41 protein-coding genes and 2 pseudogenes are annotated in these 46,037 nt (G+C 57.0%); 26 read left to right on the forward strand and 17 right to left on the reverse strand.

Annotated features, from left to right (window positions below; genetic code table 11):
• Positions 1-203: pseudogene (locus JWR17_RS08485) on the forward strand (D-hexose-6-phosphate mutarotase); the annotation flags it as partial.
• A gap of 229 nt (positions 204-432) precedes the next feature.
• On the opposite strand, the gene JWR17_RS08490 reads toward JWR17_RS08485, so the two are convergent.
• Entirely contained in the window at positions 433-1,302 is an 870-nt protein-coding gene (locus tag JWR17_RS08490) for a MurR/RpiR family transcriptional regulator (protein WP_299830235.1), read from the reverse strand.
• Between the two features lie 208 nt (positions 1,303-1,510).
• Here JWR17_RS08490 and zwf point away from each other — a divergent pair, with 208 nt between their 5' ends.
• From zwf to JWR17_RS08505, 3 genes are read left to right on the forward strand one after another with little or no spacing between them, the layout of a single operon-like run.
• Positions 1,511-2,980, forward strand: coding sequence for a glucose-6-phosphate dehydrogenase (gene zwf / locus JWR17_RS08495; protein ID WP_299830237.1), 1,470 nt, complete (start codon positions 1,511-1,513; stop codon positions 2,978-2,980).
• On the forward strand, positions 2,967-3,680 hold the full coding sequence (gene pgl, locus JWR17_RS08500) for a 6-phosphogluconolactonase (RefSeq protein WP_299830239.1): 714 nt from the start codon (positions 2,967-2,969) through the stop codon (positions 3,678-3,680). Before zwf ends, pgl begins: the two co-directional genes overlap by 14 nt.
• A gap of 17 nt (positions 3,681-3,697) precedes the next feature.
• Positions 3,698-4,372, forward strand: coding sequence for a bifunctional 4-hydroxy-2-oxoglutarate aldolase/2-dehydro-3-deoxy-phosphogluconate aldolase (locus JWR17_RS08505; RefSeq protein WP_299830241.1), 675 nt, complete (start codon positions 3,698-3,700; stop codon positions 4,370-4,372).
• A 138-nt stretch (positions 4,373-4,510) separates the two neighbouring features.
• Here JWR17_RS08505 and JWR17_RS08510 read toward each other — a convergent pair whose 3' ends face one another.
• Complete coding sequence (locus tag JWR17_RS08510) at positions 4,511-4,741, reverse strand: DUF3820 family protein (RefSeq protein ID WP_299830243.1); 231 nt, start codon at positions 4,739-4,741, stop codon at positions 4,511-4,513.
• A gap of 218 nt (positions 4,742-4,959) precedes the next feature.
• On the opposite strand from JWR17_RS08510, the gene JWR17_RS08515 reads away from it, so the two are divergent.
• Positions 4,960-5,430: a PA2169 family four-helix-bundle protein gene (locus JWR17_RS08515; protein WP_299830244.1), complete on the forward strand. Its 471-nt coding sequence runs from the start codon at positions 4,960-4,962 to the stop codon at positions 5,428-5,430.
• A 54-nt stretch (positions 5,431-5,484) separates the two neighbouring features.
• Here JWR17_RS08515 and JWR17_RS08520 read toward each other — a convergent pair whose 3' ends face one another.
• The 5 genes from JWR17_RS08520 to JWR17_RS08540 form a co-directional block, all read right to left on the reverse strand.
• The gene (locus JWR17_RS08520) at positions 5,485-7,026 is read right to left on the reverse strand and encodes a sensor domain-containing diguanylate cyclase (protein ID WP_299830246.1); all 1,542 of its coding nucleotides are present in this window, start codon (positions 7,024-7,026) and stop codon (positions 5,485-5,487) included.
• Between the two features lie 345 nt (positions 7,027-7,371).
• The gene (locus JWR17_RS08525; protein WP_299830247.1) at positions 7,372-8,736 is read right to left on the reverse strand and encodes a heavy metal sensor histidine kinase; all 1,365 of its coding nucleotides are present in this window, start codon (positions 8,734-8,736) and stop codon (positions 7,372-7,374) included.
• On the reverse strand, positions 8,726-9,403 hold the full coding sequence (locus JWR17_RS08530; protein WP_299830249.1) for a heavy metal response regulator transcription factor: 678 nt from the start codon (positions 9,401-9,403) through the stop codon (positions 8,726-8,728). Before JWR17_RS08530 ends, JWR17_RS08525 begins: the two co-directional genes overlap by 11 nt.
• A 9-nt stretch (positions 9,404-9,412) precedes the next feature.
• Entirely contained in the window at positions 9,413-12,526 is a 3,114-nt protein-coding gene (locus JWR17_RS08535; RefSeq protein WP_299830251.1) for a multidrug efflux RND transporter permease subunit, read from the reverse strand.
• Positions 12,523-13,680, reverse strand: a complete 1,158-nt coding sequence (locus JWR17_RS08540) for an efflux RND transporter periplasmic adaptor subunit (RefSeq protein ID WP_299830253.1) — start codon at positions 13,678-13,680, stop codon at positions 12,523-12,525. Before JWR17_RS08540 ends, JWR17_RS08535 begins: the two co-directional genes overlap by 4 nt.
• Positions 13,681-14,026: 346 nt before the next feature.
• On the opposite strand from JWR17_RS08540, the gene JWR17_RS08545 reads away from it, so the two are divergent.
• The 7 genes from JWR17_RS08545 (at position 14,027) to JWR17_RS08575 (ending at position 21,005) form a co-directional block, all read left to right on the forward strand.
• Positions 14,027-14,341, forward strand: coding sequence for a hypothetical protein (locus JWR17_RS08545; protein WP_299830255.1), 315 nt, complete (start codon positions 14,027-14,029; stop codon positions 14,339-14,341).
• A 287-nt stretch (positions 14,342-14,628) separates the two neighbouring features.
• Positions 14,629-15,210: a fimbrial protein gene (locus tag JWR17_RS08550; protein WP_299830257.1), complete on the forward strand. Its 582-nt coding sequence runs from the start codon at positions 14,629-14,631 to the stop codon at positions 15,208-15,210.
• A gap of 60 nt (positions 15,211-15,270) precedes the next feature.
• Positions 15,271-16,008 carry a molecular chaperone gene (locus tag JWR17_RS08555; protein ID WP_299830258.1) on the forward strand — a complete coding sequence of 246 codons (738 nt, stop codon included), beginning with the start codon at positions 15,271-15,273 and terminating at the stop codon, positions 16,006-16,008.
• A 230-nt stretch (positions 16,009-16,238) separates the two neighbouring features.
• Positions 16,239-18,686: a fimbria/pilus outer membrane usher protein gene (locus tag JWR17_RS08560; protein ID WP_299830260.1), complete on the forward strand. Its 2,448-nt coding sequence runs from the start codon at positions 16,239-16,241 to the stop codon at positions 18,684-18,686.
• A complete protein-coding gene (locus tag JWR17_RS08565; protein ID WP_299830262.1) occupies positions 18,683-19,468 on the forward strand; it encodes a molecular chaperone in 786 nt (261 codons plus the stop codon). The genes JWR17_RS08560 and JWR17_RS08565 overlap by 4 nt, the downstream gene beginning before the upstream one ends.
• Positions 19,465-20,454, forward strand: coding sequence for a fimbrial protein (locus JWR17_RS08570; protein WP_299830263.1), 990 nt, complete (start codon positions 19,465-19,467; stop codon positions 20,452-20,454). The genes JWR17_RS08565 and JWR17_RS08570 overlap by 4 nt, the downstream gene beginning before the upstream one ends.
• 314 nt (positions 20,455-20,768) lie before the next feature.
• Positions 20,769-21,005 carry a hypothetical protein gene (locus JWR17_RS08575; protein ID WP_299830265.1) on the forward strand — a complete coding sequence of 79 codons (237 nt, stop codon included), beginning with the start codon at positions 20,769-20,771 and terminating at the stop codon, positions 21,003-21,005.
• A 19-nt stretch (positions 21,006-21,024) separates the two neighbouring features.
• On the opposite strand, the gene JWR17_RS08580 is transcribed toward JWR17_RS08575, so the two are convergent.
• From JWR17_RS08580 to JWR17_RS08600, 5 genes are all read right to left on the reverse strand, one after another.
• Positions 21,025-21,987, reverse strand: a complete 963-nt coding sequence (locus JWR17_RS08580; protein WP_299830267.1) for a GlxA family transcriptional regulator — start codon at positions 21,985-21,987, stop codon at positions 21,025-21,027.
• A gap of 10 nt (positions 21,988-21,997) precedes the next feature.
• Positions 21,998-22,756: a YkgJ family cysteine cluster protein gene (locus JWR17_RS08585; protein ID WP_299830269.1), complete on the reverse strand. Its 759-nt coding sequence runs from the start codon at positions 22,754-22,756 to the stop codon at positions 21,998-22,000.
• Positions 22,757-22,901: 145 nt separating this feature from the next.
• The gene (locus JWR17_RS08590) at positions 22,902-23,225 is read right to left on the reverse strand and encodes a hypothetical protein (RefSeq protein ID WP_299830271.1); all 324 of its coding nucleotides are present in this window, start codon (positions 23,223-23,225) and stop codon (positions 22,902-22,904) included.
• Between the two features lie 68 nt (positions 23,226-23,293).
• Complete coding sequence (locus JWR17_RS08595; protein ID WP_299830273.1) at positions 23,294-23,875, reverse strand: GNAT family N-acetyltransferase; 582 nt, start codon at positions 23,873-23,875, stop codon at positions 23,294-23,296.
• The gene (locus JWR17_RS08600) at positions 23,830-24,729 is read right to left on the reverse strand and encodes a chemotaxis protein (RefSeq protein WP_299830275.1); all 900 of its coding nucleotides are present in this window, start codon (positions 24,727-24,729) and stop codon (positions 23,830-23,832) included. The genes JWR17_RS08595 and JWR17_RS08600 overlap by 46 nt, the downstream gene beginning before the upstream one ends.
• A gap of 285 nt (positions 24,730-25,014) precedes the next feature.
• On the opposite strand from JWR17_RS08600, the gene hmpA reads away from it, so the two are divergent.
• The 10 genes from hmpA to JWR17_RS08650 all read left to right on the forward strand — a co-directional run bounded on the left by hmpA (position 25,015) and on the right by JWR17_RS08650 (position 34,700).
• The gene (gene hmpA / locus JWR17_RS08605; RefSeq protein ID WP_299830276.1) at positions 25,015-26,196 is read left to right on the forward strand and encodes an NO-inducible flavohemoprotein; all 1,182 of its coding nucleotides are present in this window, start codon (positions 25,015-25,017) and stop codon (positions 26,194-26,196) included.
• A 229-nt stretch (positions 26,197-26,425) separates the two neighbouring features.
• Complete coding sequence (locus JWR17_RS08610) at positions 26,426-26,935, forward strand: disulfide bond formation protein B (protein WP_299830278.1); 510 nt, start codon at positions 26,426-26,428, stop codon at positions 26,933-26,935.
• A gap of 461 nt (positions 26,936-27,396) precedes the next feature.
• A complete protein-coding gene (gene cyoA / locus JWR17_RS08615) occupies positions 27,397-28,335 on the forward strand; it encodes a ubiquinol oxidase subunit II (RefSeq protein WP_299830280.1) in 939 nt (312 codons plus the stop codon).
• A gap of 3 nt (positions 28,336-28,338) precedes the next feature.
• Positions 28,339-30,315, forward strand: coding sequence for a cytochrome o ubiquinol oxidase subunit I (gene cyoB, locus JWR17_RS08620; protein ID WP_299830282.1), 1,977 nt, complete (start codon positions 28,339-28,341; stop codon positions 30,313-30,315).
• Between the two features lie 3 nt (positions 30,316-30,318).
• Positions 30,319-30,933 carry a cytochrome o ubiquinol oxidase subunit III gene (locus JWR17_RS08625; protein WP_299830283.1) on the forward strand — a complete coding sequence of 205 codons (615 nt, stop codon included), beginning with the start codon at positions 30,319-30,321 and terminating at the stop codon, positions 30,931-30,933.
• Entirely contained in the window at positions 30,934-31,296 is a 363-nt protein-coding gene (gene cyoD / locus JWR17_RS08630) for a cytochrome o ubiquinol oxidase subunit IV (RefSeq protein WP_299830285.1), read from the forward strand.
• Between the two features lie 10 nt (positions 31,297-31,306).
• Complete coding sequence (cyoE, locus tag JWR17_RS08635; protein WP_299830287.1) at positions 31,307-32,194, forward strand: heme o synthase; 888 nt, start codon at positions 31,307-31,309, stop codon at positions 32,192-32,194.
• Positions 32,195-32,466: 272 nt separating this feature from the next.
• On the forward strand, positions 32,467-33,363 hold the full coding sequence (locus JWR17_RS08640; RefSeq protein ID WP_299830289.1) for a glycosyltransferase family 2 protein: 897 nt from the start codon (positions 32,467-32,469) through the stop codon (positions 33,361-33,363).
• A gap of 62 nt (positions 33,364-33,425) precedes the next feature.
• Entirely contained in the window at positions 33,426-34,046 is a 621-nt protein-coding gene (locus JWR17_RS08645; protein ID WP_299830291.1) for a CatB-related O-acetyltransferase, read from the forward strand.
• A gap of 15 nt (positions 34,047-34,061) precedes the next feature.
• Complete coding sequence (locus JWR17_RS08650; RefSeq protein ID WP_299830293.1) at positions 34,062-34,700, forward strand: hypothetical protein; 639 nt, start codon at positions 34,062-34,064, stop codon at positions 34,698-34,700.
• 111 nt (positions 34,701-34,811) lie between these two features.
• Here the strand turns inward: JWR17_RS08650 and JWR17_RS08655 are convergent, their stop codons facing one another.
• The 5 genes from JWR17_RS08655 to JWR17_RS08675 form a co-directional block, all read right to left on the reverse strand.
• Positions 34,812-36,209 carry an amino acid permease gene (locus tag JWR17_RS08655; protein ID WP_299830295.1) on the reverse strand — a complete coding sequence of 466 codons (1,398 nt, stop codon included), beginning with the start codon at positions 36,207-36,209 and terminating at the stop codon, positions 34,812-34,814.
• A gap of 535 nt (positions 36,210-36,744) precedes the next feature.
• Positions 36,745-36,966: a formate dehydrogenase subunit delta gene (locus JWR17_RS08660; RefSeq protein WP_299830296.1), complete on the reverse strand. Its 222-nt coding sequence runs from the start codon at positions 36,964-36,966 to the stop codon at positions 36,745-36,747.
• Positions 36,963-39,863, reverse strand: a complete 2,901-nt coding sequence (fdhF, locus tag JWR17_RS08665) for a formate dehydrogenase subunit alpha (RefSeq protein ID WP_299830298.1) — start codon at positions 39,861-39,863, stop codon at positions 36,963-36,965. Before fdhF ends, JWR17_RS08660 begins: the two co-directional genes overlap by 4 nt.
• Positions 39,860-41,422 (reverse strand): NADH-quinone oxidoreductase subunit NuoF, encoded by a 1,563-nt coding sequence (locus JWR17_RS08670; protein WP_299830300.1) that lies wholly within the window; start codon positions 41,420-41,422, stop codon positions 39,860-39,862. The genes fdhF and JWR17_RS08670 overlap by 4 nt, the downstream gene beginning before the upstream one ends.
• Positions 41,419-41,895 carry a formate dehydrogenase subunit gamma gene (locus JWR17_RS08675; RefSeq protein ID WP_299830302.1) on the reverse strand — a complete coding sequence of 159 codons (477 nt, stop codon included), beginning with the start codon at positions 41,893-41,895 and terminating at the stop codon, positions 41,419-41,421. Before JWR17_RS08675 ends, JWR17_RS08670 begins: the two co-directional genes overlap by 4 nt.
• A 505-nt stretch (positions 41,896-42,400) precedes the next feature.
• Here JWR17_RS08675 and JWR17_RS08680 point away from each other — a divergent pair.
• The 4 genes and pseudogenes from JWR17_RS08680 to JWR17_RS08695 form a co-directional block, all read left to right on the forward strand.
• The gene (locus tag JWR17_RS08680) at positions 42,401-43,126 is read left to right on the forward strand and encodes a hypothetical protein (protein ID WP_299830304.1); all 726 of its coding nucleotides are present in this window, start codon (positions 42,401-42,403) and stop codon (positions 43,124-43,126) included.
• 86 nt (positions 43,127-43,212) lie between these two features.
• Complete coding sequence (locus JWR17_RS08685; RefSeq protein ID WP_299830306.1) at positions 43,213-44,748, forward strand: rhomboid family intramembrane serine protease; 1,536 nt, start codon at positions 43,213-43,215, stop codon at positions 44,746-44,748.
• Between the two features lie 542 nt (positions 44,749-45,290).
• A complete protein-coding gene (locus JWR17_RS08690) occupies positions 45,291-45,743 on the forward strand; it encodes an Ohr family peroxiredoxin (protein WP_299830307.1) in 453 nt (150 codons plus the stop codon).
• Positions 45,744-45,821: 78 nt separating this feature from the next.
• Positions 45,822-46,037, forward strand: a pseudogene (locus JWR17_RS08695) (peroxiredoxin); the annotation flags it as partial.

A 46,037-nucleotide genomic window follows, 5' to 3' on the forward strand; every position in this document is an offset into this window, starting at 1 on the left:
GGCAACGCAGCTTATGCATCGACACCAGCGACAGCACCAACACCGTGGTCTGGCACCCTGGCAGCCGTCCGTTGATGGGCGTGGGTGGTAACGAAGCGCTGGGGTTTGTCTGCGTCGAAGCCGCGTCAGGTGGTTCAAACAGCCTGAGCCTGGCGCCGGGGGAAGAAGCGCACCTGACGTTGCAGGCGTACTTGCTGCATTGAAGGCAGATGGCAGGATTTCTGTAGCAGATTGCGCCCCGTCTTCGACGCCGCGCTGGCAGAGCAAACACAAATCTGTAGGAGTTGCCGAAGGCTGCGATAGGCCGGGTCGCGGGCGACCGGTTTGTCAGCAGTGTCATGAGGGCGACCGGCTCCCGGTCGAATCGCGGCCTTCGGCAGGTCCTACGAGTTATCTTTAAGTCAATGAATTATGCGCGGTTAGGTACGAACCTCAGCTCAATTCATCATCAATCGGATAACGGCTGGCATTCAGGCTTTCTTTGATTTTGCGCAGGTGCGGCTGAAAGTCGACGCCGCGGCGCAAGGTCATGCCGGTCGCCAAGACATCAAGCACGGTAAGTTGGATGATCCGCGAGGTCATGGGCATATAGATGTCGGTGTCTTCGGGTAGCGGGATGTTAAGGCTCAAGGTACTGGCCTTGGCCAGCGGGGAGCCTTCAGCCGTCAGTCCCAGCACGGATGCACCGTTTTCCCGGGCGATACGGGCCACTTCTACCAGTTCACGGGTGCGACCGGTGTAGGAGATGATCACGAACAATTCACCGGTGTGCGCCACGGAGGCGATCATACGTTGCATCAGTACATCGGCGTGGGCGGTGACGGCCAGGTTGAAACGAAAGAATTTATGCTGGGCGTCCATCGCCACCGGGGCTGAGGCACCGAGGCCGAAGAAGTGAATCTGCCGCGCCTGAATCAACAGGTCCACGGCTTTGCTGATCAGGTTCGGGTCCAGTTGCTGCAGGGCGCTGTCCAATGAAGCGATGGCGCTGCCGAAGATCTTCCGCGTGTAAGCCTCGGGGACATCGTCGGCTTCTACTGCACGGCTCACATAGGCAGCACCGCTGGCCAGGCTTTGCGCCATTTGCAGTTTCAATTCGGGATAGCCGCTGACACCAAAGGACCGGCAAAACCGGTTAACTGTGGGTTCGCTGACTTTCGCGGCCTGGGCCAGGGCAGCGATGCTTAAACGCGTCGCTTGTTGCGGATTGAGCAAGATCACCTCGGCGACCTTGCGTTCGGCCTTGTTCAGGTCTTCCAGTCGGCCCTGAATGTGCTCCAGGAGATTGCGCGTGCGGTCCATTTAGTGTCCTTGTTGGTCCGGCGAAGAACAGCCTGTCATCGAGAGTCTTCCAAGTACGGGCAAAGGTGGCCTATCGTACTGATGGGCCTCGCCGATCACCATAGGAATCTGGTTTTAGGCGATATGTTGTGGTTATTACTACATTTGGTCTTGAATAGTGCCTTTAAAAAAGGTATTTGTAGCCTAACTTGATAAAAGAACAAACATTATGCCCCTGATAACGGTTGAACCTTGCACTTTTGCCTTGTTTGGCGCCTTGGGCGACCTGGCATTACGCAAGCTGTTTCCTGCGCTGTATCAACTCGATCAAGCTGGACTGCTGCATGCCGACACGCGCATTTTGGCGCTTGCCCGTGAGCCTGGCGACGAACAGCAGCATTTGGCGAACATCGACAGTCACCTGCGCCGCTTCGTGCCCGCTGCTGAACTGAACGAAACCGTGGTCACCCGTTTCCAGGCGCGTTTGAGCTATTTACACGTCGACTTTCTTAAGGCTGACGATTATGTCGCACTGGCTGAGCGAGTAGGCGACGCCGAGACGATGATCGCGTACTTCGCCACACCTGCCTCGGTGTATGGCGCCATTTGCGAAAATCTGCACTCGGTGAACCTGACCGAACGTACCCGTGCGGTGTTGGAAAAACCCATTGGCCACGACTTGGCATCCTCGCGGACGGTCAACGATGCGGTCGCGCAGTTTTTCCCGGAAAACCGTGTTTACCGGATCGACCACTACCTGGGCAAAGAAACTGTTCAGAACTTGATCGCTTTGCGTTTCGCCAACAGCTTGTTCGAAACCCAGTGGAACCAGAATCATATTTCCCACGTGGAAATCACCGTGGCGGAGCAAGTCGGGATTGAAGGCCGTTGGGGCTATTTCGATCAGGCCGGGCAACTGCGGGACATGATCCAGAACCATTTACTGCAATTGCTTTGCTTGATTGCCATGGACCCGCCGAGCGACCTGTCTGCCGACAGCATTCGTGACGAGAAGGTCAAGGTACTCAAAGCGCTGGTGCCATTTACCCCTGAGCGCCTCGCCACCCAGGTGGTGCGCGGTCAGTACATTGCCGGTTACAGCGAGGGTAAGGCGGTCCCGGGTTATCTCGAAGAAGAAAACTCCAATACCCAGAGCGACACGGAAACCTTTGTTGCCCTGCGCGCTGATATTCGCAACTGGCGCTGGGCTGGCGTGCCGTTCTACCTGCGAACCGGTAAACGAATGCCGCAAAAGTTGTCGCAGATCGTGATCCATTTCAAAGAACCGCCGCACTATATCTTTGCCCCTGAACAACGCATGCAGATCAGCAACAAATTGATCATTCGCTTGCAACCTGATGAAGGCATTTCCTTGCAGGTAATGACCAAGGATCAGGGGTTGGACAAGGGCATGCAGTTGCGCAGCGGTCCTTTGAAACTGGATTTCTCCGACACCTATCGCAGCGCACGGACCCCCGATGCCTACGAGCGATTGTTGCTGGAAATAATGCGCGGCAATCAGAACCTGTTTGTCCGTAAAGATGAAATTGAGTCCGCATGGCAATGGTGCGACCAACTGATCGCTGGCTGGAAAAAGGCGGGCGACGCGCCCAAGCCTTACGCGGCCGGATCGTGGGGGCCGATGAGCTCCATTGCCTTGATTACTCGCGATGGGAGGTCATGGTATGGCGATATATGAATTAGGACTGCCAGCGGGCCTTGTGGCCCGGGAGTTCGATAATCCAACGCAACTGGCCAATGAACTGGCCAGCGCAGTGGCAGAGCAGCTAGTCAATGGGATTGCTGCCAACGGCGTAGCGACCTTGGTGGTGTCAGGTGGAAAGAGCCCGGTGGCATTCTTCCAGAACCTGGCGGCGCGCACCCTGGACTGGTCAAAGGTAGTGATCAGCCTGGCGGACGAACGCTGGGTGCCGGTGGAACACCCGGACAGCAACGCCGGCTTGTTGAAGCGGTATTTGCTGCAAGGCCCGGCCGCGAAAGCGAGGTTTGTGGGCCTGTACAGCGCTGCGGCAAATCTTGAAGAAGCGGCGAAGGTTGCTGATCAGGCGTTGGCCGAATTGCCAGCGATAGATGTCCTGGTATTGGGCATGGGCGATGACGGTCATACCGCCTCGCTGTTCCCTGACAGCCCTAACCTGAGCGAAGCGTTGAACCTTGACAGTCAGCGCCGTTGCTTGCCGATGATGGCGCCGACGGTCCCGCATCAACGCTTGACCCTGACACGTCAGTTATTGGCGTCGGCCCGTCTGCCAATCCTGTCCATTTCCGGGCAGGCCAAACTCGACACGTTGCGCGCGGCGGTAGCTGGCGATGAACTCGCCAAAATGCCAATCCGTGCCTTCCTCAATTCCTCGTTAGAGATTTACTGGTGCCCATGAGCAAAGGATCAGCCGCCATGAAGACAATTGAAAGCAACTTGCCGCTGAACAGCATGGCGAACAAAATTGTGCAAATCGACGAACTCTGCGCTAAAGCGAAGATTTTGCCGGTAATTACCATTGCCCGCGAACAAGACATCCTGCCGTTGGCCGATGCCTTGGCCGCAGGTGGTTTGACCACCCTGGAAGTGACCTTGCGCTCAGCGTTCGGCCTGACCGCGATCCGCATATTGCGTGAGCAACGGCCGGAACTGTGCGTCGGTGCTGGTACTATTCTGGACCGCAAAATGCTCGCCGATGCGGAAGCTGCCGGCGCGCAATTTATTGTCACCCCTGGTTGCACCCACGACCTGCTGTTGGCAGGCACTGAAAGTGAACTGCCGTTGTTGCCGGGCATCAGCAGTGCTTCGGAAATCATGGTGGGTTACGCCTTGGGCTACCGCCGCTTCAAACTGTTCCCGGCAGAGATCAGCGGCGGCGTCGCAGCGATCAAGGCGCTCGGCGGCCCGTTTGTCGATGTACGTTTTTGCCCTACTGGCGGGGTCAGTCCGGCGAACCTGCAAAGTTACATGGCGCTGCCGAATGTGATGTGTGTGGGCGGTTCATGGATGCTCGATAACGCCTGGATCAAAAACGGTGATTGGGCACGTATTCAAGAAGCCAGCGCTGAAGCATTGGCGTTGTTCGACTGAGAAAGGGTTGTTGCAGTTGTTGTGATGGGTTGTTGTGATGGGTTGTTGTGAGGTTGTTGCATGGCTTTTCACGGGGCGCCTTGGTCGGGTGCCCCGTGTTTTTTTGCGCGGCGCAAAAAGCCGCGTGACCAGCGCCGCTCAGGTACGGAACGGGCGTTTAGTCTTACGCAACGGATCCAGCAGTGCGCCCAGGCCGTTGTGGTCAATCTCGTGCATCAGGGCCAATAGCGCACCTAGCTCGCCACTGGGGAAACCCTCCCGGGCAAACCAATTCAGATATTGCCCCGGCAGGTCGGCTATCAATCGGCCCTTGTATTTACCGTAGGGCATTTCCCGGGTCACCAATAGCTCAAGTTTTTCAGGGTTCATGTGTACGCCACTCAAGGGATGCGCCTTCTGCCAGGCGCCAATAACGCTTTATCAATACGTGCATTCTGCATGCAGGCTAAATGACAGTTCTTGCAGAACGAACGAATATCATATTTATATAAATCATAAGCCGCTGAAATAAAACAGGTTTTTTTTAGCTTAAAGCTGGCACGGTCGCTGCTCTCTTCTAGTCATCATCCACCAAAGAGGAATTGGAAATGACTGATATCAATAAAGAAGCCATCTCGTTACTTAACGACTTGATTCAAACCAGCAAAGACGGTGAAAAAGGTTTTCACACCAGTGCTGAAGACATCAAGAACCCCACTGTTAAGGGCTTTTTTATCACCCGTTCGCAAGAGTGTGGCGCGGCTGTTCGCAAGCTTCAAGCGGAAGTCCGGGCACTGGGTGGTGATCCAGAAGATTCTTCCAGCGTAGGTGCTTCAATGCACCGCGCCTGGGTCGACCTGAAGTCGGCTGTTACCGGTAAGAGCGATGAAGCCATTCTCAACGAAGTTGAGCGCGGTGAAGACCATGCATTGAAGGCTTACAAAGAAGCACTGGAAAAAGCGACGGAGAAAAATCTGCCGTCCAACGTTGTTGCCTTGATCCAGGAGCAATTGGCCGGTACGCAACGCAATCACGACCAAGTGAAAGAAATGCGTAATCAGGCTCGTGCTGCTAGCTGATTCGCTCGGTAACGATAGAAAGCGCCAGCCAGTCTGGCGTTTTTTTTGGCTTTTTCACGTCGCCTCGCCAGGCACGGGCAGCGCAGAGAACGTCGCCGATACGCTACATTCAACCCGGTTCCGCCCCTTGCGTTTGGCTTGGTACAGCGCCTTGTCGGCCGCACCAATCAGCCCGCTGAGGGTAGCGCTCGGTTGGCTTAGCTGGGATGCAATGCCGATGCTGACGGTTATGGGCAGGTCATCGCTGGCAAAGCGCGGTAGCGCCTCAATGCCCGCTCTTATGGCTTCGGCAATAACAATCGCGCCGTTGAGGGGTGTTTCAGCCAGCACCACGGAAAACTCTTCGCCACCGTAACGAGCGGCAAGGTCGCCCGGACGCCGAATGCGTTGTTGAATAGCCGTTGCCACGTTACGTAACGCTTCGTCGCCTCCATGGTGGCCATGGCGGTCATTGAATAATTTGAAATGGTCGACATCAATCATCAACAAGGACATCGGTTTGCCCGATCTCAGCCCCCGTGCCCATTCCGCTTTCAACACCTGGTCGAGGCGACGACGATTAGCAAGTCCGGTCAGGCTGTCTGTGGCGGCCAATTCGGCCAACTCATATTCCGCTTTGCGACGCAGGCTTAATTCCCGGCACAGCAGGAATGTCAGCCAGAGGATGCCCAAACAGAGGACTCCAGTGGCGCTGACGACCAACCACGTGTTGCGCAGCCAAATTGCATACACCTCTTCCAGGGACTGGCCAACCACCACAATCAACGGCAGATTCCCGACCGTGGAGAAGGTGTACATCCGCTCTTTGTTGTCGAGTGAGGAAATACTGATAAACGTGCCGTTGCCTTCCTGAAGGAAGCGCTTGAAATTGGGCTTCTGGCTGAAGTCCTCGCCTATCAAGTCCTTGAGTTCGGTGTCAGGTTGCCGCGCAAGAAGAAAACCGTGGGTGCTGATTAGATTGACGTTGCTGTCCCGGCCAATATTCAAGCTTTTAAACAGTTCTTTGAAATAGATCAGGCGCATCGCGCCGGATGCAATGCCCATGAATTCGCCATTGGGGGCAGACATCCGGCGGCTGAAGCTGATGCACCAGTCTCGATAGCCGGTGTGCAATTTAAAGGGGTCGCTGATCAATAAGTCCAGGTCAGGGTTATCCCGATGGGCGCGAAAGTGCGCGCGATCGGAGAGGTTGACCGTCCTGGGTATGACGGACAACGAGTCGGCCAGGATGTCACCGTTTTTGTCGATCAGAAGTAATTCGCCCTTATAAGGCGCGGCAGTCGAGCGGTCGAACAGCACCAGTTGTCGCATCTGTGGGGTAAGGTTACGCACCTCGGGCCGTTGCCAAGAGGTGATCATGCCTTGCAAGGAAGTGTCGTAGAGCTCGGTGTTGCGTTGTACGTCAGCATCGATCAACTGAACGATATTGGTCGCTGAACGGGCAGCAAAATCCCTGGCGCTGGCGCGTTCGCGGATCAATAGTGAGGTAACAATCGACACAATAGCGATAACCGCTAATGCGCTCCCGAAAATTAAAATAATTTCCGGCCTCGACCGTTTACCTGATATTTCGTCGATCGGAAAAACTGAGTTCATGGATAAGGTCTGATTGACTTAACAGCAATAATTTTCTAAGTGATTGATTTAAAACCGATTAATAGAGCTAACTAACGTCTTTTGAAAAACAAATAAGCCGGTTCGATAAAGCTGACATTTCGCGGGGTTGAATCAAAGTGCTTTTTGACAATTATTGCAAGTCGGACGTGTCTTGATCTGGTGTGCGATTGCGGATTTCCCGATTGACTTCGGTCCCACTGGGCATCCGAAACCCTCTGTAGGAGCCAACGTGTCGGCGATCAATCGGGCGATGCGGTTTAACGGAAATACCACGTTTGCGCCCTCGCCAAAACGTTGGCTACAGAATGTCGCAGCGCTTTGGGTTCAAAACGGCAGGTTGATGCCAAAGGTGTTCATACCGTGCTCGCTGCGTACAAACACGGTGCCGCCGTGCATCAGGGCAATGGCTTTGACGATGGCCAATCCCAGGCCATGGTTGGCGCCGCTGTTGCTGCGTGAGGCATCGACGCGATAGAAGCGCTCGAACAGCATCGGCAAATGTTCGTCAGGGATTTCGGCACCGGGGTTGGCCACGCCAATGCTGACGTGGTCATCTTCGGTATGAATGTCGACCCGAATCACTTCGCCAGCCGCCGTGTGTTGCACGGCGTTGTGCAGCAAGTTAATCAGTGCCCGGCGCAGGTGAGCTTTTTCAATACGTACACTGGCATCGCCGTCCACCTCGACCCGTACCTGGGCGTCTTCAAGGATGAAGTCCAGATAATCCAACGTCGTAGCCACTTCTTCAGCCATGGATGTCGACGTCAGTTCGGTGGCCTTGCTGCCTTGGTCGGCACTGGCCAGAAACAGCATGTCGTTGACGATCAAACGTAACCGCTCCAACTCCTCAAGGTTTGATTGCAGCACTTCAAAGTAGTGCTCGGCCGAGCGGCCCCGCGTCAACGCAACTTGGGTCTGGCCAATCAAGTTAGTCAGCGGTGATCGAAGTTCATGGGCGACGTCGGCGTTAAACGATTCAAGCCTGGAATAAGCGTGCTCCACCCGGTCCAGGGTAGCGTTGAACGAAGTCACGAACTGATCCAGTTCTGGCGGCAAGGGCGACAACTGCAAGCGCCCGGACAATCGCGGCGGTGCGAGCTTTTGCGCTTCCAGCGATAGGCTCACCAGTGGTTTCAAACCGATTCTCGCCACCCAATAACCGAGTACCGAGGCCAGCGCTATACCTATGGCGGCGAGGCTGATCAGCGCAATCATCAACGAATGTTGGGTATGCCGAAAGGTTTCAGTATCGATGCCGATCAAAAAGCGCAGCGGTGGGCGTTCATCCTTCGCCGGTAACTGGCTGACCAGCACTTTGAAAGGGTATTTATTATCGGCCAGGTTCATGTCGCGCATGCCCAGCGGACCGTTGGCAAACTCGCGAATCACAGCAGGTGGATTACCGAATTCATAACTTGGGCTATCACTGACCACCCAAAACCGAATGCGCTTGTCGTCTTCGCTGAGGAGCTTGAGTTTGGCGGTGATTTTCGCCCAGTGCTCCTGCGTGCCGTAGCGATTCAGGGTCGATTGCAACACGCTGTAGCGCGCATCCACCTCGGCGGCGGGCAGTTGACCCAAGCCTTTGCTGACCTGCCAATACAAAGCCCAACCGATCAGCAAAAACACCAGCAGGGCGACCAGGGCAAACATGCCGCTCAGGCGCAGGGCGATTGAATTAGTTGGCACTGCGGCTCTCCAGCACATACCCCATGCCGCGAATGGTGTGCAGTAGCTTTTGCTCAAAAGGCCCATCGAGCTTGGCGCGCAGGCGTTTGATCGCGACTTCGACAACGTTCGCATCGCTATCGAAATTGATGTCCCAAACCATCTCGGCAATCGAAGTCTTGGACAGAATCTCTCCTTGGCGCCGAGCCAGTACGCTGAGCAGGGAAAACTCTTTGGCGGTCAAATCCAGGCGCATTCCGCCGCGACTGGCCTTACGGCTGATCAGGTCGACCCACAGGTCGGCGATGCTGATCTGCACCGGCTCATGGCCACCGCTGCGCCGGGTCAACGCTTGCAGGCGTGCCACCAGCTCAAGGAAGGAAAACGGCTTGCCCAGATAATCATCGGCCCCTTCGCGCAAGCCGCGAATGCGGTCATCGACGTTTTCCCTCGCGGTAAGCATGATCACCGGCGTTTGCTTGCGGGCACGCAATGCACGCAGCACGCCGTAGCCGTCCAGGCCGGGAAGCATGACGTCGAGGATGATCACCGCGTAGTCACTTTCCAGGCCCAAATGCAGACCTTCAATGCCATCACGCGCCAGGTCCACGGTGTAGCCTTGTTCGGTCAGGCCCCGATGCAGGTAATCGGCGGTCTTTTCTTCATCTTCAATAATCAGCACGCGCATGGGCGACACTCACTTGTCTATGGCCAGAACCGGCGCAGGTTGTGCTGCCGGTTTTGGCTTGCGCCGATGAAACAGCCGTTCCAACTGCAGGTAAATCACGGGTGTGGTAAACAGCGTCAGTGCCTGGCTGACCAGCAGGCCGCCGACCACCGCAATCCCCAGGGGTTGGCGCAACTCCGCACCAACACCGTAGCCGAGCATCAGCGGCAAGGCGCCAAGCAAGGCTGCCAAGGTGGTCATGATGATCGGGCGAAAGCGCGTCAGGCACGCTTCGAAGATGGCGTCTTCTGGACTCAGCCCTCGGTTGCGTTGTGCATCCAGGGCAAAGTCCACCAGGAGGATACCGTTTTTCTTGACGATACCGATCAAAAGCACGATGCCGATCAATGCCATGATCGAGAAATCCTGCCCCATCAACCATAGCAACAGCAGCGCGCCGATACCCGCCGACGGAAGCGTGGAAATAATCGTCAGCGGATGCACGAAGCTCTCGTACAGCACACCCAAAATGATGTACACCGCTACTAGCGCGGCAAGCACCAGCCACGGTTGGTTGGCCAACGAACTTTGAAACGCCTGCGCCGCGCCCTGAAAGTTACCGATGATTGCATCCGGCATGCCGATGTCGGCCTTGGCCTGATTGAGCATGATCACCGCATCGCCCAGCGCTACGCCCGGCCCGAGGTTGAAGGACAAGTTCGCCGCCGGGAACATCCCGTCATGGCTGATGGACAGCGGTCCAACGGTGGGCGCATCGACTTTTGCCAAGGCCGACAACGGCACCATTTCGTTACTGAGTGGTGAGCGCAGGTAGAAATAATTCAAACTCTCGGCCTTACCGCGTTGCTGTGCATCCAGCTCAAGAATTACTTTGTATTGGTTAATGTCGGTTTGAAATTCGTTGATTTGCCGTTGACCAAAGGCATCGTACAGCGCTTGGTCGACATCGCTGGTGGTCAGGCCAAACCGGGCGGCAGCGCTGCGATCAATGCTGATGTGGGTGATGCTGCCGCCCAGTTGCAAATCGTTGGAGAGGTCGCGGAACGCCGGATTCTCCCGCAGCTTTTCAGTCAGGCGTTGGGTCCAGTTATTGAGTAACTGGCCGTCGTTACTCTTAAGCACGTACTGGTATTGCGCGCGGCTGGGTCCGGAGCTGAGGTTGATGTCTTGCCCGGCACGCAAGTACAAGACGATGCCCGGCACCTTGGCCAATTTCGGTCGGAGACGGTCGATAAACTCGCTGACTGAGACGTCGCGGTCGCTGCGGTCTTTCAATGAGATAAAGAAGCGCCCGTTGGCGATGGTCTGGTTGCTACCGGTCACGCCAACCGAATGCGAATAGGCACGGACCGCCGGATCTTCGCCGACGATTTTTGCCAGCGCGATATGCTTTTCGACCATGTCCCGGTAGGAAATATCAGCCGCAGCCTCACTGGTTCCCAACACAAACGCAGTGTCTTGCACCGGAAAGAAGCCTTTGGGGATGAACACATAACCGAGTCCCGCCAGCACCAGGGTCAAGCCAAAAATACTCAGCATCACCCGTTGGTGGGCCAGCGCTTTGCGCAGGCCGCGCTCGTACTGCGCCACTAAGCGTTCGCTGAAACCGGGGTTGGCATGGGGGTCGTGTTTGGGCGCGCGCATGAACAGTGCCGCGAGGGTAGGCGCCAACGTCAGTGAAACCACCACTGATATCAGGATAGTCGCGGTGGCCGTCAGGGCGAACTCTTTGAACAATCGCCCCACCACACCGCCCATGAACAGCAGCGGGATAAAGGCTGCGACTAGGGAGAAACTGATCGACACCACGGTGAAACCAATTTCACCGGAGCCTTTGATCGCCGCTTCGCGCATGCCGTCGCCCGCCTCAAGGTGTCGGTGGATGTTCTCCACCACCACAATGGCATCGTCGACCACAAACCCCACGGCCACCACAATCGCCACTAATGTCAGGTTGTTCAGACTGAAACCGGCGACGTACATCATGGCAAAACTGGCGATCAGCGAGACGCCCAACACCGCGCTGACAATCAGCGTGGCCGACAGCTGACGCAGGAACAGGGCCATGACCGCGACCACCAGCAGCACCGCGATCAACAGGGTGATTTCGACTTCATGCAGGGAAGCGCGAATGGTTTTGGTCCGGTCGATCAGAACTGAAACGTCCACCGACGCCGGCAGCATTTCTTGCAAGCGCGGTAATTCGCGCTGGATGCGGTCCACAGTGTCGACAATGTTCGCGCCTGGCTGACGGAACACCACGACGGTCACGCCTTGTTGATCGCCGGTCCAGGCTCGGACGTAGGCGTTTTCCGAGCCGTTGATCACCCTTGCGACGTCTTTCAAGTGCACCGGCGCGCCGTTTTTATAGGACACGATCAGTTGATCGTAATCCTGAGCCTGGAACAGTTGATCGTTGGAAGAGAGGGTCGACACATTGTCTTTGCCGTAGAGCGCGCCTTTGGCCAGGTTCAAGCTGGTCTGTTGTAGCGATCCGCGGATATCGGCCAGGGTCAACCCCAGGGCGGCGAGTTTTTCCGGTGCCGCTTGAACCCGAATCGCCGGACGTTGCTGACCAGTGATATTGACCAGGCCTACACCATCAATCTGGCTTAGTTGTCGCGCGAGCAAGGTTTCGGTGACGTCACTGAGCTGGCTGGCGGGCATCAGGTTGGAACTGACGCTAAGGATCAGTACCGGGCTGTCGGCGGGATTGACCTTGCGCCATGTGGGCAGGCTCGGCAGGTCGGCGGGCAGTCGGCCTGCTGCCGTGTTGATCGCCGCCTGCACTTCCTGGGCCGCCGTATCGATGCTTTTGTTCAGGGTGAATTGCAGGGTCAGGTTGGTCGAGCCCAATGCACTGCTGGAAATCATCTGGGTGATGCCGGGCACGGCACTGAACTGAACTTCCAGTGGCGTCGCAACTGAAGACGCCATGGTTTCCGGGCTGGCGCCGGGCAGCGATGCAGTGACCTGAATCGTCGGAAACTCAGCTTCAGGCAGCGGCGCTACAGGCAGGCGCGGAAACGCCATCAAACCCAGCAGCACCATGGCAAACGTCAACAGCAGGGTCGCGACCGGATGATCGACACACCACGCGGAAGGGGAGCCCATGCCTTTCATCGTGCGGTCTCCAGCGCAGGGTCCTGATCAGCCGGTTGATTGCCCTGGACGTCAACCCGGGCGCCAGGCTTAAGCCGCGATTGACCATCGCTGACCAGCACATCGCCCGCTTGCGGTCCCTTGATCAACGTCAGGTTGCTGTCCTGATACAACACTTCAACCGGTATCACCTCAACTTTGCCGTCCTTCACGCGGTAAGCGAAATGGTTGTCGATGCCGCGCTGGACCACCTGCGGCGGCACTTTCAGGGCGTCACGGTCAACGGCGGTCTGAATCCGAATAGTGACCAATTGGCCGGGCCACAGCTTCTCGTCAGGGTTTTTGAATTCGGCTTTGGCGCGAATGGTGCCGGTATTGGCGGCCACCTGGTTGTCGATCAAGGTCAATGTCCCTTGGCCGAGCAGCGTGCCGTTTTCTCCGTCGCCGATGTAGGCGTTTACCACCGCTGGGGTGCTGCCGTGGACCAGCTGCTGCAAGGTTGGCAGCATTTGTTGCGGCAAAGAGAACTCAACAGAAACAGGGTCGATCTGGGTGACGGAAAACAAACCGTCGGTGTCGCTTACCCGCAGGAAGTTACCTTCATCTACATTGCGGATACCGACGCGGCCGGTCACCGGCGAACGGATTTGCGTGTAGGAAAGCTGAACTTGAGAAGCATTGATGGACGCCAGATTACCCTGCGCCGTTGCCGAGAGCTGATGCACCAGCGCTTGTGCCTGATCAAACGTCTGCTTGGAAATACTGTTATCGGTGGTCAGCAAGCGGTAGCGTTTCAGGTCAAGTTGCGCCACGTCGAGTTGCGCCTGACTTTGCGCCAATTGCGCTTGGGCCTGAGCCAGCGTCGCACGAATTGAACGGTCGTCAATGGTTGCCAACAGGTCGCCGGTTTTGACTTGTTGGCCTTCCTTGACCAGCAATTTGGTCAGGATTCCATCCACCTGTGGGCGCACGATCACGCTGTGCAGGGACAGCACTGAACCGATCCCGCTGACATAACGCGGCACGTCTTCTTTGACCACGCTGACCACCCGAACCGGAATCGCTGTGGGCGCTGACACCTTGGCCACTGCAGGGCGGGTGAGGAACCAGCCAACGATTACGACGAGCGCAATAACGACAAGGGCGGCGAGGGCGGTTCTGGTTGGTTTACGCATGCTGGAATGTCGCCGGGGCAGGTCAGGAAGGAGGGCGGTCGCAGGCACCCAAAACCGGTGTTGCGATCATCCCGATAAATCAGCTTGTTCCTTATAGCCTGCCGACCGGGTCAGCAAACTGACGGCTAACTGTCAGAATTGTCAGCCAGAGGCTGGAAGTGGCCTGTCTCGGTTTAAGCATCGAACTTTTTTGCCGATACAAAGATAGAAGGGCCGGTACGTTTGTGATCGCAATGATTGAACACGTGTTGAAAGGTTGGTGAAAGGAAGTATAGGAAGGTTCCTACATAAGACCTTTCTCTCCACCTTCTAAGCGCTATTCAAAAAGCCTAAGCGGAGTATTCCGATGACCATTAAAACAGTCGGCTTTATTCTTTTATCCGTAGCGATTCTTACATTCAGCGCTGAGATTCTAGCCAGCGGTGGCACGCTCAAACTCAAGGGGAAGATCAGTAACGGCTCGTGTGATGTACGTGTTTCGAGCGAAGCTGGCAGTTTTCAAAATCCACGCATGATTCAGGTTTCCCCCCGTATTACCCTTGCTTTGGACATCAATAGCTACGCCTGCAAGGGTGACGTCGTGGTTTTCAGGAGCCATTTCGAAGCAGTTGCCGGCGACGATAAACCGGTGGTCGGGGTAGTGACATTGACGTATCAATGAGCAGCACCCCATTGAAAAATAAGTTGCGGTTTGTTGCGACCGACACATTGCAATGTAATAAATCCGAGCTTTGGGCGATGTTTCACCTTGGCTGTTTACCCTGTAAGCCCCGGTTTATGGGCGTATAAACATTTATTAGAATTTTCCTACAGATCAAGACTGCTTTCCTTGTTGCCAAATCCCTATCAATAACAAGGTTATCCTGACATCAAGCAATGGATCGTCTCGTTATAGTTCTGCTCATCCAGTGATGGGTAAACACAAACGAACACAAGGAATGTATCTGTATGAAAAAACTTTCTCTCGCATTGGCGGTTCTGAGCGCTATCGGTCTGGGTGCAACCAGCACGGCCAACGCTGCCAATAACGGCAAGGTGGTATTCAACGGCACGTTGACCAATATTTCTTGCGACGTGGGGCCGGGTGCCGGGGTGGGCGCGGGACCTAACGGCGATATCAACGTAGACCTGGGTAACGTTTCATTTTCTGATATCGGCGTTGCAAGCGATACCAAATTGGAAACCGCGACCCCTGTACAACTGCTGGTCAATTGCAGCGCGGGCGTCGAGCAGTACGACACTGTAAAAATGCGCTTCGTTGCCCGCTCGGGCAGCGGCCTGGATAACAACGATTCGAAACTATTGCGCACAACCGGTGCAGCGGACGGTGTGGGTATTGGCTTGTTGAACGCCCAAAACCAGATCATGGATTTGAGCGGTACCGAAACCATCGATCAGCCGCTGGTGAAGGATGGCGCCGACGGTGCCACTGCAGAGCTGAACTTCGGCGCGGTGTATGTGCTTAACGGCACGCCGACTAACCCAGGTAACGCCGACGGCTTCATGCCATTCGTATTGGACTACGAGTAACAGCATGACGGGGTGAGCTTTGCTCGCCCCGTCGCACTTGGGTTCCAGGCGATTGTCATTATGATCTACACCCCTATTCGATACGTTTGCCTGTTGCTGGCGATGGCCATGGCTGCCAATTCCCAAGCGGGCATCGTGCTTAATACGACGCGCATCATCTATCCCGCCCAGGACAAGGAAGTCAGCTTCGGTGTGCAAAACAACGGTGGCGAAATTCTCTTGCAGTCCTGGCTCGAAGCCACTGCGGAGGAGGCCACCGATTTGCCATTTATCATCACGCCAGCCTTGGCGCGCATGCCAGCCGGTAGCAAACAATTGTTGCGGATCATGTACGCCGGCACCGACATGGCCCAAGACCGAGAGTCGGTATTTTGGCTCAACGTGCAAGAGATTCCCCAGGCCGCTGCCGAAAACGCTTTGCAGATCGCTATTCGCCAGCGCATCAAAGTGTTATTTCGCCCGGTGGGTCTCGACGATGCGCCGGAAAAGGCCCCGGAAGCGCTTCAGTGGCAATTGCAAAACGACATACTGCGGGTGACCAATCCGAGTTCATACCATGTGTCCATGGTCAGGGTCGAAGCCCATGACGGTACTCATTCGTTGATGAAAACAACCAGCCACATGCTGGCTCCAAAACAATCACTGGAATTGAGGTTGAACCGCCCGGCAGGCGATCGGCCCATCACCTTGCGCTTCACCAGCATCAACGACTTTGGTGGTCAGGTGGCTTATCACGCCACGTTGAACGGACGCGAAGCGGCCACTGCGACTGTCGTCAGCAAAACCCACCGGCCCTGACCAGTACCCGATAAACCAACCATCTACCTATCGAACAATCCGAGCTGCGACAGGTGCGCACCCTCGGCCGGTTTGCGCCTGCATGAAACAACCCTGCGGCGCGAAGTACCCCAAGGATTGAGTGATAACAGCACATGGAACGGTACAGGCTTAGCAGCAAATGGTTATGTCAGAGGCATTGTGCCGAGCGTGCATTCATCAAGCGCAGCGTGTTCAGGGTTGGCATTGGGGTGGCTTTGGTCTGGCCGGTGGTCGCCCGTGCCGACCAGCCCGTCGAGGCGCCAGTGAAGTTCAATACGGCTTTTATTCAAGGCACCAATGCGCCTATTGACCTGGAACAGTTCTTACGTGGGAATAGCGTTCTGCCGGGCACTTACAGCGTCGACGTGTACCTGAACCGCACGTTGGCCGGGCGCCGTGATATCCAGTTTGCTCAAAGTCCGATATCCAGACGAGTTGAACCCTGCCTTACGCTGGACCTGCTCCAGGGACTTGGTTTGGATACCGCGCGTTTGCACCAAGCGACTGACGATGGTCCCGCCATGGCGTGTTTTGACCTGCCGGCACACGTCGAGTTTGCCCGGGTCGAATATCAGCCCAACAGCTTGCGCTTGTCCATCAGCGTGCCGCAGGCGGTCATGGCCCGCAGTGCCCGAGGCTACGTAGCGCCCGAATTATGGGACCAGGGCGAGACCGCCGCCTTCGTCAATTACACCTTCAGTGCGGTCCGGCGGCGCAATCAGCGAGAGCACACCGAGCAGTATTATCTGGGCTTGCGCAATGGTTTGAATCTGGGCGCCTGGCGCCTGCGCAACGAATCATCGCTGACCTATGGCGGTAGTCAGCCTTATCGGTTTGCCAGCAATCGTACCTATGCCCAGCGCGACCTGACGGCGCTCAGGAGCCAACTGACTCTCGGTGAGGTGTATTCGAATTCGCTGGTCTTCGACAGCGTTCGATTCAGAGGGGCCGCCATTGATTCGGACGACAGCATGTTGCCGGACAGTGAGCGGGTGTATGCGCCGACCATTCGCGGTATCGCCGAGACCAACGCCACGGTGGAAGTCCGTCAAAACGGTTATCTGCTGTACAGCGGCAGTGTCTCCCCCGGGCCGTTCGAGATCAGCGACATTTACCCCAGCGGCTCCAATGGCGACTTGTCAGTGACGGTTGTCGAGGCCAACGGACGCACACGTTCATTTACCCAGACGTTTGCCGCGTTACCCATCATGGTTCCCCAAGGGGCGTTGCGTTACAGCCTGGCGGTGGGGCAATACGACAGCAACAGCGATGACCAGGCGACACCGGCTTTCTCCAGCGGGACACTGGTTTACGGTGTGTCTGAGCGCCTGACCGGGTTTGGTGGACTGCAATGGGCGGCGGATTACCAGGCAGGCAATCTCGGTGCGGGTATCAATTCTGCATTGGGTGCATTTTCCGCCGACCTCACGCAATCCGTCAGTCAGTTGCGCGAGCGGTCTCGCCAAGGGCAGAGCCTGCGCTTGCGTTATGCCAACACGTTGGACATGACCCGCACGACCTTTGCGGTCGCAGGTTATCGTTATTCCACGGAGCTGTTTCGCACCCTTGAAGAACATGTTGACGAGCGGGTCGAGCGGGTCGGCCAGACGGCTATTGGCCGAGCCAAGGATCGCCTGGAGTTGAACATTAGCCAGTCGCTGCCCACACAATCGGGATCGTTGAGCCTGACCGCCAGCGATCAGCGCTACTGGAACGTGCCGGGTAAAACCCGCCAGCTGTTTTTGTCATACAACGGCGCGTGGAAATCTGTCAGCTACAGCGTGTCGATCGAACGCAATCAGCAGATGAACGCGGATGGACTTGCAGCCACTGACCACCGCGTCTCCCTTGGCCTCACGGTGCCTTTAGGCGCAAGTTCTGCGTCGTCCCGAGCTTCATTCAATCTGGTGCGTGACAGCGGCGGCGACTACAACACCCAGGCAGGGCTCAACGGTCAAGTGCTGGATAACCGCAACGCCTTCTATTCCGTGCAGGCAGGGCACGACAGCAGCGCCGGGTCGTTTGGCTCGGGCAAAGTCAATACCACGCTGCCCTACGGCCGCTTTGAAGCGGGTTATAGCCAAGGCCGTGATTACGATGCCATGAGTCTCGGGGCTGCGGGTTCTTTGGTTGGACACAGTGGCGGCATCAACTTCGGGCAACCCTTGGGTGAAACCTTCGCTTTGGTCGAAGTGCCACACATCAGTGGCGCGAAGCTGACCAATTACAACAATGTCGAGACCTCAGCCAACGGATACGCGTTGCTTCCGTATACCCAGCCGTACCGCACTAACTGGGTGGCCCTGGATACCCGTCAGTTGGGCGCCGACATTGAGGTTGAGGACGCCATTGTGCAACTGGTGCCAAGGCGCGGCGCGGTCAGTGTTGTGCATTTCAATGCCTCAGTCGGGCGCCGGGTACAGTTTGATTTGTCCCGTGCAGACGGCAGCAAAGTCCCCTTGGGCGCCAGCGTCGAAGACGAACACGGCAAGTCCATGGCCGTGGTCGACCCTACCAGTCGTGCATTGGTGTTGACCAACCAGGACAGCGGCGTGCTGCGGATCAAATGGTCCGATCAGAGCTGCCAGGTGACCTATCGCTTGCCGGCCAAAGATCCGGCACGTGCTTACGAACGTTTGAAGGGCCTCTGCCAATGAACGGATTCAAAGAATTGTTGGTTGGTCTGTTGGCGTTGGGCAGCGTTGGCGCGCAAGCGGCTGTCTCGCTCAGCGGAACACGGTTGATTTTCGACGGCAGTTTTCGTGAGGCCAGCATCGAGGCGACCAATCGAAGCGGCCATGAAGTGTTGCTACAGGCGTGGCTTAGTGATGCGCGGGACATTGATGGCGGATCGTCCAGCGATCTGCCTTTTGTGGTGACCCCGCATCTGTGGCACTTGCAGGCCCACGGCAGGCAGGCGTTGCGCATCCTGTACGAAGGCATCGGTATGCCTCTGGACCAAGAGTCATTAATGCACCTGTATGTGATGGAGGTCCCGCCCCGTGTGGAGGGTGAAAATCAGTTGAGCATTGCCATTCGCCAACGCATCAACGTGTTCTATCGACCTCCCGGATTACCCGGCGAGCCAGCCCGCACCGCTGCAGCCTTGGTGTGGCGTCTTACCCTTGATGAACAGGGCGTCATCGCGCTGCAGGTCAGTAATCCCACGGCCTATCACGCTACGCTGCAAAACCTCCAGTTGGAGAGTGATGGGGAGAATTATGCTGTCAGCCATTACCAGCTATTGCCGCCCGGAGTCACCCGCAGCTTGCCGCTCACGCCCGTCAAGTTTGGCAAAGGCAAATGGCAGCGCCTTTCCTTTAAGGCGCTCAACGATTACGGCGGCCAGCGTGGCTACGTTGCCGACGTTGATCAGCTGGCGGCATTCACTGCCCGTTCGCTGCCGGATGCCGTCCCTTTCAAGGATACTCAACCATGACCGATACCCGCTGGATTCGACCTGTGTTGCTGGCGCTGCTGTTGAGCCCCGCGACGTGTTTCGCGCTGGTTTGCACGGAGCAGGGCACCGGGTCGTCAGTGATCCAGGCTGATTTGGGCAGCACCGTCGCGATACCTGCAACGGCTCCCCAAGGCACTGTCATTTGGCGTTCAGAGCGTTTCAACGTCCAGGTCGAATGCTACAAGGATGGCCTGCAAGCGCAGCAGGAAGAAATATTCGTTTACCTGAACCCGGACAACTTGCAGATCGGCCAGGGAATTCGTGCCGGTCTGACCCTTGATGGCGTCGACTATGTGCAAAGTAGCGGCCGGTTCAGCACCGGGCAGAGTCTTCCCGTGTGCAATGAAGGAGATGCCAACATTGGCGCGTGCCCGCATATTACGTTTAGCCTGGCGTTATCGGTGTTTATCGAAAAGTTCGGACCGACGCCCCCTTCAGGGGTGGCCAGTGATTTGCTGAACTACCGGTTGTTGCAGTTGGACAGCGCGGCAGGGATCAATCCGCTGCCCGGTTACACCCTCAGCTACGTCATCAACAACCTCAGCGGGCTGCGGTTTATCGCCTGTGATGCCGAATTACAGGTGATCCCGGAAACCATCGATTTTGGTTCCATTGGCATTCAGGATGTGGCGGTAGGCCGGGTCATCGACCGGCGCCCGTTTTCGTTGGTGACCAACCGCACCTGTGACACGCCCTTTAGCCTCAGCGCGCAATTCAAACCGGTATCGGGCAGTGTCGCGGGGGATTTCCTGGTACCTGTCGCCAACGACGGCGTCGGCATTCGCCTCGTGAGCGCCAGCAACGGCGCAACACTGCCGTATAACCAACCTTTCCATTTGGCGGATTTGCTGGGAAACACATCGTCCGCCAGGGCCGATTTCGACGCCGAACTGGTTTGGCAGACCCCCAACCCCAACGCCGGTGCGTTCGAGGCTGAGGTTGTGGTTGATTTGTTTTATCAATAGAGAGAACAACGGATCATTTACTGACTGGAATGCATGTTTGTAGGCGCTGCCGAAGGCTGCGATTCGACCGGGAGCCGGTCCCTTTCGTTATTACGGTGAAGGTCGTTGCGACCTTATCGCAGCCTTCGGCAGCGCCTACAGTGACCGAGCTTGCTGCGCAATAGTGCGGCATCGAACGCAGGGCGCAATCTCTCGCAGGGGAGCGAATTACGATAGGAGGTTGCTGCCGGTGGCGGCAGGTCGTCGGGGATTCAGGTATGCTGCGCGGCCTTGGGCAAGTGCCCATTGTTGCCCGACGACTTTTTGGAGCTTCCATGACTACCCCCGAACACACGCCAGCTCCGGAAGCCATCGCCGAGCAGGGCGCTGAGAATGCCGCAGATAAAAAGACTGCAAGCATCCCGGACTTCAAGTTTTCATTTAAACCCGCTGACTTCACCCCGGTGAAAAGCCTGGAAGAACCGTATTACAAAAAATCGGGCAAATCCAGCCACAACAAGATCCCTGGCGCGGCACCCCACGGCACCCGCAAGTCCATGGGCAAACGCTGATTTCGCTGGGCTTCAGCGCTTACGCAGTCTGCTGAAAGCGTTCGCGGTATTGAGTCGGCGTCACGCCCAGTCGCTGGCTGAAAATCAGGCGCATGCGGCCGGCACTGCCGAAGCCGCAGCGATAGGCCACGGCCTTGATCGCCAGTTGGCTGCCTTCGAGTAAATGCCGCGCGGCGTCGATCCGCGCTCGTTGCACGAACTCTGCCGGCGTCACCTTGGCGTCTCTGACGAAAACCCGCGCGAAACTACGCGGGCTCATGGCGACCACTTCGGCCAGCCGTTCCACGGAAAAAGGCTCGGCGATGTGCTCCATCACGTAGCGCTGAATTTTCGCCACGGGTGAGCTGTCGTCCTCGGGCGCGATCAGGTACGGGCTGAATTGCGATTGCCCACCTTGGCGCTGCACCACTACCAATAACCGTTTGGCCACCGCCAGTGCAACGCTCGCCCCGTGATCTTCTGCCACCAACGCCAAGGCCATGTCGATTCCGGCGGTCACGCCTGCGCAAGTCACGAGCGCACCGTCACGCACATAAATTCGGTCAGGCTCGACGTAAGCCAAGGGGAATTGCTCGGCCAGTTGATGGGCGTGGCTCCAGTGAGTCGCCGCCTGTTTACCGTCGAGCAGTCCAGCATGGCCCAAAATGAAAGCGCCCGTGCAAATCGAACCGTAACGTCCGGCCAGCGGCGCGGCTTTGCGCAACCACGTCGTGATGACCGGCAGCGCCATGGTTTCCGGCAGCAGCGGGCCACCTGGTACTAGCACCACATCGAATTCATGGGGCGCGTCTTCGATGGATAACTCAGCACCCAACGGCATGCCGTTGGAGGCCATGATGGGGTAGGGCGCGGTGCCGATCGTGATGATGCGATAGCCGCTGTCGGCCGAGACGAAGCGGTTGGCTTCGGCGAACACATCCAGTGGCCCGGCGATATCCAATGACTGGACGCCGGGAAAAACCACAATCGCCACAGTTTTCATCAGCGGGTGTTTACGCCTGTTTTAGTGAGATGAATGTGTAGTTCAGCGGGTCGTTGATTGCCACTTGAGCACCGGCCGAGCGAAGAGTATCGGCAATGTCCGGACCTGACACGTGAAACGTCCAACCTGATTCAATCGACAGCGGCGGCAGGGTAGCGGTATTGCTGATTTCTTCCACGGCAATGGCGAACGCAGCCATGTCCGGCAAGTAAGCGGTAAAACCGTCGCCTTTTAACGCGGCGGTACGGATGCCTAGCAAGTTGCAAATAGCGTCCTTTGCGCCAGCCTCATCGCGATCGGCCTGGCGCGACGCTTCGATCAAGGTCATCAGTAGGGTGTCCATCACCTTGCCGCCAACAATGAAATCCGGTCCCTGTTCCCACGCGTGAGGCGGGCAGTCCTTGGCTTCCGGGCGCAACGGAATATGCGGGTTGATTTCCATTGGGTAGATCCGGCAAACCAGAGGACGGCGCTCGTAAATGCGGCACAAGTTTTCTGCGTCAAGATTCCGACAAGGTCCTACGTTAAAGGCAGCGAAGGTGATGGCCACATACGCATTGGTGTTGCCGCTGGGTACCAAGCACGATCGACGTTGGGCGTGGGTGTGTTGCAACGCCGGTACGCCATACCCGTCTTCGAGAAAAGCCTCGGCCAAAACGATGACGTTACCGCCGTCGGCCGCCCACTGTTTGGCTTCGGACAATGTCAGGGGAACGTGGTGATCAGTGCAGCATTTGCCGCACCCTACGCAGGAAAACTGAGTATTCATTGAGTTGAAAGCCAAATACCGCACGCATGGAGGACGACAGATTTACCTACATCGTCATCACCGAAGCGAGTTTTGTAGCAAGTTGTACGCCATTGCGACAAGCACTCTACAGAGGCTTCGCCTGTAGAGGGATTTACAGACGGATTCACTTCTTCGGCAAAGTGCTCATCGAGTCCCATTCAGTCACTACGGCTGTCTGGCTTTGGCGCTGATACAGGCACAGTTCGGTGCCGATCTTGTTTTTCATCTGTGCTTGCGGGTAGCGGCCTTTGAGCAGGAGCGCGTTATAGCCGACGCTGTCATCGAACAGCGCTGCGCTGCCGGCCGGTTTGGCGTCCTTGAGGTGGCTGGCTTTTACGCAGCTGTCGATAATCGCTTTGTCCAGGTCACGCCATGCCTGGTCACTGGATGCGTACGCTTGGCCGGTGGCAACCATAAGGCCCGTGAGCAATAACAGCGAAGCTTTCATATAGGTTTCCTTGTAAGTCATAACCCTTCAAGCAGCGGATTATGGCAGACAGGCTCGCTGGTGGTTCTTCAATCAGCCGTGGTGCGTAGGACATATCTCATTCCGGATGTTTCATACAGCGACCGAGCCGCATGATTATCCTCCAGTACGTTGAGGTCCACATTGGCCTCGCCGCGTAGCTGAAACTGATAAAAAGCATGACTAAGGAGGGCAAGCGCCAAACCCTGGCGTCGGGCGCGGGGATGAACCACCAAATCGCGGATGAAGGCGCTGGTCCAGCAATGCGCGGCCCCCGTTAAACCGTAGTCATCAGCGGTAATAATCCACAGCGAGGGGTCGGCTTCCGGACCGGTGTCGGCCGATGCACGCCACGCTTCGTAAGCCGGCACACTGCCGCCGCCGTGTTGATAACCAGTGACCAATAACCCGTGCAACTGCGGAGCGATGTCGGGACTGAACGCAATTCTGCGGCTATTGCCCGGCCATGGCCGGGGAGTATCAACCAGGCGCGCGTCGATCTGGCGCAGCTCGCGCCGCATCAGCCAGTAACCCTGCGGGTAATCCTGGCTCAGCGTTGTAGGCGGTCCCTGCGAAACGCCTTCCTTTATATGCCTTGGGCCTCGACCGTGCGGGCTGCCTGAATCAAGCATTTGGTCAACTCGGGTGAAGAAAATTTAGTCAGTACAGCGTTCGCACCCGCCGCGCTGGCCTTTTCGCTGTTCATCTTACTGTCCAGAGAAGTGTGCAGCAGCACGTACAGGTCTTGGAAGTCCGGTGTTTCGCGCAACGTACGGGTAAAGGCATAGCCATCCATCTCCGACATTTCAATGTCCGATACCACCACATTGATCTGCTCTGCGGTGCCTTGCAGCTCAAGCAGTCGATCAATAGCCTCTTTGGCGCTGCGGGCGGTGTGACAATGAATCCCCAGGTTGCGCAGGGTAATCAGTGATTGCTGCAACGCAACCTGGCTGTCGTCGACTACCAGAATTTTCGCCTTGGCCAATACCAGCGCGTCTGCCTCGCTCAAGTGCACCGATTCGTTGACGATTTTCGCCGGTGCAATGCCGTGAATGACCTTTTCGATATCCAGCACCTGCACCAGCATGCCATCAACTTGAGTCACGCCGGTGATGAACGACTTGTTGCCCGCGCCAAAGGGCGGAGGCCGGATATCGGTGGTCAGGCAGTGCACGATCTTGCTCACGGCCTGCACGTGAAGCCCCTGTTTGGAACGGCTGACGTCAGTGACGATCAAGCAACCACCGGCAGGGTCCACCAATGGTTGCTCCCCAATGGCGCGACTGAGGTCAATGACCGACAACGACGCGCCGCGCAAAATGGCGACGCCTTTAACGTGGGGATGAGATTCAGGCAGCCGAGTCAGGGCCGGGCAGGGGATGATTTCGCTCACTTTGAGCAGGTTGATCGCCATCATTTTGCCGCTGCGTAAAGTAAACAGCAGCAGCGAGAGTGAATCTGCGCGTGCTTTATTCGAGGACATATCAACCTTCTGAATTAAGGCGTCGCTATACATCAGCGGCGAACAGCTTTCGATGACGGGTTATCGACTTGCAAGGGACAGGCTTGAGGGCATTTATAAGGTTGGATCACCGGTAGCGAGTCTCTTGTGTAGTCATAAAGACTGTTTCGGGTCATTTTGACCTCGATTCCGAGCGTGTCATTTTGACCTTTGAACATCAACATGCTGATTTATAACAGTAAATTTTATGGCACGAAAGCTGATAAGTCATAGGCAACCCACTAAAAAAGCCTTGCGGAGTCTCCCATGCTGAACGCTCACGATCGTGCCATTGTTAAATCCACCGTTCCCCTGCTCGAAAGCGGCGGCGAAACCTTGACCACCTATTTTTATCAAATGATGTTGCGTGAATACCCGGAGGTGCGCCCACTGTTCAATCAGGCTCACCAGGCCAGCGGTGATCAGCCTCGGGCATTGGCCAATGGCGTGCTGATGTACGCGCGGCACATTGATCAGTTGGAGCAGTTGGGCGACCTGGTGGCGAAGATTATCAATAAGCACGTTGCCCTGCAGATTTTGCCGCACCACTACCCCATTGTCGGCACCTGCCTGATTCGCGCCATCGAAGAAGTTCTCGGCAGCGAAATAGCGACGCCTGAGGTACTGCAAGCCTGGAGCAATGCTTATAAACAGCTGTCGGACATCTTGATCGGTGCCGAGGGCGCAATCTACGACGATAAAGCCGAGGCCGTTGGCGGTTGGCGTGGGGCGCGGGCGTTCAAGGTTACACGCCGGGTTGATGAAAGTGCCGAGATCACCTCGTTCTATTTCAAGCCTGCCGATGGCGGCCCCGTTCTGGACTACACCGCAGGCCAATACATCGGCCTGCAGCTGTTTATCAAGGGCGAAGAAAAACGCCGCAACTATTCGCTGTCGGCCGTCCCCGATGGCAAGCAATACCGCATCAGCGTCAAACGCGAACCCAACGGCGTCGCCTCAAACTATATGCATGACCACTTGCACGTCGGCGACAGCATCAATTTGTTTACACCATCGGGCGAGTTCACCCTGGCCCAAAGTCAAAAACCCTTGGTGCTAATCAGCGGCGGAGTCGGTATTACACCGACACTGGCGATGCTTGAGACGGCATTGGCGACATCGCGCCCGGTGCACTTCATTCATTGCGCGCGTAACGGCGGGGTGCATGCGTTCCGCGATTGGGTGAACGACCTGGCTGCGCGTCATCCGCAGCTAAAGCACTTTTACTGCTACGCCGAAGACGACGGCAGCAGTCCGGCAGCCCATGCGGTCGGGTTGCTCGATCAGCGACAGTTGGAACAGTGGTTGCCGGAAGAGCGCGACGTGGATGCTTACTTTTTGGGCCCCAAAGGATTCATGGCTGCAATGAAACGCCAATTAAAGGCAGCGGGGGTGCCAGAGCAGCAAAGCCGTTACGAGTTTTTCGGTCCGGCTACTGCGTTGGAGTAATGCTGCTCAGGAGTAAGCAAGACCAGTGACTTTGTTGCGTCATATGGTCGCAGGCAGGCATGGAAAGCGCTCAACCCGCTGTGCTGGAATTCAATGAAACCTTCGGGCCATTCAATTTACCCGTACAGCGGTTTTGCGCTTGAATTGGCCCCGGCTGCCGATGATTATCGCGGGCGATTCAGGCGTTGAGCATTTACACTCCGTGCTACACCATTCAAAGGGTAAAGGGATGAGCGACGATTTGATGTACTTGCAGCGCGAGAAGAGATTTCTAGTGCTGCTCGGGATAATTTGCCTCGCGATGATCGGCGGAGCGTTGTACATGCAAGTGGTCCTGGAAGAGGCGCCATGTCCGCTGTGTATCCTGCAGCGCTACGCTTTATTGTTCATTGCGATCTTTGCTTTCATCGGCGCTGCCATGCCGGGACGCCGCAGTATCACGGTGTTTGAGGGTTTGGTGATGCTCAGTGCCCTGGGTGGCGCGGCTGTCGCTGGACGCCATGCTTACATCCTTGCGCACCCAACCGAAAGTTGCGGTATCGACGTGTTGCAGCCCATCGTCGACGGTTTGCCTCTGGCGTATCTGTTCCCGTTAGGGTTCCAGGTGGACGGTTTTTGCACCACGGCGTATCCGCCAATACTCGGATTATCGTTGGCACAATGGGCGCTGGTGGCATTCGTATTAACCCTGGTTTTGGTGCCGTTGGGGATTCTGAGAAACCGCCGTCGCGGTCGATGATACGAAAAGATCCAACCTCGACTGCCTCGCTTTTTGGCCTTAAAAGCGGGGCATTTTTCTGTGCTGGATTCGGCCTGACATCTGATTTTTACCGAATTTGATATGAACTGTTGCTGAAAAAGGCATAGTCAATAAAAGGTTACATATCTACAATCGCCAGCATTAACCGGTCAAGGCAAAAAACGATGTCCTTAGCGACTCTACGCACGCTATGTAGACGGCGCCGACGTCGGCCACTGACACCTTTCAGAACACCCGCACCAAATGGAATTGGTCTGCTAACCAGGCCGTTGCCACCATTCAAATAAGAAACCAAAGATAGTTTCGGATTTGTCGATTAGCTCATTGAGCTGCTCTGGCAGGCCCTTATTCAGATCAAAAAAAATACGCCAACACCGGCAGGGTGAAGTGTTGGCGTTCGAAATCCAACTGACTGCGCAAGCTGCTTTAGAGGTCGTGAGATGAGTAGAAAAAGGTACCCCAGATTATTTGGCTTCTTGGCCCTTTTGAGCACGCTCGCGCTCAGTGGTTGCGGTATGTCCGTACTTGACCCGAAAGGGCAGATCGGCATCGATGAGAAGAACCTGATTATCACCGCTACCTTGATGATGTTGTTGGTGGTCGTGCCGGTAATCGTCATGACCTTCTGGTTCGCCTGGAGATACCGCGCCTCGAACACGAACGCCACCTACGCACCGAGCTGGGCCCATTCGCATAAAATCGAAGCCATTGTCTGGGGCGTTCCGACCATCATCGTCGTCGCGCTGGGCATCCTGATCTGGGAATCCAGTCACGAGCTTGACCCTTACAAGCCGCTGGAATCCGACATCAAACCGGTGACCATTGAAGTGGTGATGATCGACTGGAAATGGTTGTTCATCTATCCGGACCAAGGCATCGCAACGGTCAACGAGATCAAGTTCCCGGCTAATGTCCCGGTCAATTTCCGGATCACGTCTGACGCAACCATGGGCTCGTTCTTCATTCCAGGCCTGGGCGGTCAAATCTACGCCATGGCCGGCATGGAAACCAAGCTGCACCTGATCTCCAACGAGAATCATGTGTACAACGGTGTTGCGGCCAACCTCACCGGCGAAGGTTTCTCTGATCAGAACTTCAAGGCATACGCCACCTCACAGGCTGATTTCGACGCCTGGGTTGCTGCTGCCAAGAAAGCACCAAACCAGCTTGACCTGACGCAATTCAACGAACTCGCCAAGCCTAGCGTGAAACACCCTGTTGAGTACTTCGCCACCGTTCAGCCAAATCTGTTTCAGACCATCATCGACAAGTATGAAGGCATGAATAAAGGCACCGGCATGAAGCATGAAGCGGGCGAAGCCAACGAGATGACGGGTATGGATATGACTAAGCATTCGGCTGCCGGTGCAGAGGAGTAACAGATGTTCGGTAAATTAACGCTGGACGCGATTCCTTTACACGTACCGATCGTGATGGTGACGCTGGCCGTCATCGCGCTGATCGGTGCGGGTTTGATCGCGCTAATTAGCTACAACCGCAAGTGGGTTTATCTGTGGTCTGAATGGTTGACTTCGGTTGACCACAAGAAAATCGGCGTGATGTATATCGTCGTTGCGTTGGTCATGTTGCTGCGCGGTTTTGCCGACGCCCTCATGATGCGCTCACAGTTAGCCTTGGCCAGCGCTGGCGGTGAAGGCTACTTGCCACCGGAACACTACGACCAGATCTTCACCGCCCACGGTGTGATCATGATCTTCTTCATGGCGATGCCTTTTGTGGTCGGCCTGATGAACATCGTCGTTCCGTTGCAGATCGGTGCTCGCGACGTTGCCTTCCCGTTCCTCAACTCCTTGAGCTTCTGGTTGTTCGTTGTGGGGGCAGTCCTGGTTAACCTGTCACTGGGTATCGGCGAATTCGCCCGTACCGGTTGGGTTGCCTATCCACCGCTGTCTGGCTTGCAGTACAGCCCGGGCGTTGGGGTCGACTACTACATCTGGGCCTTGCAGTTGTCCGGATTGGGTACGTTGCTGACGGGGGTGAACTTCGTTGTCACCATCCTGAAAATGCGCGCACCTGGCATGACCCTGATGAAAATGCCGGTGTTCACCTGGAACTGCCTGTGCACCGCGATCCTGATCGCTGCCTCGTTCCCGATCCTCACCGCAACCTTGGTTCTGCTGACGCTTGACCGTTATCTGGGCATGCACTTCTTCACCAACGAGCTTGGTGGCAACCCGATGATGTATGTCAACCTCATCTGGGCCTGGGGCCATCCAGAGGTATACATCCTGATTCTGCCGGCATTCGGCGTGTTCTCGGAAGTGACCTCGACGTTCGCCAAGAAAGCACTGTTCGGCTATAAATCGTTGGTCTACGCGACCATCGCGATCACCGTTCTGTCGTTCATTGTCTGGCTGCATCACTTCTTTACGATGGGGTCGGGCGCTAACGTCAACGCGTTCTTCGGCATCATGACGATCATTATTGCCGTTCCCACAGGCGTTAAGATCTTCACTTGGCTGTTCACCATGTTCCGCGGGCGAATCGAGTTCACCACGCCGATTCTATGGACGCTGGGCTTCATCGTGACGTTCAGCATCGGCGGCATGACCGGCGTTCTGCTGGCGGTACCGGGCGCTGACTTTGTGTTGCACAACAGCCTGTTCCTGATCGCGCACTTCCATAACGTGATCATCGGTGGTGCGGTATTCGGTTACCTGGCGGGCTTCACCTACTGGTTCCCGAAAGCGTTCGGCTTCAAGCTCAACGAGCGTCTGGGCAAGTACGCGTTCTGGTGCTGGATCGTCGGCTTCTACCTGGCTTTCATGCCGCTCTACGTACTGGGCTTCATGGGCATGACCCGTCGCCTGAACCACACCGATAACCCGCAATGGACACCTTGGCTCATCGCTGCCTTCGTTGGCGCCTTGGTCATCATGTGTGGCATCGCGTTCCAGCTCATTCAACTGGTTGTCAGTATTCGTGACCGTGAGAAGAACCGTGACGTGTCTGGCGATCCATGGGATGGCCGTACGCTGGAGTGGTCAACTTCTTCGCCTCCGCCGTTCTATAACTTCGCCGAGCAACCGCACGTTGAAGACCTGGACGCGTATTGGGGTATGAAAGAACGCGGCATCCAGACCAAAACAGCTGCTGATTACAAGAAGATTCACATGCCGCGCAACACCGGCGTGGGCTTCTACATCGGCTTCGGTAGCCTGATCTTCGGCTTCGCCTTGATCTGGCACATTTGGTGGCTGGCTGCGGTCGGTCTGGTCGGGATGGTGGTTACTTTCATCATTCGTACGAACGACGACGACATTGACTACTACGTCTCTGCCGAAGAAGTCGCGCGAATCGAAAATGAACGCCTTCAAACTTTGGCTAAGCAGGCTTAAACCATGTCGAACTTAGTATTAGAAAGCCAGATTGCCCATGCTGAGGAGCATGGGCACGAGGATGCCGGGTCAATGACCGTTTTCGGCTTCTGGATCTATCTGATGACCGACTGCATCCTGTTCGCGACGATTTTCGCCGCGTATTCGGTGCTGGTTAACAACGTCGCAGGTGGCCCGTCGGGCAAAGACATCTTCGAACTGCCGTACGTGCTGGTAGAAACCTTCTGCCTGCTGTTCAGTAGTATCACCTACGGTTTCGCCATGTTGGCGATGCACAAGGGCAACAAGAAGGGTGTTATCAGCTGGTTGGCAGTGACCTTCTTGCTGGGTCTGAGCTTCATCGGGATGGAAATCAACGAATTCCATCACCTGATCGTTGAAGGCAACGGTCCTGATCGCAGCGCTTTCCTGTCCGGCTTCTTTACCTTGGTCGGGACTCACGGTCTGCACGTGACTTCCGGTTTGATCTGGATGGCCGTGTTGATGTTCCAGGTCAACAAGAAAGGTCTGACCGCAACCAACATGACCCGTCTGAGTTGCCTGAGTTTGTTCTGGCACTTCCTCGATGTGGTCTGGATCTGCGTGTTCACCGTTGTCTATCTGATGGGAGCACTGTAAATGGATCACGCTAATATCAGCCATTCCGGCGCCGAACACGCTCATGCGGACCATTCCGGTGCTGACCATGGCAGCCTGAAGTCCTACGCTATTGGCTTCTTCCTGTCGGTCATCCTGACGGTTATTCCGTTCGGTCTGTTGATGCACCCGATCTTCGCGCAGCCGGTCACCTTGGCCATTGTCGTGGTGTTCGCCGTCGTACAGATCTTCGTTCACCTGGTGTTTTTCCTGCACATGAACAGGTCGTCCGAACAGCGTTGGAACATTGTCGCTTTTGCCTTCACCATCCTGATCATTGTGATCGTGGTTGGCCTGTCGTTGTGGGTGATGTACAGCATCCACACGAACATGATGGCGCACTGAGGAATCTGAATTGTCCCTTAAGCACTTTATCCAAATCACCAAACCGGGGATCATTTTCGGTAACGTGCTTTCGGTGGCAGGTGGCTTCTTCCTGGCTTCTAAAGGGCATGTCGACTTCGGCCTGTTTTTGGCTGCTGCGATAGGCACCTCGTTGGTAGTGGCGTCCGGTTGTGTATTCAACAATTGCATCGACCGCGACATCGACGTGAAGATGGAACGGACCAAGAATCGGGTGTTGGTACAGGGTCTGGTTTCGTTGAAACTGGCCCTGATCTACGCCAGCCTTTTGGGTCTCGCCGGGGTGGGCTTGCTTTACACCAAGGCTAACCCGTTGGCCGCCTTGTTCGCAGTCATCGGTTTTGTGATTTACGTCGGCTTCTACAGCCTGTACCTGAAACGCAAGTCGGTGCACGGCACGCTGGTGGGCAGTCTATCGGGAGCCATGCCGCCGGTGATTGGCTACGTGGCGGTGAGCAACAGCTTCGATCTGGCAGCGCTGACGTTGTTGGTGATGTTCAGTTTGTGGCAGATGCCCCATTCCTACGCCATTGCGATTTTCCGTTTCAACGATTATCGCGCAGCGTCGATCCCGGTGCTGCCGGTGTTGCGCGGTATCGTTGTCGCCAAGCGGCACATCCTGATCTACATCCTGGCATTCCTCGTGGCCACACTGATGTTGACCATCGGTGGTTACGCCGGCTTTAGCTACCTGGCCGTTGCGGCGGGCATGGGCATGTATTGGTTGTACATGGCCTGGACCGGCTACAAAGCGGTGGATGATACGGTTTGGGCACGTAAACTGTTTGTGTTCTCGATCCTCACCATCACCGCCTTGAGCGTGATGATGTCGGTGGATTTTCAGGTGCCCAGTGAGTTGCTGGTAACTTACGCGCGTTGAATTGACGTCGGCGCTTGAACAGAAACGCCCCGCTCTGAAGAAGAGCGGGGCGTTTTTTATTGCATTACAAAAGAGGTTGGCCAGCAATCGGCTCTGGTTTCGACTGATGGGAGCGATAAAAGCGAGGGCGCCGGTCGAAAAAAGCTTCTATAACCTTTGTCTGGCAATGCTTAGAAGCAAAGCTGGCATTGGGGCCATGGCAAAAACCATCGGGTTGCAGCATGATACGTTCGCTCTAACACAACGACGATAGCTTTCAGTAGAAGCAGTGAATGACGACTGAACACCACACCTCCAGGAAACAACAGGCGGCGGACCTCGGCCCACTAGTCTCTATTGTCGCGCCTTGCTATAACGCCGAGAAATACTTGGAGGAGGCGCTAAGCAGTATTTTTGCCCAAGACTACGCCAACGTTGAAGTTATTATCGTTGATGATGGATCGACCGATAATAGCTATTCGATGTTGCAGGCCCTGCAAAATACATATGACTTTCAGTTGTACTCCCAGTTGAACCAAGGCGTGAGTGCTGCCCTTAACCATGGTTTGAAGTACGCCCAGGGCGAATACGTTTCCACGCCGGACCTGGACGACATCATGTTGCCGGAGTCGATACGGATTAGAGCTGACTATTTGGGCAAACACCCGGAAGTTGGCTGTGTTGGCGCGCTTGTCGTGTACATGGACAGCGAAGGCAATGACGTTAAGACGCAAAAACTGCAACACATTCAGCGCTTGGGGTTTGACGAGATACTGAGTAACGCGATCGTGGTCGGGGCTCCGGTCTCGCTGTACCGGATGGATGCGTTACGTGCGGCAGGCTTTTACGAGCCGAGCATTAAAGTACAAGACTTCCAGATGACGTTGAAAATCGCCGATCAGGGTTATCAGATTCACGTATTGCCAGTGAGCGTTACCCGTTACCGACGTCATCCCAACAACCTGTCCCGGCGCTATAAAATTCTGCTGGACGCTGACATGAAGGCGATCAGTCCTTATCGGTCCCACCCCGGCTATGAGAAGGGCAGAACGGTCATTCTCAATAAAGCGTTGAAATATGCGGTGGTCACCGACAAGAAAGACGCCTGGCGTTTATTGCGATCAATTCCCTTGAGGCGGTATAACAAAACCACCTTTCGCCGGCTGAAACGGTTGTTGTTACACCGCTAGGGCACTGTGGAAACTTTCCTGAAGTATCTTATGTCTCATCGATTACTCGATAAGGGCAGGCCATGAAGTTTCTTGAAACCCTAAAAAAAAGACAAACAAGAAGGCACCTGCGTGGCCTGGACAAGCTTCATCGTGGTCCGGAAAAAATCAGGCTGCGTTATCCGAAGTTCTCTTTTGGAGTGGGCACTTACGGTATTCCTGACGTGGTCGAATTCGATAATGATTCGGTGCTGAAAGTCGGTTCGTACACGTCAATCGCCGCAGGGGTCAAAATCCTTCTGGGGGGTGAGCACCGCACCGACTGGCTGACCACTTATCCGTTTCCGGCGATGATCGACGAAGTCAGCGATATCCTCGACTACGCGCCAAGCAAGGGCGACGTGATTATCGGCAGCGATTGCTGGATATGCACCGACGCGGTGATTCTTTCTGGTGTCACCATCGGCCACGGCGCCATTGTTGCGGCGGGGGCTGTTGTAAATCGGGATGTCGCGCCTTTTGCGGTGGTCGGCGGCAATCCGTGTAAATTCATTCGTTGGCGTTTCGACGAACAAACCCGTGAAACCCTGCTGAACGCAGCGTGGTGGGACTGGCCTGTGGATGAGGTCAAGGCGGTGGCGAGAACGCTTTCCAGCAGCGACATCGACACGTTCCTCCACTACATTGGCGCACGAAACACCTGACGCAGGGTCATTTAAATGACATTGATACAACTCACTTCGTATGGCGGAATCACGGTCATGCTCCCGGCAGCGATGGTGGTCGGCGTCTGGCTGTGCGTGTGCGGCTCTAAACGCTCGGCATTGCTGTGGCTGGCAACCATGCTGTCAATGTACGCGATTGTGGGCTTCAGCAAAATCCTGTTCAAAGGCTGGGGCATTGGCTTGCACAGCCTTAACGTCGCGGTCATCAGCGGCCACGCCATGCATACCTGTCTGGTCCTGACCGTGGTCCTGAGCCTGCTGGCCCGGCAAATCAACCCGGTGCTGCGCTGGCCCGCAGCGGGTCTGGGGCTGGCCATCGGTTGGTGGTTTGCCATGAACTGCGTGTATCCGTTCATTCACCCCCTGCAAGAAGCCATCGCCGGCGCGGCCTTGGGCTCGCTGGCCGCGTGCGCCTTTCTCTACAGCATCGAACGCTTCGAGATTCGCAGTATTCCCCCCACCGCCCTGGCATTGGGTGTGGTGTTCATGGCGTTTAATGCGACCACCACCAAGCACAGCGCAGAAAATCTTTTGAATCGCGTTGCGGTGACCATATCCGGCGCGCAAAAAGCCTTCAAACAGCCGGAATGGCGCCCGCCAGCGGTGCTGCTGCAGATCAAGTCGCCGAACTGATAAACAGTCCGCCCGCTTCGCCAACAGCATGACAGCATGGCGCCGCGTCATCCGGTGGGAGCGGACTTGTTCGCGTAGGGAACGACGCGGTATGACAGACAAGACGCTAGTTCAAGCCGTCTTCACCACCCGCGGTCCCATGCGCAATCGGTACAGTCCCAGGATGAATAAAATCCACACCGGCATGATGTAAACCGATATGGCGATCCCGGGAATCATCAGCATCATGACCAGAATCAATGCGACGAAGGCCAGGCACAGGTAGTTGCTGAACGGCGTCCAGAACGCTTTGAAGCCAAGAACGACACCTTGCTGATTCATTGCTTTGCGAAACTTCAAGTGGGTCAGGCTGATCACCACCCAGTTGATAATCAATGACGCGACGACCAGCGCCATCAGCAATTCCAATGCTTCCTGAGGCGCAACATAGTTGACCACCACGCACAGCAGGGTAACCAGCGCCGACACGCCGATGGCCAGCACCGGCACCCCTTGTTTGTTCAATTTCATCAGTGCTTTCGGCGCGTCGCCTTGTTCGGCCAGGCCAAACAGCATGCGGCTGTTGCAGTACACGCCGCTGTTGTAGACCGACAGCGCCGCTGTCAGCACCACGACGTTAAGGATTTGTGCCGCGGTGTCGTTGCCAATCAGGGCAAAGATCTGCACGAAAGGACTGCCGCTGTAGGCATCGCCCGATGCGCCAAGGGTTTGCAGCAATGAATCCCACGGGTACAGCGACAGCAGCACGGTCAGTGCGCCGACGTAGAAAATCAGAATGCGGAACACCAACTGATTGATCGCCTTGGGGATGACTTTACGTGGCTCGCTGGCTTCCGCAGCGGTGATGCCCACCAACTCCAAACCGCCGAACGAAAACATGATGAAACACAGCGACATCAGCAAGCCGTTGACCCCGTTGGGGAAGAAGCCGCCGTGATCCCACAGGTTGCTGACAGAAGCCTGTGGACCACCGGTGCCGCTGAACAGCAGGTAACCGCCGAGCAGGATCATGCCGATGATTGCGACTACTTTAATCAGGGCAAACCAGAACTCGGTTTCGCCGAAGACTTTGACGTTGGTCAGATTGATCAAATTGACCATCACGAAAAATACCGCAGCACTGACCCACGACGGCACCTCCGGCCACCAGAACTGCACGTATTTACCGACCGCCGTGAGCTCGGCCATGCCAACCAGCACGTACAACACCCAATAATTCCAGCCGCACAGGAAACCGGCGTAACCGCCCCAATATTTGTGCGCAAAGTGACTGAAGGAACCGGCGACGGGCTCCTCGACGATCATCTCGCCCAGCTGGCGCATAATCAAAAAGGCAATGAAGCCACAAATCGCATAACCCAGAATCATCGCCGGCCCAGCGGACTTGAGCACGCCAGCAGAGCCAAGAAACAACCCGGTGCCAATCGCGCCACCGAGGGAAATCAACTGGATGTGCCGGTTCTTCAAGCCACGCTTGAGCGAGCCCGGCGTCAGGTCTTCACCTGTCATTGCTTTACCTTTCTTTATCAGGAATAGGGTGGAAGTGGAGCGGGTGCGGAACGGCCGCCATTCTAAAACGAGGTGGGTGTAGGAGGCATCCTAAAATTGCCGGGTTGGGGCTCCGGGCGCTCTGTAGGAGCCAACTTGTTGGCGAAACAGGCGACGCCGTACATCTAGGCACCGCTGTGCTGCTGATATCGCCAACAAGTCGGCTCTTATCAAACAACGCCTAGCTTATTGACTTGAAAATAATCTGTAGGCGCTGCCGAAGGCTGCGATTCGACCGGGGACCGGTCGCCCTCGTGATACCGCTGAAGGTCGTGCCGGTCGCCCGCGACCCCGGCCTATCGCAGCCTTCGAAGCTGAAGCTCCTACACGTTTTGTGTTTGCTGCGCGACAGCGCGGCGTCAGACACGTGGCGGCCCCTCCTACAGGTCTATGTTGGTTACATACCCTCGCCTCGCCAATAAAAAGCCGAAGCACTGTGAAGTGCTTCGGCTTGTCTGGTCAGAAAGCAATCAGGATGGTGCGATGTTAGCGTGACCTAAGCTTCCCAGCCCGCCCCACTTACCGCCGCCTGCGCCAGGGGGTGCAGGTCCGCCCCGTCATGGGCTGTTTGCCAGGCGAGCAACTCCTTGCGCATGCCGGGGGTCCAGAACATTTTCAGATGATTACGCACGCTGAGTACGGCCTGCTCCTGGTCCGGTTCGCCAGCGAAATACTGGGCGATCTGGTTGACCATCTTGATCAGATTGGCAGTGCTCATCGGCGTACTCCCGGTTGTGTCACGGCGGTGCGTGCCTTGCGGCGTTCGTCGAGCAGGCTTTGTTGTTTGTCGCTGAATTCCTGGTAGCGTTTTTGCCACTCGGAAGGGTGGTAGACGCGACTGACTTCCACGGCGGTGACCTTGTATTCCGGACAGTTGGTGGCCCAGTCGGAGTTGTCGGTGGTGATCACGTTGGCGCCCGATTCAGGGAAGTGGAAGGTGGTGTACACCACGCCTGCCGCTACCCGTTCGGTGACCCGCGCACGCAGCACGGTCTGTCCGGCACGGCTGCCGATGCCGACCCAGTCACCCTCATTGATGCCACGGCTCTCGGCGTCGGTCGGGTGGATTTCCAGGCGATCTTCGTCGTGCCAGGCGACGTTCTCGGTACGCCGGGTTTGGGCGCCGACGTTGTACTGACTGAGGATGCGCCCGGTGGTCAGCAGAAGCGGGTAGCGATTGTTGACCTTTTCCTCGGTGGGCACATAGCCGGTAAGCATGAAGCGCCCCTTGCCGCGCACGAACTCGTCGATGTGCATGGTTGGCGTGCCGTCCGGTGCCTCGGCGTTGCAAGGCCATTGCAGGCTGCCGTGGCGCTCCAGTTCGGCATAGCTGACGTTAGTGAAGGTCGGCGTCAGGCTGGCAATTTCATCCATGATTTCTGACGGATGCTGGTAGCTCATGGGGTAACCCAGGGCGTTAGCCAGAGCCACGGTGCCTTCCCAGTCGGCCTTGCCGCCCAGAGGTTCCATGACCTTGCGCACTCGGGAGATGCGCCGCTCGGCGTTGGTGAATGTGCCGTCTTTTTCAAGGAACGAGCTGCCCGGCAAGAATACGTGGGCGAACTTGGCGGTTTCGTTGAGGAAAATATCCTGCACCACCACGCATTCCATGGCCGACAGCGCTGCGGTCACGTGCTGAGTATTAGGGTCGCTCTGGGCGATATCTTCGCCCTGGCAATACAGGCCCTTGAAGCTGCCGCCCAAGGCTGCCTCGAACATGTTGGGGATGCGCAGGCCCGGGTCGGGTTGCAGGGTGACGTTCCAGGCCTGTTCGAACTGCGCCCGTACCACCTCGTTAGAGATGTGGCGGTAGCCGGGCAGTTCGTGGGGAAAGGAGCCCATGTCGCAGGAGCCCTGAACGTTGTTCTGCCCCCGCAGCGGGCTGACACCCACGCCTTCACGGCCGATGTTGCCGGTGACCATCGCCAGGTTGGCGATGCCCATGACTGCGGTGCTGCCTTGGCTGTGCTCGGTGACGCCCAGGCCGTAGTAGATCGCCGCGTTGCCGCCAGTGGCATACAGCCGAGCGGCGGCACGGATGTCGGCAGCGGCTACGCCGCAGACGGCGCCAAGGATTTCCGGCGAGTTTTCCCCGCGGCTGACGAACTCGCTCCAGCGGGCGAAATCGGCGCCCTCGCAACGGGCGTCGATAAACGCCTGGTCCAGCAAGCCTTCGGTGACGATGACGTGGGCCAAGGCATTGAGCATGGCGACGTTGGTGCCTGGGCGCAGCGCCAGGTGCAGTTCGGCGCGGGCGTGCACCGAGTCCACCAGATCAATCCGTCGCGGGTCGATGACGATCAGCCGTGCGCCTTCACGCAGGCGGCGTTTGAGCTGGGAGGCGAACACCGGGTGGGCGTCGCTGGGGTTGGCGCCCATCACCAGGATCACGTCGGCCTGCATCACCGAGTCGAAACTCTGGGTGCCGGCGGACTCGCCAAGGGTCTGTTTCAGGCCATAGCCGGTGGGCGAGTGGCAGACCCGCGCACAGGTGTCGACGTTGTTGTTGCCGAAGGCGGCGCGTACCAGTTTTTGCACCAGGTAGGTTTCTTCGTTGGTGCAGCGGCTGGAGGTGATGCCACCGATGGAGTCGCGACCGTATTTTTGTTGCAGCCTGCGGAATTCGCTGGCGGCGTAGGTCACCGCTTCATCCCAGCTGACTTCCTCCCAAGGATCGTTGATGTGCTTGCGGATCATCGGCTTGGTGATGCGATCCGGGTGGGTGGCGTAGCCCCAGGCAAATCGGCCCTTGACGCAAGAGTGGCCGTGGTTGGCCTGGCCGTTCTTGTCTGGAACCATACGCACCAGTTGGTCGCCTTTCATCTCGGCGCGGAACGAGCAGCCCACGCCGCAATAGGCACAGGTGGTGATCACGCTGCGTTCGGGCTGACCCAACTTGACCACGCTTTTTTCCATCAGGGTTGCGGTGGGGCAGGCTTGCACACAGGCGCCGCAGGACACGCATTCCGAGTCGAGGAAGTTCTCGCCACCGGCCGCCGCGATCCGGGATTCGAAACCGCGCCCGGTAATGGTCAGGGCAAAGGTGCCCTGGGTTTCTTCGCAGGCGCGCACGCAGCGGTTGCAGACGATGCACTTGCTCGGGTCGTAGTCGAAGTAGGGATTGGAAGTGTCCTTCACGTCGGCCAGATGGTTCTCACCTTCATAGCCATAACGCACCTCGCGCAGGCCGACCTGGCCGGCGACGGTTTGCAGCTCGCAGTTGCCGTTGGCCGAGCAGGTCAGGCAGTCCAGCGGGTGATCGGAGATGTACAGCTCCATGACGTTGCGGCGCAGGGTGGCGAGCTTCGGCGTCTGGGTATGCACGCTCATGCCTTCACTGACCGGCGTGGTGCAGGACGCCGGGTAACCGCGCATGCCGTCGATTTCTACCAGGCACATGCGGCAGGAACCAAAGGCTTCCAGGCTGTCGGTGGCACACAATTTCGGAATAGTGGTGCCCAGCAGCGCGGCGGCGCGCATCACCGAGGTACCTTCGGGCACGCTGATACTGCGGCCGTCGATGTTCAGGGTGACTTGCACCTGGCTGTCGCGCGCTGGGGTGCCGAAGTCAACATCGGGGTCGATATCTGTTTTTGGATCGAAGAGAGTGATCATTGGTCGGCCTCCGAGGCCTGCAGACCGAAGTCGGCGGGGAAGTACTTGAGGGCGCTGGCCACCGGATAGGAGGTCATGCCGCCCAATGCACACAGCGAACCGTACTGCAGGGTGTCGCACAGGTCCTTGAGGATGATCGCCTGCGCATCGCGACCGTTCTGGTCAGGCGCGGCCAGCAGACGGTCGATGACCTCCACGCCGCGGGTCGAGCCGATGCGGCAGGGGGTGCATTTGCCACAGGATTCCTCGGCGCAGAACTGCAGGGCGAAGCGCGCCATGCGGGCCATGTCGAGGCTGTCGTCAGCCACCACCACACCACCGTGACCGAGCATGGCGCCAATGGCGGCAAAGGCTTCGTAATCCAGCGGCGTGTCGAATTGTGCTGGCGGCACCCAGGCGCCGAGAGGGCCGCCAACTTGGGCGGCTTTCAGCGGCCGGCCACTGGCGGTGCCACCACCGTAGTCTTCCACCAGTTCCCGCAAGGTCAGGCCAAAAGCCCGTTCCACTAAGCCGCCGTGACGAATATTGCCCGCCAGCTGGAAGGGCATGGTGCCCAGCGAGCGGCCCATGCCGTAATCGCGATAGAACTGCGCGCCCTTGGCCAGAATCACCGGCACCGAGGCCAGGGTCAGCACGTTGTGCACCAGGGTCGGCAGGCCGAACAGGCCCTTCAACGCGGGGATCGGTGGCTTGGCGCGCACGATCCCGCGTTTGCCTTCGAGAGAGTCCAGCAGCGCGGTTTCCTCACCGCAGATGTAAGCGCCGGCACCGACCCGCACTTCCATATCGAAGGCCAGGCCGCTGCCGCCGACATTGGCGCCGAGGTAACCGGCGGACCGGGCGATGTCCAGCGCCTCGCGCAGTGTGGCGACGGCCTGTGGGTATTCCGAGCGCACATAGATGTAGCCGTAGCTGGCCCCGACGGTGATACCGGCAATCGCCATGCCTTCGATCAGCAGGAAGGGATCGCCTTCCATCAACATGCGGTCGGCGAACGTGCCGGAGTCACCTTCGTCGGCATTACAGACAATGTATTTCTGCGCCGCCTGAGTGCCGCGCACCGTGCGCCATTTGATCCCGGCCGGGAAGGCCGCGCCGCCACGGCCACGCAGACCTGAATCGAACACCGCAGTCGCGGTTTGCTCACCGCCCACGGCAATGGCGCGGGTCAAGCCTTCGAAACCGCCATGCGCCCGGTAATCCTCCAGCGACAGCGGCCGGGTAATACCGGCGCGGGCGAACAGCAGGCGTTGTTGAGTCTTCAGATAGGGCAACTCCTCCACCAGGCCCAAGGCCAGCGGATGGGTGGACGGGTCGCCTTGTAGCGCTTCGAGCAGCGACGGCACTTCGGCAGCGGTCACCGGGCCGAAGCCGAGTCGGCCTTGCGGGCTGTCGATCTCCAACAGCGGTTCCAGCCAATACAGGCCTCGAGAACTGGTGCGTTGCAGGTCCAACGGCAGATTACGTTCCCGCGCCTGAGTGATCAGGGCCACGGCCACCTCATCGGCACCCACGGCACGGGCAACAGAATCAATGGGCAGATAGAGGCTTGGCATCATGCGTCCTCCCGGCAAGCGTCGAGCAGCGTATCGAGGCGTTCAGCGCTGAGCCGCGCATGCAGCTGGCCATCCAACTCAAGGGCTGGCGAACAGGCGCAGGCGCCGAGGCAATACACCGGACGCAGGCTGATATTGCCGTCGGCGCTGCTGCCGTGGTCATCCAGTTGCAGGCGTTCGCGCAACTGCGCGGCGAGCTGCTCGGCACCGCGACTCTGGCAGGACTCAGCCCGGCACAGACGCAGAATATGCCGGGCCGGGGGCGCGGTGCGGAAGTCATGGTAAAAGCTGATCACCCCGCGAACCTCGGCCTGACTCAGGTTGAGGGCGTGGGCAATCTCGGGAATGGCGGCGTCAGGGATGTAACCGAGGCCCTCCTGAATCCCATGAAGAATTGGCAACAGTGCGCCGGGAGAGCCCTTGTGGCGCTCCAGCAGGCTGTTGACCATAGGCAGGTGCAACATCTCATCAGGCATACAGCATTTTCCTCACGGTCACGAGCAAACCAGGCGGTTGTCGGTTGTCCGAAAGTGTCGGCTGCGGCACTCACGCCACGTCACGGTATCGTGGCTATTTCAGGCCGTCGGCCAGGCACCCTGAACGGGCATCTTGTTGGGCCCCAGCGCGGTCTTTGCCGCACCTCTGTAAAAGGGCATAAAAGCAGCTTGCCATGCGGGCTTTGGTTCGTCTGCACCAAAGCGACGTGTTTGGTTCTGTCTGCGACTCTCTATTGAGTCTAGAAGAGGGTGGCGCAAGGCGCCGTTCGGGTTGGTTGTTGATCAGAGGCTGTCGCTTGGCTGAATGGCTTTCAGATTAAGGCGTCGATGAAAGCACCGGCTCACTTGAGCCCATTTTCAACTGGCACAATGACATGAGCCTTCGAATGCCTTCACGTTTGTCTCGAATGGCGGTTTCTGTTCTCAGTTGCACGTTCGGTCAGTCTCAAATGGACTTGCCAGGTCAGACATCCAGGGAAAAGTGATGCTTAAAACACTATCTGCCGCTGTGCTTGGTTTGATGTGCTGTTCGGCGTATGCCCAATCGGTCGATGCGCCACTCTTGAAGGCTGGGGATAGCTGGGTCTATGCCGAAACAATGGAAACCGGGCCACAAGGCTTCTCGAGCAAAAATACGCTGATTAAGGTCGAGCGCGTTGACAGCCACAACGTGCTGATCAGCGCCAAGCAGGACGGGTCTAACCAACCCCCGGTTGAAAGCTTGGTTGGCCTGGACTGGAGTCGCTCCCGTGATATCAACGGCAAGCAGCAAGTGATCAATCACCCCCTCGACTTTCCCTTGAGCCAAGGCAAGAAATGGTCGGTTGAGTACACCGAACTCAACCCAAACCGCGCGCGCACCAGCGAGACCTTTCATAACGACTTCGTCGTCACCGGTTGGGAAGAGGTCCAGGTGCCAGCGGGCAAATTCACGGCGCTGAAGATCGAATCCGAAGGTCAATGGTCGGCGGTGCTGGCGCCTGTTGCGGTAGCCGGCGCACAGGCGGTGGCGACACCGGGCATGGTGACAACAGTCGCAAATGCCCAACATGCGGCGGCGCGCCCCATCAGTGGCCGCTTGTATAAAGCGTTCTGGTACGTGCCAGCCCAAAAGCGCTTTGTGAAGTCAATTGAAGAGTATTACGACACTAAAGGTGTTCGTTCGCAGCGTTTCACCAACGAGCTGTCGTCGTCCAAGGTTGCGGGCTGAGACCACTGCATAGGCACCCGACGTATAACTGCACTGTGATCACGATCATTTCCGGGCCTTACGATTTTTGCGAGAAGGGATAAAAAATGGAGCAGATCGAGCCAGTGATGGCAGCTTTCACCAGCACTCCGGAACTCCCGGATGTTGCGGGCGGCAGGCCAACAGGGATGTCAAAAGTCAGATTCACCGCCCGGCCTCTACGTGGACAGGGAGGCACTGTTTTTCGCTCGATGTTCAGGAAAGGAGAGTTTTGCGTAACCGATGAGGATGTAAGGCTCATCAAATCAAGTCGTAAGCTGAAGCTGGTCATCCCGCGTAGCCAGATCTTTGATGCCAAAACCATCAGAAAGTACGTCTATTTCGATGTGCATGCGCCAGCTGGCATTCAACGCGTCGTCTTATTCGCTTCCAGTAACGGTGAAGCACGAAAAATCCTCGAATGGCTCCCCGCGCAAGCAACGCCTGCCCATGAGGCGGAGCGAACAGCGTTGTCCAGCTACTCCGAACGCATCCTCACGCTGACGCCGATCACGTGGGTCACTTATGGGCTGATCGCGATAAACGTGCTGGTCTACCTGGCCATGTGCGCAAGCGGTGTCGGCGTCATGGCGCAGAACCTTCCAATGACCGTCAAATGGGGCACGAACTTTGGGCCTGAAACCCTGAGTGGTGGATGGTGGCGCCTGGTCACTTCAGTGTTCGTCCATTTCGGCCTGATGCACCTGATGCTCAACATGCTCGCGCTGTACCAGATCGGCCGACTGGCGGAGCGTCTGTACGGCAGCGGGCGATTCCTGGTGTTGTACCTGTTTGCCGGCGTGATCGGCAGCATTGTGAGTGTGTTGTGGCATCCGACGGTCAACAGTGCTGGCGCGTCGGGTGCCATTTTCGGAGTATTCGGTGGGCTACTGGTCTTTGTGCTGAAATTCCGTCAGCAATTGCCGGCTTCGATTGCTGTGCAGCAACGCACCTCGATAGTGATCCTCATCGCGTACAACCTGTTCTACGGCTTTACGCACCAAGGCATCGACAACGGCGCGCATCTTGGCGGGCTGGTTGGCGGCGCATTACTCGGCCTGACACTGGCAATGCCACTCAGCGAGCCAGCGCGCGCAAAAGTAGCGCTTAGAAACACGGTGCTTTCCTGTGCGCTTGCACTTGCCGTATTCGGCGCATCGGCTTACCTGTTGGCGCGCGCCAGCGAGGGTACACGTGAAGAGCTTCAATTCAAGAAACTGGTGCTCGCCCTTGACCCCGCCGAGCAAAAAGCGATGAGCGACATGCTCGCGTTGATGCATCTACATGTCGATACGCAAAGCGAAAGAGATGCGGTAGCCAACAGAGTCATGCAGGAAGTCGTCCCACAATGGGAAAAGCTGTATGCCTCCTTCGACAATGTCCACCTATCAGCCAATTCGCCCAATACCGCACTAAGGGCCACGTTGCTGCGCTACTTCGACGACCGTCGGAAAATGTACCGTCTGGCAGCCATCCTGGCACAGCGCGGCCCCGAGCCGGATGCCACAGTGCTGGCCCAAATCACGGCACTCAAGAGCGACGCATTGGAACAAATCGCCGCTATTAATAGACTGGCATCTACGAAAGCGGGTGGGGGTCGTTAGCAACAACTGTCCAAGCATAGGAGGCCACGTGTTGCGGATGTACCAACCTCTTCGCGAATGAATTCCCCCACCCTCAATCTCCAGCGCCCACAAAATCTGTGGGCGCTGGCTTGCCTGTGAAAGCGTTCTGTCTGACACCCGACGTTAAGCCAACCGAGGGGCATCTGTGCTGCTTCATCTGTCGGTAATTCTGCAGCTCAAGCCGACGCTCCCCCTCAAAGCCCACGACTCCAAAACCTACCGCTCGTCAGCCCAGCGCAAAATAATCTTTGACATCACCAGCCCTTTGCTTGAATATTTATCTATCGCATACGATTTAATCGAAAGCGATCAATAAGTCAGAGCTTGCCGTTTGGAGATCCAGCCATGAACACCGGAAGCATCCACACAATGTTTATCTCTACTGATCACGTTTCCCATGGCCACAACGGCAATAACTGGATCACTGCATCAGCCGGTTGATAAACGTTGTCTTTTTTAAGTGCCTAAAAAGACGCATGCGATTTTGTCGCACGAAATCATTAAATTCTGAGGAAGCATCCATGAGCAAGATCGAAAAAGTACTGGTTACCGGCAAAACCCACACCACGCTCAGCAGCGCCGGCAACACGTCGCGCGGCCATAACGGCAACCTCGACATCGAACTGTCGTCGCCCGGCAGCGCCACACCGGCACACGTGCTCACTGCCGTCCAGCCGCACCCGAAAGCAGAGCAATTGTTCGCCGGGGCATGGTCGGCCTGCTACACCGCCGCGGTCGGGCTGGTAGCCGCAGAGCGCAACATTTCGCTGCCGGCGGATCTGTCCGTCGACATCGAGGTCGACCTGGGCCAGACTGGAACGGCCTACTTCCTTCAGGCCCGACTGACCCTGCGCGTGCCGGGGCTGGCACACGATGTCGCGACCGAACTGGCGCACATTGCCGATTTCATCTGCCCGTACTCCAAAGCAACACGCGGCAATATCGACGTTGTCCTGAGCGTGATTACGGCGTGATGTCTGGATGCTTCACTAATATCGCATGCGATACAAGCGCGTGCGCATAACAAGCCTGCAAAACCTGAGGGAATCATCATGAGCAAGATCGAAAAAGTACTGGCCAGCGGTAAAACCCACACCACGCTCAGCAGCGCCGGCAACACGTCGCGCGGCCATAACGGCAACCTCGACATCGAACTGTCGTCGCCCGGCAGCGCCACACCGGCACACGTGCTCACCGCCGTCCAGCCGCACCCGAAAGCCGAGCAACTGTTCTCCGGGGCATGGTCGGCCTGCTACATCGCTTCGGTG

Origin of the sequence: Pseudomonas sp. (assembly GCF_028293835.1) — a bacterium.
In the GTDB taxonomy this organism is placed as follows: domain Bacteria; phylum Pseudomonadota; class Gammaproteobacteria; order Pseudomonadales; family Pseudomonadaceae; genus Aquipseudomonas.

What these genes read in the sequence shown, in the direction of transcription:
- JWR17_RS08690 (WP_299830307.1), top strand. Translation starts at nt 45,291, where the DNA reads ATGAGCAAGATCGAAAAAGTACTGGTTACCGGCAAAACCCACACCACG.
- JWR17_RS08625 (WP_299830283.1), top strand. Translation starts at nt 30,319, where the DNA reads ATGTCGAACTTAGTATTAGAAAGCCAGATTGCCCATGCTGAGGAGCAT.
- JWR17_RS08505 (WP_299830241.1), top strand. Translation starts at nt 3,698, where the DNA reads ATGAAGACAATTGAAAGCAACTTGCCGCTGAACAGCATGGCGAACAAA.
- JWR17_RS08670 (WP_299830300.1), bottom strand. Translation starts at nt 41,422, where the DNA reads ATGATGCCAAGCCTCTATCTGCCCATTGATTCTGTTGCCCGTGCCGTG.
- JWR17_RS08535 (WP_299830251.1), bottom strand. Translation starts at nt 12,526, where the DNA reads ATGAAAGGCATGGGCTCCCCTTCCGCGTGGTGTGTCGATCATCCGGTC.
- JWR17_RS08585 (WP_299830269.1), bottom strand. Translation starts at nt 22,756, where the DNA reads ATGAATACTCAGTTTTCCTGCGTAGGGTGCGGCAAATGCTGCACTGAT.
- zwf (WP_299830237.1), top strand. Translation starts at nt 1,511, where the DNA reads ATGCCCCTGATAACGGTTGAACCTTGCACTTTTGCCTTGTTTGGCGCC.
- JWR17_RS08645 (WP_299830291.1), top strand. Translation starts at nt 33,426, where the DNA reads ATGAAGTTTCTTGAAACCCTAAAAAAAAGACAAACAAGAAGGCACCTG.
- JWR17_RS08610 (WP_299830278.1), top strand. Translation starts at nt 26,426, where the DNA reads ATGAGCGACGATTTGATGTACTTGCAGCGCGAGAAGAGATTTCTAGTG.
- JWR17_RS08680 (WP_299830304.1), top strand. Translation starts at nt 42,401, where the DNA reads ATGCTTAAAACACTATCTGCCGCTGTGCTTGGTTTGATGTGCTGTTCG.
- JWR17_RS08530 (WP_299830249.1), bottom strand. Translation starts at nt 9,403, where the DNA reads ATGCGCGTGCTGATTATTGAAGATGAAGAAAAGACCGCCGATTACCTG.
- JWR17_RS08520 (WP_299830246.1), bottom strand. Translation starts at nt 7,026, where the DNA reads ATGAACTCAGTTTTTCCGATCGACGAAATATCAGGTAAACGGTCGAGG.
- JWR17_RS08540 (WP_299830253.1), bottom strand. Translation starts at nt 13,680, where the DNA reads ATGCGTAAACCAACCAGAACCGCCCTCGCCGCCCTTGTCGTTATTGCG.
- cyoB (WP_299830282.1), top strand. Translation starts at nt 28,339, where the DNA reads ATGTTCGGTAAATTAACGCTGGACGCGATTCCTTTACACGTACCGATC.
- cyoD (WP_299830285.1), top strand. Translation starts at nt 30,934, where the DNA reads ATGGATCACGCTAATATCAGCCATTCCGGCGCCGAACACGCTCATGCG.
- JWR17_RS08580 (WP_299830267.1), bottom strand. Translation starts at nt 21,987, where the DNA reads ATGAAAACTGTGGCGATTGTGGTTTTTCCCGGCGTCCAGTCATTGGAT.
- JWR17_RS08510 (WP_299830243.1), bottom strand. Translation starts at nt 4,741, where the DNA reads ATGAACCCTGAAAAACTTGAGCTATTGGTGACCCGGGAAATGCCCTAC.
- JWR17_RS08490 (WP_299830235.1), bottom strand. Translation starts at nt 1,302, where the DNA reads ATGGACCGCACGCGCAATCTCCTGGAGCACATTCAGGGCCGACTGGAA.
- fdhF (WP_299830298.1), bottom strand. Translation starts at nt 39,863, where the DNA reads ATGATCACTCTCTTCGATCCAAAAACAGATATCGACCCCGATGTTGAC.
- JWR17_RS08660 (WP_299830296.1), bottom strand. Translation starts at nt 36,966, where the DNA reads ATGAGCACTGCCAATCTGATCAAGATGGTCAACCAGATCGCCCAGTAT.
- JWR17_RS08600 (WP_299830275.1), bottom strand. Translation starts at nt 24,729, where the DNA reads ATGTCCTCGAATAAAGCACGCGCAGATTCACTCTCGCTGCTGCTGTTT.
- JWR17_RS08650 (WP_299830293.1), top strand. Translation starts at nt 34,062, where the DNA reads ATGACATTGATACAACTCACTTCGTATGGCGGAATCACGGTCATGCTC.
- JWR17_RS08550 (WP_299830257.1), top strand. Translation starts at nt 14,629, where the DNA reads ATGAAAAAACTTTCTCTCGCATTGGCGGTTCTGAGCGCTATCGGTCTG.
- hmpA (WP_299830276.1), top strand. Translation starts at nt 25,015, where the DNA reads ATGCTGAACGCTCACGATCGTGCCATTGTTAAATCCACCGTTCCCCTG.
- JWR17_RS08515 (WP_299830244.1), top strand. Translation starts at nt 4,960, where the DNA reads ATGACTGATATCAATAAAGAAGCCATCTCGTTACTTAACGACTTGATT.
- JWR17_RS08545 (WP_299830255.1), top strand. Translation starts at nt 14,027, where the DNA reads ATGACCATTAAAACAGTCGGCTTTATTCTTTTATCCGTAGCGATTCTT.
- JWR17_RS08685 (WP_299830306.1), top strand. Translation starts at nt 43,213, where the DNA reads ATGGAGCAGATCGAGCCAGTGATGGCAGCTTTCACCAGCACTCCGGAA.
- JWR17_RS08675 (WP_299830302.1), bottom strand. Translation starts at nt 41,895, where the DNA reads ATGCCTGATGAGATGTTGCACCTGCCTATGGTCAACAGCCTGCTGGAG.
- JWR17_RS08570 (WP_299830263.1), top strand. Translation starts at nt 19,465, where the DNA reads ATGACCGATACCCGCTGGATTCGACCTGTGTTGCTGGCGCTGCTGTTG.
- JWR17_RS08575 (WP_299830265.1), top strand. Translation starts at nt 20,769, where the DNA reads ATGACTACCCCCGAACACACGCCAGCTCCGGAAGCCATCGCCGAGCAG.
- JWR17_RS08555 (WP_299830258.1), top strand. Translation starts at nt 15,271, where the DNA reads ATGATCTACACCCCTATTCGATACGTTTGCCTGTTGCTGGCGATGGCC.
- JWR17_RS08655 (WP_299830295.1), bottom strand. Translation starts at nt 36,209, where the DNA reads ATGACAGGTGAAGACCTGACGCCGGGCTCGCTCAAGCGTGGCTTGAAG.
- JWR17_RS08590 (WP_299830271.1), bottom strand. Translation starts at nt 23,225, where the DNA reads ATGAAAGCTTCGCTGTTATTGCTCACGGGCCTTATGGTTGCCACCGGC.
- JWR17_RS08565 (WP_299830262.1), top strand. Translation starts at nt 18,683, where the DNA reads ATGAACGGATTCAAAGAATTGTTGGTTGGTCTGTTGGCGTTGGGCAGC.
- pgl (WP_299830239.1), top strand. Translation starts at nt 2,967, where the DNA reads ATGGCGATATATGAATTAGGACTGCCAGCGGGCCTTGTGGCCCGGGAG.
- JWR17_RS08595 (WP_299830273.1), bottom strand. Translation starts at nt 23,875, where the DNA reads ATGCTTGATTCAGGCAGCCCGCACGGTCGAGGCCCAAGGCATATAAAG.
- cyoA (WP_299830280.1), top strand. Translation starts at nt 27,397, where the DNA reads ATGAGTAGAAAAAGGTACCCCAGATTATTTGGCTTCTTGGCCCTTTTG.
- JWR17_RS08640 (WP_299830289.1), top strand. Translation starts at nt 32,467, where the DNA reads ATGACGACTGAACACCACACCTCCAGGAAACAACAGGCGGCGGACCTC.